Below are 57,671 nucleotides of genomic sequence, written 5' to 3'. Positions count from 1 at the left end.
TATCTAACCGCTTTATTTGTACTCCGCTTAATCGAAAAAATGTAGAAATTGCCCGGCTACGTAAATTATCGTGCAAATCTGCAATTGCAATTGGTTTATATTTCCTTAATTCCTGATAAAGTTTGTACAATCCATCAATACCTTTATGAATGGTTTTAGGCAGTATAGCATGAAAAATTACATTAGGAATTCCATCAAAAAATGGTTTAAAAGCCTCACGGCTAACCATTATAATTTCAGTTGATGGATTTTGGGCTGAAAATTCCTTTAAAACAGAAGCCACCATTGCAACATCGCCCATGGCCGAAAAACGTAAAACGATAATTTTTTTGGGTATGGCCATGTTGATAAATCGTTCACCATTGCGAGGTACGAAGCAATCTCTACAACAAACAGATTGCTATATACCTTGCAATGGTGAATTTGGAACTAAACTTTATTATACAACACCGGATTTAAACTTGGGTCGTTGTACATTTTCATTTGTTTATACACTTTCATGTACTTTTTACCTGCCTCAATATCTGCCAACAATTCATCAATACTTGCCGATAAATCATCACGTTGAGCAAGTAAAACATTAAGTTTCGTTTGGCACGCTTCGCGATGTTCTGCCGATGCACTTTCACGTTCAGCCTCCTCCCGCATATGGTAAATTTTCAAAGCCAAAATCGAAAGCCTGTCAATTGCCCATGCCGGACTCTCCGTATTCACCTTTGCATCCGGCGAAGCCGAAATACCTTTGTAAAGATTTAAGAAATAACCATCAATAAACTCAACCATGTCGGTACGAACCTGGTTTTGCGCATCAATACGTCTTTTCCAGCTTAAACCTTCAACCGGGTCTATCTGTGGATTACGCACCACATCTTCCATGTGCCATTGGGCAGTATCAATCCAGTTTTTAATGTAAAAAAGATGCTCTAAGCTTTCAGCATCGTATGGGTTTTCAACCGGATGGTCAATATCATCAAACTTGTGGTAGTCTGTAATAACCTGATTAAATACGCGGTTGGCAATTTCACTTATCATGGGGGCAAAGATATTATATTGATTTTGGATTTATGAGTTACGATTTTAGATTTCTTGCTTAAGCATTAATGTCAGAGCGTCTTTCCGTCAAAGTTTTAAGCTTGTAATGATTTTGATTCAAATAATTCCGAGTCTTCTGTTTTTCCGTGGCAAGAGGTTAATAGCCTTAAAACACCTAGCCAATTGCATTAAGATTTCCAACTAAATTGGAAATGACGACAACGAACCAGTTAACCCACTCACCAACTATCTACGCCTTCTTTCTATCAAAATACTCTGTTATTTCTTCCAAAGAGAATGCATTTAAACATTTACCTGCACTTAAGCCACCTTTGCGGGCAACTAAAATTCCATATTTCATGTCGTGAAAACCTTCAGTACGATGCGCATCTGGATTTACAGATAGCAAAACGCCTTTCTCCAAAGCATATCTGTGCCAGCGCCAATCTAAATCTAAACGCAATGGATTTGCATTAATCTCAATCACCACATGATTTGCGGCACAAGCATCAATAATCTTTTTATAATCAATAGGGTAGCCTGCACGACTTAGCAATAACCTTCCGGTCGGATGCCCCAAAATAGTAGTATATGGGTTTTCAATTGCTTTTAGTAAACGTGTAGTTGCTTTTAATTCATCCATACGCAAATTACTGTGTATCGAAGCAACCACAAAATCGAAAGTTTTTAAAACATCATCCGAATAATCTAAAGAGCCATCGCTTAAAATATCACTCTCAATCCCTTTAAAAATTTTAAAAGGTGCTAGCTTTTTATTTAGCTCATCAATTTCCTGGTGCTGTTCAAAAACACGCTGCTCATTCAAACCTTTGGCATAAACAGCAGTTTTTGAGTGGTCGCAAATACCTAAATATTCAAGGTTTAGCACATTCTTACAATAAACTGCCATTTGCTCTAAAGTATGCACCCCATCGCTCCAGGTAGAGTGGTTGTGCAAACTGCCTTTCAAATCATCATATTTTATTAATGTTGGAAGATTATTTTCTTTCGCCAATTCAATTTCGTCGAAATCTTCACGCAATTCGGGTTCAATAAAGGCTAATCCGGCATTGCTGTAAATTTCCTGCTCATTTGCAAAAGGGCCATCGCCAGCCAGGCTTAAAACCTTCTGTACATGCTCAGCGTTACCGGTAAGTTTAAACCATTCGAGGTAGAAGTTTGCTTTCTCAACTACTAAAATTTTGATTCTTAAACCTGTTTCCGTTGTGGTGATAAAAAACTCTTCTCCAACTATTAAGGATAACTTTTCGAAATTTGGCAACCCTAGAATTACATTTTCTAAGTGCTCTGCACCAATTACAATTTCAAGTTCATCAATTATCTCACATGCTCTTCGGTATTGACCAGCAAAAGCGATAGAAGAATGGTGATCTACACTGATTAACCATCTCGAAAGTTCGTCTAAAATAGACTCTGCAAAACCTTCAACCTGCGCATATAAAAATCTGCCGTTAGCAGCCAGTTTAAATTCGATAGCTTTTTTAATTTCCTCCTGCGTTTTTAAGCCGAAGCCTTTTGCCTCAATCAATCGGTTTTCGTTGCAGGCATAGTACAATTCGCCAATGCTTTCGATACCTAATGTTCGCCAGATGATTAAAATTTTCTTCGGACCAATGCCCTTAATGCCAAGCATTTCAATAATGCCTTCGGGTGTCTGTTGAACAATATCATTTAATTCTTTTAGCTCACCTGTTTCGAGCAATTCGATAATTTTTGCAGCAAGACTTTTTCCAATACCTTCAATCTTATCAATTTCATCAACAGGTTTATCTTTTAAAGCAAATGGTAATTTATCCACCTTAAAATAAGCATTGGCAACTGATTTAATTTTGAAAGGATTCTCCTCATGCAATTCCATTAACTGTGAAAGCAAGCGTAAAGTAAGAGCGATGGTTTTGTTTTCCATAAGCCGTAAAATTAGGAAATAGTTTTTCGATGTTACATCGTTATGCGCTAAAAATTTATATTTTCACTTCACTAAATAACGTAAACTATGTCAGCTATAAAGGGAATTGATGGAATGAGCGCAATTGTAATTAATCAGGAAATAGAACAAGGTGCTAAATTTGTAATGTACCAATACACAATTTCAATCTTAATAATGACTTTTCGGAGAAGCTCTGATATTCATTTTATAAAATCGGGAGAAAATGCCATTACAAAAGGCTTGGGTTGGACAGCATTATCTTTTGTACTCGGTTGGTGGGGTATTCCTTGGGGACCAATTTATACAATCGGTTCTATCGCTACCAATTTTAAAGGTGGCAAAAATGTAACACAGGAAGTGCTTAATCATATGAACCAGTATTCGTAAGTCCGGTTCATCAATTTTTAAAATGAATGTAAGATGAAAGATAGTTTTTTGCCATCACTCATCTTACATCATCGATTTCCTGTTATTTTATAACGGCCTCAAAAGGCATTCTCATTTGAATACCAGAACTTGCCATTACTTTTTTCATTTGCTGATAAAGCATGTAATTATCGCCAAGTTCTTGTTTGGTATAATAGGTTTTTATTCTGTCTGTACCTTGTTCAAGAAAAGATTTCAATGGGTCAATCACATCTGGATATTCTACAACTTTAAAGTCTTTTACTTTAGCTTTTTTAGCTGCTGAATTAATCGCATCATTAAAACTTCCGATTTTGTCAGCTAATCCAATTTGAACGGCATCAGTTCCAATCCAAACATGTCCGCCGCCAATGCTATCGATGTAAGTTTTGCTTTTCTTTCTGCCATCCGCAACGCGACTAACAAAACCGCTGTAAATTCTATTCAATTCGTTTTGAATGATAAATCTTTCACCTTCCGTCATTGGTCGGTTGGTGGCCATGATATCGGCATATTTACCAGTCTTAACACCGTCGAAAGTAATGCCCAGTTTATTCGTCATTAAGTTTTGGAAGTTTGGTATCAAGCCGAATACACCAATAGAACCTGTAATGGTATTTGGTTGAACAAAAATACTATCAGCAGCACAGCCAATGTAATATCCGCCAGATGCGGCAACATCACCAAAGGATGCGATTACTGGTTTCTCCTTTTTGGTCAGCACGATTTCTCTCCAGATTACATCAGAAGCTAAAGCACTTCCACCCGGAGAATTTACACGGATAACGATAGCTTTTACATCATCGTCCAAACGGGCCTTTCTAATTGCCCTTGAAATTCTTTCAGAACCAATTTGTGCATCCGAACCTTCGCCTCCAGTTATTTCGCCATTAGCGTAAACAACAGCTATTTTATTTTTGCTGCTACCAGATGAGCTTACGTTTTTAGCATAATCATTTATCGAAACTGAAGTAATATCTTGTTTTTTGGTTTTACCTGAAATGGCTTTCAGTTCTTCTAAAATTTCATCTTTGTATTTCAATGCATCAATCATTTTATAGTCCAATGCATCTTTTGGTGCTCTGATTTTGTAGTTATCAGCTATGCTATATAAACTGTCTTTTTGTATGCTTCTGGTTTTTGAAATATCTGTTAAAAAAGTATTGTACAATCCGCCAACGTAAGCGGTAACTTGCTTGCGGTTGTAATCACTCATCTTATCCAAAATAAATGGCTCAACAGCACTCTTGTAGTTCCCCACTCGAATGACCTGCATTTCTACACCAACTTTTTCTAAAGTGCCCTTAAAGAAAGTAAGTTCTGAACTGAAACCTTTAAACTCCAAAGCACCTTCCGGATTTAAATACACTTTATCTGCCGCAGATGCGATATAATATGCACCTTGAGTATAAACTTCGCTATAGGCAATTATTTTTTTATGCGATTTCTTGAAATCAACCAAAGCATTTCTAACCTCACGCATGGTAGCAAAACCAGCATTCGGACTGCTGACATTTAAATAAATACATTTAATATTATCATCGCTTTTTGCCTTCTTAATTGATTTTAGAATATCATTTAGCCCGATACCATCACTTTCATCCGAACCAATGATTGGTAGATTGCCAAAACTTCTTCTAGGTGTACGTTCGGTAATGGGTTGGTCTAAGTTTAAGTATAAAACTGAATTGTTACCCACGGTTACGGTTTTATCGTCATCTATTGATGAAATGGCTGCAACAATAACAACAAAGCATACAACAAATACAATAATAACTGAAAGGAAAAAACCTAACATCGAGGCAAATAAATACTTGAAAAAATCTCTCATTTAAATGTTTTAATTTTGTGGCGTAAAGATATAAAATACACATTGCATATATGGCATTAGAGCAAACAACTGCTTATTTGTTACTGGGTGGTAATTTAGGAGATAGAAAACGAAACCTTGAAGACGCAATTGAGCTATTGGATAGGGAAGTGGGTGAAGTTTTTATTCAGTCATCTATTTACGAAACAGCCGCCTGGGGGAAAACCGACCAGCCTTCTTTTTTAAATCAAGCCGTTGGGTTATACACTAATTTTAACGCCGTTGATGTACTGGAAAAAGCGCTCGGAATTGAGGCGAAATTAGGAAGGATAAGAAAGGAAAAGTGGGGCGAAAGATTAATTGATATCGATTTGATTTTATTTGGAGATGAAGTGGTAGATATTGAGGGAAAACTTCAGATTCCGCACCCACAGATGCAATACAGAAAGTTTGTGATGCAACCTTTGGTCGAAATTGCGCCCGATGTTGAGCATCCGATATTAAAGAAAAGTATTTTTCAAATAGCCCTAAATATTTCGGACGATTTGGAAGTAAAGAAAATCTAATTGCTTATGTTTGGTTTATGGAAGAGAACTATGATAATCATCCCTTAGATTTATCATATCTTGTTGAAATGGTTGGTCATGACCCAGAATTCATGATTGAAATTTTTAACACGTTTATTGAGCAGACGCCTTTTTACATGGCTGAGCTTGAAGATGCACTTGACCAGAAAAACTGGAAAAGAGTGGCCGATTGTGCCCACAAGATAAAACCAACCTTTACCTATGTTGGCAGAACAGATGTAAAGGAATTCGTGCACACCATAGAGCGTAGCGCCCGCGAGCTTATAGAATTGGATACTTTACCTGAAAGAGTTAAACAATTACATCAACATCTTCAAGGTATTTATAACCAAATAGAACTTTCAGTTGTGGATGTTAAAACTAAATACAATATAATTTAGCAGGTTTATGGTGCTGTAGTCGTTCCTCTGAAATGTAAAATCGATAAACCAATATAAAGTACCAGCACAAATGGTATTGCCGCAAATTGCAACACTGCAATTAAAACAGCAGATAAAATCAGGAATATAAATTTGATTTTATTCTTCGCCCAACTCAAATTGCTGAATTTTAAAGAGAATATTTTTATTTCGCTAACCAATAAAAAGCTAGTTATTGCGGTTATGGAAACAAGTAAAATTGTAGAACCAATTACTTGCGGATAATCTGTCGCGATAAAGGGTAAGGAACAAATGAAAAGCGTATTCATCGGGGTGTTAAGCCCAATAAAGTCTTCAGTTTGCCTTTCATCATTATTAAATTTAGCCAACCGCAAGGCCGAAAAAACGGTTATGAAAAAGCCCAGATAGGGTAAATATTCTGAAGAAAAATCACTTGCTTTTAATAAGTGGAACATAATAACACCCGGTAAAAAACCAAAACTTACCATGTCTGCCAACGAATCCAAATCTTTCCCAATCGCCGATTTTACATTCAACAACCTGGCCACCATTCCATCAAAAAAATCAAAAATGCCCGAAAGAATTACGAAATATGCTGCAGTTTGTAAGTCGCCTTTAAATGCAAAAACGATTCCAATACAACCAGAAAAAAGGTTTGCACAGGTAATCGCGTTAGGTATATGCCTTTTCATAGAGTAAAAATGGAAGATGGAAAATGGAAGATGGAAAGGTATACCTCAACCATCATCCGTTTTCCATCTTACTTTATTTTAGCTGTTCATCGAAATTAGAAACTCTTCGTTGCTTTTTGTGCCTTTAATTTGGGCTTGTACAAATTCCATTGCTTCCTGACTATTCATATCGGCAAGGTGGTTACGTAAAATCCAAACGCGTTGTAAAATATCTCTGTCTAATAATAAATCATCTCTACGCGTGCTCGATGCCGTAATATCAATAGCAGGGAAAATACGTTTGTTAGATAACTTACGATCCAATTGTAATTCCATGTTACCAGTACCTTTAAATTCTTCGAAGATTACCTCGTCCATTTTAGAACCGGTATCAGTTAAAGCTGTAGCCAAAATGGTTAATGAGCCACCATTTTCGATGTTACGAGCCGCACCAAAGAAACGTTTTGGCTTGTGTAGTGCGTTTGCATCAACACCACCCGATAAAATTTTACCAGATGCAGGAGCAGTTGTATTGTAAGCCCTTGCCAAACGCGTAATCGAATCCAAAAGAATAACAACATCATGTCCGCTTTCTACCAAACGCTTAGATTTTTCTAAAACGATGTTGGCAATTTTAACGTGGCGTTCAGCAGGTTCATCAAAAGTTGAAGCAACCACCTCAGCTCTAACACTGCGAGCCATATCGGTAACCTCTTCCGGACGCTCATCAATTAAAAGAATAATTAAATAAACTTCCGGGTGATTTTTAGCAATTGCGTTTGCAACTTCTTTCAATAAATTGGTTTTACCCGTTTTCGGTTGCGCCACGATTAAACCACGTTGACCTTTACCAATTGGGGTAAATAAATCCATAATACGGGTAGAATAGTTATTATTATCCGTAAATAAATTTAATTTTTCTGTTGGGAAAAGTGGCGTTAAATAATCAAAAGGAACACGGTCGCGAACTTCTGCAGGGATTCTGCCATTGATAGTTTCTACACGAACCAATGGGAAATATTTTTCGCCTTCCTTCGGAGGGCGGATGCTACCTTTAACGGTATCCCCGGTTTTTAAACCGAAAAGTTTTATTTGCGATTGAGATACGTAAATATCATCGGGAGAGGTAAGGTAATTGTAATCAGCAGAGCGTAAGAAACCATAACCATCTGGCATAATTTCCAAAACACCTTCATTGGTAATAACATTATCAAAATCTAAGTTTGAATAACTGTTTTCGTTTTTGTGATGATTACCACCGCCTGGTTGTTTTTGCTGACGATTATCATCGCGTTGCGGCTTATCTTGTTTTTCTCTTTGTTCTTGTCTTTGTCTTTGAGCAGGTGCCGGAGTTGGTAAAACTTCAGCAGATTCTTCAATTAGTGCAGAAATTGGTTTAACACTTTCTTCCGATTCTACAATTCTGTCTGGCTGTGTTTCTTCTTGTTGATGCTGAGGCTCGTCAAACAAGGTAACCGATTCTCTCTTTTGCTCAACCGAACCAGCCGTATTTTCCTTTGGTAGCCTCGTTCTTTTTTTAACAGGTTTATCTGTAGTTGAAATTTCAGCCTCAGCTTTAGGTGCTTTGTCGGCTTTAACTGCCTTTGTTTTTGGTGCTGGTGCAACCGCTGCAGGCTCCTCGTCGCTATATGGATCTGCACCAGATTTTGCTGCAGTTATCATTTCTTGCTGGTGCAAAAGTACTTCAACAAGGTCAATTTTTCTTAGGGATTCAGCACCTTCAATGCCATAGGTTTTAGCAAGCTCACGTAATTCGGGAGTAAGCTTCTCATTTAATTCTGTTTTGCTAAACATTCTAAATATATATGTTTCAAGAAATTTTTCATTTGTTTATAACGGATGTTTCCTGTTATAAATCTGCTTGGGCTAAAATATTTGTGTTAGTTTAAAAGCCAAGCGGTTTCATTGTGTATAAAATCTTAATGCTGTAAAACCGAAAATGAGTGGTTTTTGGGTAACTCAAAATGGTTTCAAAGTTGTTTACGTGCTGAACAAAAACGATAAATCGTTCTTAGAAAATGGTAATAAAAACAAGTTTAGATTAATTTTTTCTGGGATATTCAGATAAACGGTTGAGATATTATGTTGCAATTGTATGTATTTGAAACGAAATCCGCAAGAAAAAGTTTAAAATGTTTATAAAAATAATTAATTAGTGGATGTTTTAATTGTTCAAAAAACTTAAAAAACCTCATATTTGCAGCAAACAAGCCCATATATGACTAAGCAACAACTTTTTGAGCAAATCCAGAAAAAACGTTCTTTTTTGTGCGTTGGATTAGATTCTTCGCTTGATAAAATTCCGCAACACCTTTTAAAATACGAAAACCCAATTCTGGAATTTAACAAGCAAATTATCGATGCAACTAAGGATTTATGCGTGGCTTATAAACCTAATACCGCCTTTTACGAATGTTATGGCAAAAAAGGTTGGGAAACATTAATCGAAACCTGGAAGTATATTCCTCAAGATATTTTTAGCATAGCTGATGCCAAGCGTGGCGATATTGGAAATACTTCTGCCATGTATGCCGAAACTTTTTTTAATGAAAAATCGTCAGAAATGAGCTTTGATTCGGTAACTGTTGCTCCTTATATGGGCAGCGATTCTGTTACGCCCTTTTTAACTTTTAAAGATAAATGGGTAATTCTTTTAGCATTAACCTCAAATTCTGGTCATGCAGATTTTCAATTACAGGAAATAGGAGCAGATAAACTTTTTGAGAAAGTTCTTAAAACCTCGCAACAATGGGCAACTGAAGAGCAAATGATGTACGTTGTTGGCGCAACACGAGGTTCTGCATTTGCAGATGTTCGTAAACTCGCCCCAAACCATTTCCTTTTAGTTCCAGGCGTTGGTGCCCAAGGCGGCGATTTACAAGAAGTTTGTAAATATGGGTTGAACTCGCAATGCGGATTACTGATAAATTCATCAAGAGGCATTATTTATGCTAGCCAAGGCGAAGATTTTGCAGAAAAGGCAAGGGCCGAAGCTTTGAAATTACAACAAGAAATGGAGCAGATTTTAGTTGGAGCAAATTTGGTTTAGCCATATATTCATTTGTTATCACGGAAACACTCAAAACATGGAAAATGAGTGAAATTTTCACTTCTTAAAAATAACACGAATACTAAAGCCTTGAAATAAGATTAAAAAATTCCGTGTAAATCTGTGTTTTCGGGGCAACTCTTTTTCTTTGCCTAAAGTTTTGCGTTCCTTTCGGTTAATCTCAATATATACATGAAATCTAAAGTAGATTTAAAACTTATACTAGCTTTATCTGGTGTTGCCCTAATTTGGGGAACAACCTATTTAGGCATCCGTGTTGCTGTAGAAAGTATTCCGGCGTGGTATGTTACTGCCATCCGTCAAACCATCGCTTCGCTGATAATTTTAATTATCCTTATCAAGCAAAAGGAATTGAAGTGGATTGGCTGGCCAGGTTTTAGGCGACAAATTTTGTTATCAATCTTAATGGTTGTAATTGCCAACGGAATGACAACCGTTGCCGAAAAGACAATTCCTAGCGGATTAACTTCACTCATCAATGCAACATCACCACTATTGGTTTTTGTGGGTTGCGTGTTCTTAGGAATTCAGAAATCGAGTTTAAAAGGATTTATTGGCGTATTTATTGGTTTTCTGGGCATCGTTTTTATTTTTAGAGATGGAATAAGCGATTTACTAGAACCTGGCTATCGTAATGGGATTTTATCTTTGGTTGTTGCCGTTTCAGGGTGGACAATCGGAACCATATATTCTAAAAAACACAGTGGTAAACCACAATACATATTCCTGAACCTATTTTATCAGTTTGTGTTTTCGGCCATTGTTCAATTTGGTCTGGCATTAATATTCTCAGGCAAAGCCGATGTAAACGCCTGGAAAACAGAAAGTATTTTTGCCGCAGTTTATTTGGCCGTGTTTGGTTCTGTACTTGGTTATTTCTGTTATCATTACGCCCTAAAAAAAGTATCAGCCTCAGAGGTTTCTATACTTACCTATTTTAATACTGTTATCGCCATATTTTTAGGTTGGTTAATTCTAAACGAAAAAGTGGATGTGGATTTAATTGTGGCTACAGTTTTAATTATTGCCGGCGTTTTCATCACGAATTATAAGAAGAAAGTGGAAGTCTCTTAGTTTCAACAAATCTTCATGCTGAATTATTCATTTCAGCATCTCTTATCCAAGACCCTGAAATGAATTCAGGGTGACGTCAAAAATGTTTTAAAACATTTAGGAATATTCTTTATCTTGAATAATGAATTTTCCAGAAGATTTCCTTCACTATGTTTGGCAGTTTAGGTCGTTCGATAATAACGATTTGAGAATCTCTTCTGGAGAATGTTTAAAGATTATTCATCAAGGTTTTCTAAACAAAAATGCTGGTCCTGATTTTAACAATGCTAAAATACAGATTGGCGAAACCGTTTGGGCAGGCAATATCGAAATTCACCTTAAATCGTCTGATTGGTTAAGGCATAACCATCAAAATGATTCAAGCTATGAAAATGTGATTCTTCATGTAGTTTTTGATAACGATATTGAGATTAAAAGGCTTGATAGAACAGTTTTACCTGTTCTGGAACTTAAAAATCGCATATCAAAAACATTGATTCAGAAATATGAATATTTGTTTTTAAATCTAAACGATTTTCCTTGCAATGCTAAAATTCACATCGTAGATAAAATGATAATTGATTCCTTTCTATCCAGAACTGTAATCGAAAGATTTGAGCAAAAGACAGTGCATGTTATTGAAACTTTAAATGAATTGAACGGAAACTGGGATGAAACATTCTATCGTTTTATTGCCCGGAATTTCGGATTTAAGGTAAATGCGTTACCTTTTGAGCTCTTTGCTAAAGCCATACCACAACAAATTTATGCTAAACACAAAGATAACGCTATGCAAATTGAAGCATTGGTTTTTGGTGCAGCAGGCTTTTTAAACAGTAATTTTGAGGATGATTATCCGGCAAAGCTGAAACGTGAATTTCAATTCTTAAAAAAGAAATATTCGATTAAACCTGTAGAAGTTTCGCTTTGGAAATTTATGCGAATGCGACCGCAAAATTTTCCAACCATTCGGTTAGCTCAATTTGCAGCTTTAATTATCAAGGCCAATCATCTTTTTTCAAAAATAATGGAAATAAGTAGCGTAGTTCAGCTTCGTGCATTGTTTGAAAATTTGCCGGTAAACGATTTCTGGAAAAGCCATTACCATTTTAATAAAGAAACAGAAGGCGTAAATATTCAGATTGGTAAATCATCAAAAGATAATATTCTATTGAATACGGTTTCCTTGTTACTTTTCGCTTATGGCAAACATACAGGAACGCAGTTTTACATCAGCAGAGCAATAAAATTACTGGAAAGCTTACCTGCCGAAGAAAATGCAATAACCGATAAGTTTGTATCGGCAGGGGTGATTATGGAAAACGCATTTGCATCTCAAGGAATTTTGCAATTAAAAAAGCATTACTGTGAGCATAAAAAGTGTTTATCTTGTGGTATTGGAATTAAAATTTTAAAGCAAATTTAACACAACGTTTAGTTTAAAACATTCTACCACCAAATCCGTTTAGTCAATATGGAATTTCCACACGAACTGAAAGAACTTTATCCCGATAAAATTATAGAAGTTAGAGGCAATGCAGATGCTTTAACGGTAATTTTAAATGCTGAGGTTGATATTGAAAAATTCAAGAATGAATTGAAGAAAAAGTATTCTGGTATAGACGACCATCAGATACTTTTTATAAAACACGAAGACAGGCAGGATTTCGAAAAACTAATTCTCTAATAAAACTTTACGATTTTCTTTATTAAAGCTTTTTGCAAAATTTTATTTAAATTAGATATTGAATTTAATTCAGGCTAAAAATGTTTCAAAGAATTATTACCTATTTCGAGCAACAAAGTTTTGGAGTATCTACGTATTTGGCTAATAAATTAAATATGAGTACGGCCAAAGTACGCTTGTTTTTTATTTACTCATCATTCCTTGCTGTCGGATTTCCAATACTCTTTTACCTTTTAGCCGCTGTAGTACTCGATATCAGAACTTACATGAAGAAAATGCGTTTAAGAATTTGGGAGTAAAGGTTAGGTTTTAGGTTATTTGTTTTAAGTTGTACGTAACCTAAAACGTAAACATATAACGTAAAACGTACTACTTATCACTTAAAACGTAAAACCTATTCTAATCTTCCCTTAAAATCTCTGCAATTTCATTAAAACCTTTTTCTGCGGCTAAATCTGCTGGTAATTTTCCGCCTTCCATGCGTAAGCCAACTTCGGCTCCATGTTCCAAAAGCAAAATGATTAGTTCGATATTTCCCAATTGTGCGGCAGTGTGTAGTGGCGCTAAGCCTGCTTTCTGACAAACATTAGGATAAGCACCTGCATCTAATAATACTTTGGAAATATTAATATTATTCGCGGCAACAGCGGAATGAATTGGAAAAACATTAAAGCCATTTTTAGAAGCTAAGTTAACATCAGCACCCTTCAAAACCAGAAACTTGGCTAATTCTTCATGCCCGAAATAACAAGCGAGCCCAAGGGGCGTAAAACCATCTTCAGAGAATTGGTTAACACTATCAGGGTTTTGAAAAATTAACATTGTTGCTGCATCGTATTTGCCAACTGCACAAGCTTCAAATAAAGTCAGATTGTCTGTAAATTCTGCTATCAGATTGGCAATATCTTGCTTTCTATAGTAGCAAGCCAATAATAACGGCGATATATTATGTGAGGTATTCGCATTAGCCAACGACGGATTCTGAACTAATATGTCTTTAACAGCTTGTAAATCTCCGGCCTCAATTTGTGCTTCAAGTTGACCTGTACTCATATAGATAGTAATTAATATGGATTTAAATTAACAAAAAATTAATAAAGTGTAGAATTTTAGCTTAAATAAGGAAAGTTGATCGAAGGTACGATAGTTTGCGTATTCATTAATTGCAGAGTGAATTATTAACCGCGTGGTGGTTTTTATTTGTAGCAAAGACTTAAGTTTCTTAAACCTGATAGTAATGGAAATACTTTTTGTTGCAGGTCTTCAACAAGCTCAGGCTAACAGAAACAAAAAGATTGTAATGAATAGTAGGACTACAGTACCTATGAAACACAAAACCTTGATTTTCTGAATAAATAAAAATCCCGCTTAACCTCTCCAGGACCAAACGGGATTAAAACCTAAAACAAAATCCGTTTCATTTTGACAAAACGTGCAACTTGTGTGTTGTAAAATAATAGACAGATTTTTCTGTTTAAGGTTTAATGCCTCATCGAATAATTTTATTTAATTTGAAGCATCATGTAAAACTCGTAACAGATATTTTATATTTGTTCTTTATAATTATTACGATAGAAAATGGCGGTAAGGGGAAACCAATTTAAAACCAACACATTCAGAGATAAAGGTGTCGAAAATGCATCAGGCAGGTCATCATCTGGTCGCCAGCCAAAAGAAAAAAGAGAATATTTGCCAAATTTCGACTTGCAGGATGGACGTGCAGTAAAAATTGTAGGCTTATTTTTCGTTATACTTTCATTATACTTTTTAATTGCATTTACATCTTATTTATTTACCTGGCAAGACGACCAGAGTTACGTAATCGATGCAAATGGGGGTTGGAGTAATTTGTTTAAAACTTCTGAAGAATTAAAAGATGCAGGTGTAAATATTCCAATTGTACAAAACTGGTTAGGTAAATTTGGGGCCTTACTTTCGCACCAATTTATATACGAATGGTTTGGGGTAGCATCTTTCTTATTCGTTTTAGCATTTTTCATCATCGGTTACCGCTTGTTGTTTAAGGTTAAAATATTATCCATTTCAAAAACTTTAGGTTACAGCTTTTTCTTTCTGCTGTTCCTTTCATTAACCTTTGGCTTTGCACATAGTTTCTGGTCAACATCGCCGCATTTTGTAGAGGGCGAATTTGGTTATTGGAGCAACAAGCTACTTGCAGCGCAGATTGGTGCTGCCGGTGTTGCCGGCTTAATTGCTTTTGCAGGATTAACCATTCTAATTATTGCTTATAACATCGATTTTAAACTACCAGAGCGTAAGCAAAAGGAAGTTTATTTAGATAATGAGACGCCAGATTATGTTAATGAGGTTAGAGAAAAGTTCTCAAATAACAGAGAAGTTGAAGAAACTTCTGAACCAATAGAATTTCCGGTTCGTGAAAAAACAAATCTAAATAATGAGCGCAGGCAACAAAATGTAGTATTGCAACCGAATAGATTTGAGCAAAAACAAGAGGAAGAAGAATTTGTAAAACCTGTTGTTTTATCTCCTTCGGCAGTAAATTTACCTTTAACAACTGCGGCCGCTTCGGCAATGCCACTAACGGTAGAGCCGACAATTGAAGAAGAAAAAGAGCCAACTTTTACGGTAGAAAAAACCGAAGAAGAAAAGAAATCAGACGATTTAGTAGAACAGTTTGGTAATTACGATGAAAAGTTAGATTTATCAGGTTATAAATATCCAACGGTTGACTTACTAGAGAATTATGGTACCAATAAAATATCTGTTAATGCCGAAGAATTAGAAGCCAACAAGAATAAAATTGTCGAAACGCTTAATCATTACAATATCGAAATTGATAAGATTAAAGCCACAATCGGTCCTACGGTTACTTTATATGAGATTATTCCTGCTCCGGGTGTAAGAATTTCAAAAATTAAAAACCTTGAAGATGATATTGCCCTTTCATTAGCGGCTTTAGGCATCCGTATCATTGCGCCAATGCCTGGTAAAGGAACGATTGGTATCGAAGTACCTAATCAACATCCTGAAATGGTGCCGATGCGCAGCATTTTAAATACCGAAAAGTGGACTTCAAACACTATGGATTTGCCAATTGCTTTGGGTAAAACCATTAGTAATGAAGTATTTATTGCCGATTTAGCCAAAATGCCACACTTATTGGTTGCGGGTGCTACTGGTCAGGGTAAATCGGTTGGTATTAATTCAATTCTGGTTTCCTTATTATTTAAAAAACACCCTGCGCAGTTAAAATTTGTACTGGTCGATCCGAAAAAGGTAGAGCTAACTTTATTCAATAGAATTGAACGCCACTTTTTAGCTAAACTTCCGGGTGAGGCAGATGCGATTATCACCGATACTAAGAAAGTGGTCAACACCCTGAATTCGCTTTGTATAGAAATGGATCAGCGTTACGATTTATTAAAAGATGCACAGGTTCGAAATTTAAAGGAATACAACGATAAATTCATCAAGCGTAAGCTTAACCCAAATAACGGACATAGATTTTTACCATTCATTGTTTTGGTGGTTGATGAGTTCGCCGATTTAATGATGACGGCTGGTAAGGAAGTTGAAGCGCCAATTGCCCGTTTAGCGCAGTTGGCCCGTGCAATCGGTATTCACCTGGTTTTGGCTACACAGCGTCCATCAGTTAATATTATTACTGGTACTATCAAAGCCAACTTCCCGGCGAGGCTGGCATTCAGGGTACTGTCGAAAATCGATTCACGTACAATTTTAGATAGCGGTGGTGCAGACCAGTTAATCGGTCGCGGAGATATGCTTTTATCTACAGGAAGCGACTTAATCAGGCTACAGTGTGCTTTCGTTGATACACCAGAGGTTGATAGAATTTCTGAATACATCGGTAATCAAAGAGGTTATTCTGATGCTTATCAATTACCGGAATATATTGATGAGGCAGGAGAGGGCAGCAAGGCAGATTTCGATCCGAACGAGCGTGATAAGTTTTTTGAAGATGCTGCAAGGTTGATTGTATTACATCAACAAGGTTCTACATCACTAATTCAGCGTAAATTAAAGTTAGGTTATAACCGTGCCGGACGAATTATCGACCAGTTGGAAGCTGCCGGAATTGTTGGCCCATTTGAGGGAAGTAAGGCCCGCGAAGTTTTATATCCAGACGAATATTCTTTGGAACAATTCTTGAATAGTATAGATAGCAAGGATTAGATTAAACCAATTGGCGATAATCTATTCTAATGTTTCAACAGAAAATTTAATAAACACAAAAATGAAAAGAATAATTTCGGTATTAATGGTTGTAGCTGCGTTTGCAACATCAACTTATGCGCAGACTGATGCAAAAGCTAAAGCAATTTTAGCAGAGGTAAGTAAAAAATATAAATCGTATAACATTGTAAAAACCGATTTCTCATTCACTTTAGACAACCCTAAAGCGAAAGTTAAGGAAACACAACAAGGTACTTTATATGTTAAAGCCAATTCAAATAAATATAAAGTGGCCATGACGAACCAAGAGTTGTTTAGCGATGGTAAAAGTCAGTGGACGTATTTGAAAAAAGATAAAGAGGTGCAAGTGAGCAATGTAGACAATAGCGGTGATGCAATTAATCCGGCTAAAATATTTACAGTTTATGAAAAAGGCTTTAAATATGTGTACACTGGCGAAGAAAAAGCAGGTGCTAAAACTTATCAAATGATCGACTTAACGCCTGTTGATGCAAAGAAATCAATCTTCAAAGTTCGTTTAAGTATTGATAAAGCTGCAAAACAAATTGCTAATGTTGTGTTGTTCGATAAGAACGGAAATAAATACACATACAATGTGAAAACCTTTTCACCAAATGTAAACGTACCAGAAACTACTTTTGCTTTCGATGCAAAGAAATATCCAGGTGTTGAAGTGGTAGATTTAAGATAATTTCCTTTCCGCTTTGTGGGATAAGATTTTGAAAGGTTTAGTTGGAAACAGCTAAACCTTTTTTGTTTTGTTTTTTGCGACGGAAACACAGAATTCACGGAAGTTTTCTTTGATTTAATGAGTCCGTGGTCATTCTTTGTAAAATAAACCCGATAGAACGAAAAGCCCGGAGCGAGGCACGAGTGAGGACTTGCAGTGATGGCGGGGCTGCAAAATCAAAAGTATTACTGAATTTACGTTTCCAAAAATCGCAAAACATAAGTATTGTAATTTGTAAAAATTATTTTGCCACGGAAACATAGAATTTACGGAAGTCTTTGTTCCTTGAGTCACCATTCTCGCCAATGCGGGAACCACGAAGTACCCAACGAAGCTAATCTTTAAGCCTTAGAAAATAATATTAACTAAGTGTATACAATTGCCATTTCGCAATAATCACCAGCCTTTGTAAAATAAACCCGATAGAACGAAAAGCCCGGAGCGAGGCACGAGTGAGGACTTGCAGTGATAGCGGGGCTGCAAAATCCAAAGTATTAATGAACTTGCGTTTCTAAAAAATCGTAAAACATAAATGTTGTAGTCTCTTAAATTATTTTGCCACGGAAACATAGAATTTACGGAAGTCTTGTTAATTAAGTCGTCATTTCGAGCGAAGCCGAGAAATCTTTGATTTTGCATATAGTTCAGCAACTTTAAAAGTTCTCTCCATTGCGCTGCGCTTCAGTCGAGATGACGGATATAAATCATTATTGTTAAACTTTTCTTATTTTAAAATTCTTTTTCTGATAAAAAGTTTATTTGAATGCTGCTTAGATTTCTCTAAGTTTGTTCTAATGTCTTTGCCACTAACAAACCATACCTTAGAAAAATTAGAGCAATTGCTATTGGCAATGGGTTTTAAGGTTCGTTATGAAAAAGGAAACTTTAAAACAGGCTCATGCTTGCTCGAACACAATAAAATTATTGTGGTTAATAAATTTTCTAACCTTGAAGGAAAAATTGCAGCACTTGTTACACTTGTTAAGCAAACCAATCCTGCCGAAAATCTGTTAGATGAAAAGCAACGTCAGTTTTTTCATTCACTACAGCAAACCGAATTATTTTAATGCAGCTACCTAAAGAATATCGTAAAATGGAAAGGTTTTTTGGATGAAAGTTACTTTTTTAGGCACAGGCACATCACAAGGCGTTCCTGTTATTGCCTGTAATTGCGAAGTCTGCACCTCTACAGATAAACATAACAACCGTTTAAGAACGTCTATACTCATCGAGCTTGGTGATAAAACTATTGTGGTAGATAGTGGACCAGATTTTCGTTACCAGCTGTTGAGAGAAAAGGTAAAAGATTTAGATGCGGTGCTTTTTACCCATGAGCATAAAGACCATATTGCAGGTTTGGATGATATCCGTCCTTTTAATTACTTACTAAAAAAAGTGATTGATGTTTACGCCACTGAAAGGGTTCAGGCGGCTTTAAAAAGAGAATTTTACTATATTTTTGCTGAAACAAAATACCACGGTTTACCTCAAATTAACCTTCACACGGTAAATAATGGCGAAGATTTTAATATAGGGTCACACAACATAACGCCTTTTGAAGTGATGCATCACCTATTGCCAATTACAGGTTATCGAATCGGCGATTTCACCTATATTACTGACGCGAAAACCATATCAGATGAAACACTCGAAAAAATAAAGGGCACCAAAATCCTGGTTATTAATGCCTTACAGAAGGAATCACATATTTCTCATTTTACTTTAACCGAGGCAATTGAATTTGCAAAACTTGTGGGTGCAGAAACAACCTATCTAACGCATATTAGTCATAATTTAGGCCTACATGATGTAGTAGAAAAAGACTTGCCGCCAAATATCAGATTGGCTTACGATGGTCTCAAAATAGAGTTGTAGCGGTAACAATTAAAAACAATTAAACGATTCGGCAATTTATCGATTCAAATGATATATTTGCAGCATAAACCCAGGTGGCGAAATTGGTAGACGCACCATCTTGAGGGGGTGGCGCTGGCAACGGCGTGGCAGTTCGAATCTGCTTCTGGGTACTTGAAATTTGATAAAAGCCTTGTAAGTTAAACACTTATAAGGCTTTATTTTTTTGTGCCTGACCCTAACTGATTTATTGTTCGCAATTTCAGTGGTCTATAAAATCTAAAATTGAAGAAAGACTTTTTCTGGAAATGTATCACCTGCAAAGTGATAACAAGATAATGCGATAAATTGCTTATTCATTGAAGGAATTGCCGAAATCTATATTTCTATTTTTAGAATGATGTGTATACTTCTGGAGTCAAAAGCCTTGGGCTTTAATTTTTATTTAACCATTCTACAATAGAAAAACACATCAAGTTGAAGCAAAAAAATATGATTATTGTTTTAATCCACCAACAAGCTAATCAACTGATGTTAAAAAGAATATACATTAATAATTGAATTAGGTTTTGTGATGAGCACCTGAAGATAGCTCAACCAGGGTTTCATTTCCGGGCATTTGTTTGAGGTGTTGGTTTGAAACGGCATTAAAATTGTAAAGATGCTGCTTTTAAAAACACAAATCGAAATGATTAAAAAATTATCTACAATCTTAACATGCGTAGCTTTATCTTTAGCTACCTTAACCGTAAAAGCACAAAGTTACAAGACAGGCCTGGGTTTAGGTCTTGATTTCGGAAATGGTGCAACCTTAGTTGGACCATCGCTCAGAACACATTTTAACCGAAATACTGCATTTCAAGCTGAAGCATTATTTGGCAGAAGTACAACAACATTGCAAGCTTTCTTACAATACAATGCACCCATCAGAGGAGCGAGAGGTTTAGACTGGTATATCGGTGGCGGACCAAAAGTGCAGATTTACGACAGGAAAAGATATTTCTTCAATGAAAACCATACGGCATTTTACCTGGTTCCGATGGCGGGATTGGATTACAAAATTGCGGGTGCTCCTCTTGCAATTGCATTTGATTGGAGACCTAGTATTTATGTTGGCGATAATCCTTTTTTAGGTAGTGAAGCTGGTCGTTTTGGAATGGCTTTCCGTTTTACGTTCTAAGTTGGTATTTAGCCACTAGAAAAAAAATCCCTCAGCAATTGCTGAGGGATTTTTTTTTCTGCTAATAGCGATTTATTAAACCATTAAGTTATGAGTTAGCGGCTCATCAAAATTTAACAAAAAAGTGCCTCCGATTTACCAGAGACACTTCACTAAACCAAATTTAACTTCCCTCCGCTAATTAAGGGGGGATGCTTGTTGGAGCTTAGTTTAAACAACTGTTAATATCCCGGATTTTGCTTTAGTTTAGGATTGGCATTTAAAATATCTCGTCCTAAAGGGAAAATCTCGGTATGTTTATCTGCATCAGGTTTTTTATCCCACCAGGTACCTTTACTAAATACATCCCAGCGAATCAAATCCGTTCTGCGGCGGTTTTCTCCAATAAATTCACGGCCCCATTCATCAAGCATTTCCTGATCGGTAAGTTGTGCGCCACCAGCAGCATAAAGACTTGGAGAACCCGCAGGGTAGTTGCGTTGGCGAACCTGATTTAACAAAGTAGCAGCTGCGGCTTTATCGCCGGCTCTGTATCTGCATTCTGCAAGCGTGTAATATACTTCGCTTAAACGAATCTCAGCGTAGGCAGATGTAATCCGGTTCGGATCAGGAGTTGGGTACATCGGATATTTAACCATGAATACACCAGAGTTATGATCTGCATGGTTCATGTTAGATTCTTTATCTGCTATTTTTATGCCTGGCTTAGTACCCAGAAAATAGCCCACCTGATCTCTGATAAAAAGCGCATAAGGGCCTTTATTGCCTCTAACTGTATCTACCTTTGCTACTCCGTTCACTGTGGTTGTATAAGGCAGATAGCCGTAAAGGAACATGCCTTCGCGTTTACTGTCGCCTAAGTTTTTGTATTTTTTCAAACGAAGGTCATCCGGATATTTCTGGAATTTTACAAAAGGTTTGCCGAGTGTATGGGTATATTCTACGCTGTCTACATCTCTCCCCGGTTGCAAGGCAAAACGTGGGTTAGATTTTCCAAAATCGGTGAATCCGCAATATAAAGTAGCTGCATCATATGTCATGCCCCAAAAGAACATACCACTATCATATTGCCAATGTGTTCTGGCCAAGGTTCCAGGGAAACCATAAATTACTTCAGATGCTAAGGTTTTGTTGGTATAATCAAAAGGTGCATCCCAACGTGAATCCAAAACATAGCTACCATATTTTCCGCCTATGATATCACGGCAAACTGCTTCGCATTCGGTAAATTTATCTGTCCCTATGTAAACCTTTGCATTCAGGTATAGTCTGGCGAGCAAAGTGGCCGCTGCGGCTTTTGTCCACCTGCCGATACCGTTTGCGCCAAGCTGCTCACGAAGTGGCAAAGCTGGTATTGCCGCTTTCAGTTCCGACTCAATATAGTTGAAAGTTTCCTGCGGTGTGGCTTGCGTACCACCTTGCGTTGTATTTTTTACATCTGTAACGATTTCAATATTACGATAAAAGTCGAAAGCACGCAGGTAAAACCAAGCCCTTAACGTTCTGAGTTCAGCTTTAAAATCATTAAGTTCATCTGTAGTTACACTTAGTCTGGCCGGGTCGGTAATGCCCTCCATATCCTGCAGCGAGTTTGTAGAAAGGACTATACCCTGGTAAAAATTTCTCCATGCCCCATTGGTAAAACCATCTTGCGGTGTCCAGGTATGGTAGTGCATACGTTGGTAATAACCGCCATCCTGCCAGTCGCCCTGACGGTTGTAAGTGCCCATTTCATCGCTGCTGTCTTCACCAACGGCATAAACATCATTTCCCTGGATGCTCCAGTAAGCATGTTCAAATGGTCTTAAAAAATCCCTTATCACATCGTCTCTTCTGGTGAGGAAGTTCGCGGCATCAACCTGATCATAAACCTCTTCATCAAGTTTTGTACATCCGGCAATGGCTGCCAAAAAGCTCACCACAATACCGGTATAGATTATATATTTTTTCATTTGTCAGATATTAAAAAGTTGCCTGTAATCCAAAAATTAGCTGTAGGGTAGAAGGATAATAATTTAGCGAGGTATTTACGCCCGGTGTAAGCCCGTTAACCTGAACCGATTCAGGATCGCCGCCCGTGTACTTTGTAAAAGTGTGTAGATTTCTGCCTGCAGCATATAACCTGACAGACTTAATGTACTTAACATTTAGCGGTTGCTTATAACCAAGCGATACGTTATCTATTTTCACAAAAGAGCCATTTTCTAAAAAGTAATCAGAAGCGATTGAAGTGGTAGCGGTACTTTTCAGCAAGGAGTATTTGCTGCCTGGATCATAAGCTGATTGAAGCACGTTTGCATCACTCTGACTGGAAGGCGTACCAATATAGAATGCGCTCGTATTGAAAATTTTATAACCAAAAGTACCCCTTAAGAAAATACCCAGGTCAAAACGCTTGTATCTGAAAGTATTCCCTAACGATGTGATAAACTTAGGTAATCCATTGCCTACAAACTGTTTATCGTCATTATTCGCCTGGTTAGCCTGTACAACTGAACCATCTTTCTTGTAAACCAATAATGCGCCTGCATCATTTACGCCTGCTGAACGCAGTGTATAAAATTCGCCGATACTGTGCCCTTCCTGTATTCTTTGAATATTTCCTGGAGAACCTGGAGCTGGCAAACCGGCAACATCCTGAAAAGTTCCACCCTTATAAATCTCATTAGAAAAGGAGATAAATTTATTTTTGTTGTAGGCCAGTGCCAGATTTACCTCATAATTAAAATCATTCCCTTTTACTACCTGAGCACTCAAAGCGGCCTCGATACCGTAGTTCTTCATCGTACCAACGTTTGTAAATGTTGTAGATTGGGTATTTGGCGGAACAGGAACGTTATAGTTTCCTAAAAGGTCTTTATTGGTTCTGATGTAGTAATCGAGTGAGCCACTGATTCTGCTGTTCAACACAGAAAAATCCAGACCCACATTGAAATTGATGGATTTTTCCCAACTTAAATCTGGGTTTACGTTTGATGAGGGGCCATAAACCTGATAGTATTGACCATTGAACGGAAAATAACCCGCTCCACCATATAATAGCAACGACAGGTAATTTCCAAAGTCCTGATTTCCGGTAATTCCATAATCAGCACGTAGTTTTAATTCATTAACCCAAGGTAAAGCAGATTTAACAAAACTTTCTTCAGAGGCACGCCATGCCGCCGAAACTGCAGGAAAATTTCCCCACTTGTTATTTGCTCCGAATTTAGATGAACCTTCTCTTCTCAAACTTGCCGTAACGATGTATTTGCTATCGTAATCATAGTTTAACCTCCCGAAGAAAGAAATGAGTGTTGAGCCATTTTGCGTTGATGCAACAGCAGACTGACCCTGACCTGCGGCACCACCATTATAAAGCCCAGAACCCAGATTATTCCATAAGTAAGTGTCAAATGGAAAATCATAATTTTGAGCATACATTCTTTTGTAATTGTAAAGGGAATAAGAGTATCCACCCAATAATTTAAAATGATGTTTTTGGATATCTTCCGAATAATTCGCGGTCCATTCCATGTTTTTCTGATCGTATTCCTGCTGTTCCTGAGAAGCGAAATTTGTCTGCGTAATTTTATTCGCCTGAACTACAGAGGATAGCGTAGACGGAGTGAAATACAGATTTTTAACCGAGCGGCTGATTTCCGATACCGTAACCATCGTGCTTAAATTCGAAAGGATATTCATCTTCAACGAGCCGTTAATGTCCAGTTCCTTAATTTCGGCGCCAGATTTAATTACATTGGCATTTTCTACCGGATTGTTTGAGAAAAAGCCCGTATTGATGTAGTTGTATTTTCCAGCCGGATTAAAAATTGAATAGGTTGGGTTTAACGTTAAGGCATTATTAAAGTTACCCTGGTCAGAATTACTGGTTTTCATATACCTGGGCGCAGCCGTAAGTGTTGCCACAAACATGTTGTTATCCGTTGCATGGTTGATGTTTAACCTCGCTCCATATTCCCTTTTATGCGCACGTAAATCTACACCATCCGCATCCCGATAATCGCCAGAAGCAAAGTAATTGGTTTTTGCAGAACCACCTGAAAACTGAACCGTATGTTTCTGTGCAAAGGCAGGCGAATTGGTCACTTCTTTTAACCAATCTGTTCTGCCCTTATAATCCTGACCTTGTTTATTTGCCACTCTGTTGGCAATAAATTCATCAACCGATAGGTTTTTAAGTGTGTTGGTTAGGTAATCGAAACTGGCATAACCATCGTAAAACATACGGCTTTGTGATGTGCCCTTTTTTGTGGTGATGATGATAACCCCGTTACTACCCCTCGTACCATAAATGGCAGATGCTGCACCACCTTTAAGTACATCAATGCTTTCAATATCATTTTGATTGATGTTATCGATGTTTCCACCTGGTACACCGTTAATCACATACAATGGTCCTAATCCGGCACTACGGGAAGATACCCCCCTAAGCTGTATGCTTGGACTTGAATTTGGATCTGCTCCGGCAGTATTGGTAATGTTAAGCCCGGGAACCTTTCCCTGAAGAGACATCAGCGGATTATTGGCTGCAACGGTTAGCAAATCTTCTCCAGAAATGTGCGTAATGGCACTTGATACCTCCCGTTTATCCAGCGTACCATAACCCACACTTACCACCACTACATCATCCAAAGTATTTGATGAGGAGGTTAACACCGCATTAATCACGTTTGAGCTACCGATAGCCACTGTTTTGGCTTCATAGCCGATAAAAGAAAATGTAATGCTTTTTGCGTTGGCTGCTACACTTAAAGTGTACTTTCCTTGTGCATTGGTTGATGTTGTAGAGGTCTTTGTGTTGTCAGCAACAGTAACGCCAGCCAGGGTCGTACCATCAGTGGCATCTGTAACCGTTCCGCTAATTACCTTATTTTGCGCATCGGCATATAAGGTTTGAATACATAGCATTAATCCAACGAATAATAATCGTAGAAATTTTAGATACATAGTTTAGAATTTAAAAATGTTTTTTGTTAGTTGATTGGTTCATTTAAGGAGATACTGAATCTTAAATGCTAAAGTGTTTTGTTCGCACCCAATGTGCGGATTCAGGCAATCGGTTTTAAGGGGATTTGTTTTGGCTCATAAGACATTTCGTTTCCCTTATTCGTGCCTGATAAAAGGATTTACTAAAAATCCGGCAGGTAAGCATTTAAGGGATGGTTATATATTTGGTTCAGTTTGGCTTTAGGCTAAGGGTATTTAGTATAAAACCATTCTCTAATTTAGAACTGCTGATTAAGGAAAATAGCCTGCAAATGGTGAAGTGTTAAAAAATATAAACAAAATCTAGCTTTTATAAATTTATGATGTTGTTAATCAGTATCTTATGGAATTTAATAGCTTGATATGTATAATGTCTTTTTAGCTTTAAATCCTTAATTCAAAGCTTTTATTTGATTTTTTGGACAGCATCCGGCTACAATACATTTACAAAACCAGTAAAATTCAGTTGTATTAATAGCTTTGCTTTGGGTTTAAAAAAAATATAATTTTGGTTATCCTTATTCTATCCAATGAAATCTCTTTTCTGTGTACTTCTATTTAGCCTGCTATTAAGCAACCTTTCTGCCCGGCAACGTGCGGAATTGATAGATAGCTTAAAGAAGGAAATCACACAAAAGGGTAAGTACGAGCAGCAGAAACTCAGCAGAATACACCTGTTCCAAAATGATTTAAAAAGAAATAGAAATAAATTCCCTGTACTGTTGCGGTTATTTGAGGAATATGAATATTATCAATTCGATTCGGCTTACCATTATGGCAAAAAGCTACTTGAATTTAGTTCCAGGCTACGCGATAAAGAAAAGATTAACATCAGTCGGGTAAAAATTGCTTCACTACTGCTACACGCAGGTTTATTTAAGGAAACATTCGATTTGCTAACCGAAATCAATCCATCAATACTGAGCCAAAGTTATCGCTATGATTATTACTGCTTAAAATCAGGCGCATATTCTAACCTGGCCATATACAACGATAATCCGAATTTTACCGAAACCTATAACCGCAAAGCAGTTGAGTTTTTAGACTCTGCCATCCAATCAACCCCAATAAATTCGTTCGAAAGACTATTTAGTATGGGCAACCGGCAGGTTGTTTCCGGAGCCACAGGTAAGCCGCCAATCTATTTCTTAAAACTATTAAAGGATTATAAGTTATCAGACCATCAACGGGCAAGGGTGCTCACCGGAATGGCGGCCTTTTATCAGCAAGCCGAACAAAATGATGTACGGGTAAGTTTGCTGGCGCAATCTGCAATTTATGACATTCGTTCATCCGTTCGTGAAACATTGGCAACATTGCTTCTGGCAGAAGATCTGTACCATCATGGCCACCTGGAAGATGCCTATATTTTTATCCAGCAATCCAGAGATGATGCAGCGTTTTACGGGAACAGGCTGCGCAAGCTTAAAATAGAGTCCGTATTTCCGGATATCGCTGCCCAGATAAATATCGTTGCCCAAAAAGACAAAAACCGTTTCCTGATATATTTACTTTCCATTGCATCCCTTACCGTTCTTATCGGTTTAATAGGCTTTATGATTTTTGTTCAACTGAAAAAGCTCAGGGCGAAAGAACATATTATCGAAGAGAAAAATAAGGAACTGGAGGCATTCAATAATCAACTGGTATTCATTAATGATAAATTAAGGGAATATGCTACCGTAAATGAAAAATACATTGGTTATTTCTTCGAAATGGTATCGGGTTATATCCTTAAGCTCGACAGGCTGAAAAGAAATGTTGAACGTAAAATGCTGGCCAAACGATATGTCGAAGTGCTTCCTGCCTTGCAGGAAATCGACATCAAAAAAGAACGTACCGAGCTGTACCATACCTTTGACAGGGTTTTTATCAGCATTTTCCCAAATTTTACAGAAACGATAAATTCTATGCTAAAGCCTGAAGACCAAATTTGGCCGAAAGCGCCCGAATTGCTTAATACAGAGCTAAGAATTTTTGCACTCATCAGGCTTGGCATTCAGGATGTAAGAACCATTGCCGCAATATTGGAGTACTCTGAGAATACGATATATGTTTACAAAATGCGCATTAAGGCGAAAGCGATTGTATCGGCAGAACAATTTGATTCTACGGTAATGGAAATTAAGGCGGTGTAGGTGTTGATGGTGTTTTTCAAAGAAAGAAAACATCATATTAAAAATCGATACTCACGTTTCAGATTAAAACAAAATTAGAATACTTATTTATCCTTTCGAAAAGCATCTATTAACTATTTTCGCATCAACTATAACAAACTATTTTCTTGATGAATGATTTCGATGTGGTAACATTTGTTATCATTCCAGGTTTAGCCTGGGCAGGCATCATCTACCTAAACTATGATGTAGTCAAGAGAAACAAGAGGAGGAGAGGGAGATAAGAAGCATTGAGCTTTTAAAATAAAAAGCTACTTGAAATTAATTCAGGTGGCTTTTTTAAACAAACAATTTCTTATATCCGTCCAGATATAATGAGATAGTAACCTGATAACATTAAATATTAAGATTTGTTTTAAAAAATAAAGCCTTTGATTGCTCAAAGCCTTTAAAACGAACCAGATATAGTAGAACCAAATACGACCCACAATTGGTTTATTGTTCGCAATTTCAGCGGTCAATAAAATCTAAAAAAGGCTTTGTTTGGAAATGCACCATCGAGGGCTGAATTATTGTAACTCTACAATCAGATTTTTAATTATATAGATTTGATTTTCAATAAATCGATGAATTTTTAGCCTCCTCGCGTGAGAACAGCCATGCTCACCAATAGTTTTTAAAGTCGTACAACCGCTGGCTTTTATTCACGCTTTGGCGTTGTCGTTATTCCATAAAAATTAAAATCTTTTGTTCTGCTATTAACGTTTATTAATCAAACGACGGGTAAAACCGGAACAGAAGCAGCTGAAAATCTATAACAGAGTAGGCAAAAACAAAACTTGAATATTATGAAAATGCAAGAATTGAATTTAAACGAAATGAAAGAAATTAACGGTGGCGGTATCTTTGGTAACAATGACTCTGCAAGCTCTGGTGGTCTGGGCGGTGCGCTGAATATCGGCAACCTTTTATCATTCTCTAATACCACTACGGATGGAGATGAATCCAGTTCAACCTCGTTCTCATTGGGTAATAACATCGGTGGCAGCTTAGCTGGCATCTTTGATAGCCTGAGATCATAACCAAAACGGAAATGATCAATGAAAAAGGGAGCAGATTAAATTCTGCTCCCTTTTTTGTTTAAAAGGATTGCCCAAAATTTCGGCCCGGAAACCTGTATTTTCCCTTCTAGTTTAAGTCTTCCGCAGGGCGACTTAAATTTCTTTTATAAGAACAAGGACTTAGTCCATATTATTATCTGAAAATGGCCTAGAGATCTGTGTTTTCAAAAGGTTTTATTAATCTGTTATAACAATAAACCAGAGGAAGTTGGACTTTATATCCATTTCACTTGGTGTTGGTTTTCTCACAACCCTCCTCATTTTTAGCTGATCTGTTTTGTATTTAATCATTTTCCAGATATTGAAAACATCCATCATATAATGAAAATCCTCCATTTTCTAGATTTGATCATCTTAACATCTTTGCTTTAAGGAAAGATTAAGTTAAAAAGTAAAACAATATAGAAAATGTCTGTTTCTGATTTATTTAAGCCGCTCACATTGCTACATGGCCCGGCAATGCGAAACCGTTTTATGATGGCGCCATTAACCAGCCAGCAAAGTGAGCATGATGGAACTGCCTCTGAATTTGATCAAATTTGGATTGAGCAATTGGCAATGAGCGGATATGCGCTGATACAAACAAGTGCTTCCACAGTTGAGGCCGGAGGCATTGCCTTTGAACGTCAGCTCGGTATTCACAGTGATGAACATTTGCCAGGCCTCGCTAAAATCGCGGATACCATTAAAGCAGGAGGTGCATTATCAGCGGTGCAGTTACATCACGCCGGCCACCGTGCAACTCCCGAGTGGGGTGGGATAAAGTCACCTGCTTCGGATAAAACTGTGCGTGGCGTAAAAGCGATTACAACTGATGAAGTAGAGCGGATTCGGGATAGCTTCATTTCAGCGGCTAGAAGGGCACAGCTAGCTGGTTTTGATGGTGTTTCGGTTCATGGGGCATTTGGATGGATACTTTCGGAGTTCCTTTCACCCAACTTAAACGACCGAACAGACAAATATGGAGGAAACACCGAGGATAGGGCAAGATTTACCATGGAAGTTATCGAAGGTATTCGTAAAGCCTGTGGCCCTGATTTCCAAATTGGCTGGCGTTTATCGGTTGAGCGTTATGGCTTACAGATAGAGGAAATGCGTGACATAACAGCAGCTATATTTGATAGAGAGCTGATTGATTATCTGGATCTCGCACTATGGGATTCTGCTCAGTTGGTCAGAGAAGGCACGTTTCAGGGAAAAACCATGCTCAGTGTATTTACAGACATCCCTCGAAAGGGTGTAAGGTTGGGAGTGGCCGGCAAGATTTACAGTGCACAGCGTGCTGGAGAATTACTCGATGAAGGATGTGATTTTGTGCTCATTGCCCGGGCAGGTATTTTGAAACGGGATTTTCCGCTTCAGGTACAGGAGAATCCACTTTATGAAAGTCCGAAGATGCCGGTTACAGCTGATTATCTGCGTGAAGGTGGGCTTAGTGAGCGCTTCATCGAAACGATGAGGGGTTGGCAAACATTTGTTAAGCCTGGTACATAGTATTTGGTTGTGTGATTAGCGTGTTGGTTGACAAGTTATAATAGGGTAGACTTCTAATAAAGGTCTACCTTTTTTATGCCCATACTGTTCGTAATACCTTACGCTTGATAGCAATGATTCGATTGAAAAATCTCCATTACATAGTAAGATTTATCCATTCTTTAAGAACCGTTACTGCCGCATCTTTGGCTTATAAATTAAATTGTTTAAAATGAAAAAAACAGCAATAATTATTCTTTCTGATCCCAAGGCTGGTTCAGAAGAAGCACTTGGACGCGTATTTAATGCACTAGCATCAGCTTATGAATTTAAACATGCAGGTGAAGATGTTAAAATTATTTTTCAGGGAGCAGGGGTGAGATGGCCTGAACATTTAGAGAAACCCGATCACCCGGTTTATGGACTTTATAAAGAAGTGAAAGATCATGTTCATGGTCTTTCAAAAGGTTGCGTAGCAGTATTCGGCACGGAAGTTTCTGGCTATGATTTATTGAGCGATAACGATGTTCCGGGAACCCCAGGTTTGCCAAGTTCGCTGAACTTAAGAAATGAAGGTTACGATATTCTAATCTTCTAAATTAGAATTAAACCGCCTTCATTTTTAATGAGGGCGGTTTTAGGTTTTTTCTTCATACACAACTCAGCTCCATTAAACAAATTCCCATACATCGGCATTTTGTTAGGTTCAATTATTTTTTAAGTATTTTAGCTAGCTGCTTATCAAAATAGAGCTCTACCATTTATTAAGATAATATTATTTATGAATAAAGATTATTCGCATTACATGCACCAATGTCTGCAGCTTGCCAAATTAGCTTTGGCAGCGGGCGATCCCCCGGTGGGCGTGTTAATCGTTTTTGAAGATAGTATTCTGGGTAAGGGCATAGAATCCGGCAAATCAACAGGCGATATTACCAATCATGCCGAGATACTGGCCGTGCGGGATGTGATTAAAAATGGCCATTTGGATAAGCTTAGCCGGTCAACGATGTACACCACTCACGAGCCTTGTATTATGTGTTCTTATGTGCTTCGCCATCATCAAATCCCAAAAATAGTTTACGGAACTTCCGTACCTTTTGTCGGCGGTTTTAGTTCAAAGTTCAATGTGCTCTCTACATCCGATGTGCCCAAATGGGGAGAAGGGCCTGAGATCGTAAGTGGAATCTGTATCAATGAGTGTGTTCAGCTTAATGAGGATTTTAAGAAAGCGCTGGCTAAATCATAAGAATTATGTTATCACAATCCGTACATACACTCATCAATCAACAAAATGGAAATCTGGCATTCAAGCTTTTTGAGTTTGATAATAACAGTTATTTCGACCATATTCAGCGAAACAATTACTTCACGCTTATTTTGATTACTTCAGGGGAGGGAGTTGCTACTGTTGACCTTTCAGATTACACTTTTAAAGAAGATACCCTATTTGCATTCTACCCTTATCAGCCGTTTATGTTAAGTTCGAAAAAGTCCTTGATGGGTATTGCCATTCAGTTTCACCACGATTTTTTCTGCATATATCGCCATCATCAGGAAATTGCAGCCAATGGAATCTTGTTTAATAACGTCTACCAGCAACCCTTTGTCAATCTCAATGAAAACTGTAAAAGCACCATTTTGAATCTGATCCAGGGAATAGCAAGCGAACTAAAAACTGATGCATTTAGAAAAGATGAAGTGCTGGTCTCTTATTTAAAGGTGCTTCTTGTAATGGCCACCAGGATAAAACTCGAACAGCAGTCCCTTCAGGATTCAGAAACAATTGGAGGAAAACAGCAATTTCTCATCCAGAATCTGAAAAATGCGATAGAGAACAATTTCCGCATTAAGCACTCGGCAAGTGAATATGCAGAGATGCTACACCTTACACCTGCATCGCTTTCGAGAATCACCAAAAATCATTTTGACAAAACACTATCAGACCTTATTACCGAACGAATCATCATAGAAGCGAAGAGAGAATTGTATTTAACGGATAAGACGATCAAAGAAATTGCCTACGAGTTGGGTTATGACGACGAATATTATTTTAGTCGGGTATTCAAGAGCAAAACAGATATATCACCCCAGTTCTATAGAAATAACATCGGGTTTGGTCGGGGCGAGTCATAGTTTAGTCCTTTATATGTAGAAATTACGATTAAGTAATAATTGTCCCAACGTGTTCATTGTTCGCAATTTCAGCGGTCAATAAAATCGCAACTAAAACTTTGTCTGGAAATGTATCACCTGCAAGGCAATAAAAAGGTAATGCTATAAATTGCTCGTTCTTTGGAAGAATTTTAATGTAGAAACCTATTTCGGTCAGGAGACCTTTGTTTTTAGAAGGATTAACGGTACAATAGAGCTCGTAAGAGATGAAAATGGAAAAAGAAGGAACTTATTTTAATACAGAGGCGGAAGTTCAACTTCCAAAAGCTTTAGTTAAATCATTCTCTGTTGAGAAAAAAAGATCATAAAAAAGTTGACAAAATCAGCCAAAACCTATAATTATGCTTTGCGCTGCTTCCCTAAGGCATAATTATAAGCAATTTTATAAATTCCTTTATACTTTAAATCCTCAATGATGTGCTTTAAAATAGTACATAACTTGTCTAGCTCTGTAAAGTAATCTTTCTTCGGGGTACATCGAAAAGACTAATATCTAATTCTATAGGCTTGCTTATAAAAGTTAGCCTTTTTAATTGATTTATAGTGGGTTGTATTTTAAGGTTGAATTGATGTAATGTGTTTGGACTATCCCATTACTTTAGACCAACGAATCTTTGAATATAGTACATAAATTTACAATAGGCTTTTATTCTAATCCTTTCAGTATTTAAGGTCAAGTTAATGTTATAGATTCTATGACAGAATTTTTCAAAATGTCGGGCTATTTATTATCTTTAAACTGTTTAAATTAATTCTTTTCTTATAATGACTGTATTTGGTCAGCTGCTTTTCTTTTTTAGTGCATTAGGAGCTTTTAATGGTTTTTTGCTATCCATCTATTTTGCTTTGTATGCGAAAAAAAAGAAACTTGCAAACTATTTTTTATCTCTGTTATTTTTAGTTTTAAGTGTTAGGATTTTAAAATCAGTTTTTTTTTATTTTAACCCAAATCTCTCAAATTTATTTATCCAAATTGGGCTTTCAGCATGTGCGTTAATTGGTCCATTTCTTTTTTTATACCTCAAATCTTACACAATCGAGAGTAGAGTTAGCTGGGCAAAACATGTAATTCCTTACGTCTTAATTATAACTTTTTTGGGCGTTTTGTATCCTTATCCCGAAAATAATAACCTCTGGATTAGATTTATTGTGAACGTAATTTATGCTCAATGGTTTATCTACATTGCTTTTTCTTTTAAGTATATCAGGCCAATTGTTGTTAAGTTAAAGAATCAGGTTAATTTAACACAAACAGATGTTTGGTTTATCAGCATTTATTTAGGCATAACCTTTATATGGTTAGCTTATGCTATAGCAACCTACACATCTTACATTGTTGGTGCTTTATCATTTACCTTTATTTTGTACTTGATTATTCTGCTGCTGATTTTTAAGCATAGTAAAACCTCAACTTTTTTAAATGAAAAGGCACGCTATAAAAACAAGGAATTGGATAAGAAAACATTGCTTCTAATTGAGCAAAAGTTGGATATAATTATTGATAAAGAATTATTTCTAAATCCGAACTTTAGTCTTGATGATGCTGCTAAGGAACTAAAAATTACCAGACACATACTCTCCCAATATGTAAACGAAGTGTTGGGGAAATCATTCTCAAATCTAATTAAAACATACAGAATAGATAAAGCCAAAAAGCTATTAGAAACTCAAAAAAACTATACTATTGAGAGTTTGGGTTATGATAGTGGTTTTAATTCAAAATCTACCTTTTTTACTGCCTTTAAGAAAAATACCGGCCTTACACCAGCAGAATATCAAAAAGTGCATGTCCAATAAGTTCAATTCTATAAAATAGAACTTCTAGTTTATCAATCTGTAACGCTTTAAATATCGACACCTGGATATTTGTCCTCATTATTAAAAAGATAAATTTTAAAATGAGAAAGGTATTTTTATTTATGGTGTTTTTTGTATTTGTTTTCCATAATACATCAAAGGCACAATTCAAAATCAAAGGGAAAGTTGTTACAAAGCAAAATAGCCCTTTAGCCTATGGAGAAGTAATTCTTTTTTCGCAAGAATCTGTTCAATTGAAAACTATACTTACCGATGAAATGGGTGAATTTTCTATAGAAACAATTAGAGGCGAGTATAAACTAGAAATCAACCAGTTTAAGCAAGTATTATTTACAAAAAACTTAGAATTAAGTGCTGACATTAATCTTGGAATAGTTGAAGTGGCTGCAGTAAACGATTTGGGAATCGTAAACATTTCAAAAAGAAGACCAATAGTTGAAAGAAAGATAGACCGCTTGGTTTTTAATGTTGAAAATACTATTAATTCAGTTGGTGGAGATGCTTTGGAAGCCTTAAAAATTACGCCTGGAATATCGGTACGAAATGAAACCGTAACTATAATTGGTAAACAATCCGTTAGGGTTTTAGTAGATGATAAGGTGATTGAACTAGCAACGGAAGATTTGGCTAGTTTTTTAAGGTCTATACCTGCTGATAATATTAAGAGTATCGAGGTGATTACTAATCCACCCGCCAGATATGATGCAGCAGGTGGTAGTGGATTAATTAATATCAGACTGAAAAAAGCACAAGCAGATACATGGAATCTCTCTTTGGGAACAAGCTATTTACTCCGACAAGAAAAGGGAGAAGGAGGGGTAACTGGCAATTTCATGTATAATAAAAATAAATTAAGCCTTTCTTCATCATTAAATTATCGAAATGGTGGCGAATCCTATAATTACCAGGATTATATGACCTTTCCTTCAGAACTGTGGAATACAAAACAGGTATTTAGAAGAGACTACAAAAGGCTTAATGGCGTATTAGGCGCACAGGTTGTGGCTATGCCTAAGTGGGTGATTGGGTTTCAATATATAGCAAATATTAATCGAACAAATGCTACGCGAAATACGAAATCATTGGTTTATGTTGCTAATAATAATAAAGCTTTTAATGAAATTTTAGCCTTAAATACGGCGGTTCAAAAGCCAGAATTTAATTCACTAAATCTGTATAATGAAATTAAGATTGATACCGCTGGGAAGAAAATAATTTTGAATCTGGATTACTTTAAATACAATAACAATGATACCCGACCATATATTGGCACATCGGTAATAGATAATCCCTATTCTATTCAATATTTTAGAGGAATAAATGATAATGCCCAGGTAACTAATAATTACGCAGGAAAGATTGATGTGGAACTTCCTTCAAAATGGGCGAATTGGAGTGCCGGCACAAAGATTTCGATATCTGAAACAGATAACAAAATTTTAGCTTTCAATAGTGGATTAGTTAATGCTTCGATAAAAGATATGCCACAAATTGGATATCGATTTAATTATAAAGAGGATGTTCAGGCATTGTACTTTTCTGGAAATAAAAAGTTTAATTCTAAATTCGATGCTCAAATTGGTTTGAGGATGGAAGCTACGCAAACAAAATCCTTTAACGCACATTCGAATCAATATTTAGCTTACAACTACACGAAGCTATTTCCAACAATTAATCTGGCTTATGTTTCGTCAGAAAATTCAACTTATAGATTTAGTTATGGCAGAAGGTTAGCAAGGCCTAATTACGCGGAGTTGAACCCCAATGTTACCTACATTACACCTTTTTTAACAGTCCGCGGAAATCAATTATTAAGACCATATTTTGTAGATAATTTTGAGTTGATTTACTCTTATAAAAAGCTTGAAAGTAATTTTTTTTACAGTGCAGAAAAAGATGTTTTTAACCAAATAGCTTTGCCAGATTTGAATAATAACGATATTAGTCTCGTCTATCAGAATATCTATAATTTTAAACGATATGGCTTTATTGAAACTTATACTTTTGATAAAATTGGCTGGTGGAGCAGCAATAACCTGCTCAATATAAATTACCTGACAACTAAAACTATTGCACTATCTGCTAATGATATTAATGGCTTAAACGCATATTTTAGAAGTAATAACGACTTTAATCTCACTAAAGCCAAAACCTTTTTATTTAATTTAAGCTTCGATTATTTTATAGCGGGGAATTATGGAATTGATAAAATAAAGCCCTTTACGATTACATCATTTGCCATTCAATACCTTCTACTTGGTAAAGATTTGAGAATAAACTTTAGGGCTAATGATATTTTTAAAACTGATAAGTATCGGTTTGCATCAACAATCAATGGCGTACATCGAAATTCTAACTATTATTTTGATAGCAGACAATTTCAATTATCAATTAATTACAAGTTTGGTAGCAATAAAGTTAATATTAAAAAGAGACAGACCGCAAATGAAGATGAAAGGGCAAGAACAGGTAATTAACCGTCATTCGATAGATCCTTTACATCTTAAATCCTAAATAATGGGCTCTGGAACTATATAAAGCTCATCTAATTGTGCAAAGTAATCTTAATCTAGGTATTTAAACTTCGGTAATTGTTGGTATTACCGAAGTTTTTCATTTTAACAAATAGATTAGTTCAACAGTAACCAAGTCAGAATTCGCATCCACTAAAGCTAAGCGCAGAGCGTTGATTTATAAACTCTTAGATATTTTAACTAAATTCAAATTATCTAAATCTTAAATCATGAAAAAAGTAATTTTGCTAAGCTCAGTTGCCCTGGCATGTGGAGTTTTATTCGCAAATATTTTTAACTCTCTGGTTATTGCGAATGCCACCGCAAGTGATATACCTAGTTCCGTCTTAGCCGCGAAAGTTTTTTTTAAGACCATAAACCCTGGAAACTTCTTTGCAATATTTTCTCCTGCAACTCAAGTTTTAACATTACTATCATTAATCTTATGCTGGAAAAAATCAAAATATATAAGGGTCTATCTTGGGATAGCTTTAATTTGTTATGTGTTGGGAGACGTATTCGCTTTCACTTACTTCCATCCTAGAACGGACTTGATGATGTCTGAACCGACACCAGATGCGGAAACCTTAAAGATATTATCCTCAGAATGGAGCAACATGAATTGGGTAAGGTCGCTTGTTCTTTTTATCGGGATAGTATGCTCTTTCGCGGCGGTTGATAAATTTTATTTGCTCAAAACTCAAAGTGAATAGATAGAAGCAGAACGTCGGTTAGGGAGTGTGGCTTTTCGAGATGTTGCACAGCGCATCTCGAAATTTAAATAAAATAGGATTTGTAATCCGTTAAGCAAGTTCAGTTAAAAGAGTAGCCAAATATAATTTCCTGTAAAATATTGCCTGCCTTCCAACATATTTATAATCATGTTCTCACAGATTTGCAATTAACCGACATTTCCTTATCGAAAAAAAAAATATATTTGATCCATGTAATCCAATATGATCAGCAAACACGAAAGACACGATTTATTTGGCAAAACGTTTCTGGAAGTACTCGTTTTGAAACCACCTTTTATTTTCGATATGCCGGCAATGGACAATGCCTGTTTCCATTATTTACTGGAAAATGATGCTCGTTATAACTTTCAAGGTAAAGAAATTAATGTTGCTGGTCAGGAATCTGTACTGCTAAATTGCCGCACAGTAGGAAACAACGTAAGCAGCAACAACATCAGCAAAGAAAACAAGCTGGTTATCGTACATTTCCATCCCGATATACTCAAAAATGTCTACCAAAGAGAATTACCTTCACTGTTAAAAAAACCAAAAAATGCCGTTTCCAATAAGATTATAGAACGAATCAACAACGACTTTCTGATTCAAAAGTATATTGAAGGACTTTTGTTTTATTTCGAAAACCCTACATTGGTAAATGAGGATAAATTAGTATTGAAGTTGAAGGAAATCATCATATTGCTATCACAAACCAAGAATGCTGATGCCATTCAAATGATTTTGTCGCAACTGTTTTCCCAACAATATATACTTTCAGACAGGTTATCGATGCCCACATATATTCCAATATAACCATTGAAGAATTAGCAGATCACTGCAACTTAAGTTTATCCTCCTTTAAACGTGAGTTTGCCAAAAACTATAATGAAACACCCGCAAACTACATCAAAAACAGGCGATTGGAGAAATTAGCTGAATTGTTAACCGCATCAAATAATCGGATTAACACCATTGCTTTTGAATGCGGATTTAATGATTTAGCCAACTTCACCAGAAGTTTCCATATAAAATATGGTGTTACACCCAGCCAGTACCGATTGGACCAAATTTCCAAATAATTGAACGGATTTGCAAAAACGTATTTGTGTATCAATTCAATCTTTGTAGTGTCAATAATGACAATACATTTTAAATATTGAAAACATAAAACGTACTGCAAAAGCACAATGGAATGGAAACCTTAAAGAAGGCAAAGGGGCATTAACTACACCAAGTGGAATACTTACAAATACCAATTACAGTTTTAAAACCCGTTTTACCGGGGAAGAGACCGGAACAAATCCTGAAGAATTATTAGCCGCAGCCCATGCCGGATGTTTTACAATGGCTGTGAGTGCTGCGCTGACACAGAGTGGATTAACGGACATCGTATTGAATACAGAAGCCACGGTATCAATGGAAGGTCTTTCAATAAAATCAGTCCACCTGGCCATCAGCGCAACGGTAGAGGGTATTACAGCAGCCGAGTTTGAAGCAATTACCAAAGAGGCCGAACAAACTTGTTTAATATCAAAAGTATTGAACATACCAATTAGTTCAGAAGCAAATTTTATTGCTAAACCTTAAAACACCTAGAACTTATGGCACTATCATCATTAGGAATTTTCCACACCGTAATCGGTGTTGTCGCAATCATTGCGGCTTTTGTATCCTACATAAAGCATGGTAAAATCCATCTATCCCTAACATCCGGAAAAGTTTACGCATACTTCACAATAGTCACCTCGCTCACTGCGTTGGGTATTTCGAAACATGGAGGCTTTAATCCTGGTCATATATTCTCCTTATTCATCCTCTTTTTGGTTGTAATTGCATTTTTTCTACATTCTAAAAAGACTGGACTAAATTCTTTCAGGTACATAGAAAATTTCCTGTTAACGCTCAGTTTTTTTCTATCGTGGGTGCCAACTATCAATGAGAGTTTTACCCGACTCCCAACTGCACATCCCTTAGCATCCGGACCAGGCGATCCTGTAATTGCTAAAACCCTACTCTTAATATTTGTTCTGTTTATCATTGGATCAATTTTGCAGTTCTTAAAACAAAAGAAAGCAAATCATCTACCTGAACAGAAATAATATCGATTTGTATTACAGTAATTTAGCTTTTCGAGATGTTGTAAAAACGCATCTCGAAATTTTAATAAAATGAGATTTGTAATAACTAGGGATTATTTTTTCGGCTACAACAATTAAGCTTTTGGATACAAAATCAAAAATCAAATGCTCGAAATTTGTAAGACCAAAAAGATAAAGACATGAAAATATTTGTAACTGGAGCAACTGGCTTCATTGGTACAGCAGTAGTGCAGGAATTATTAAAAGCCGGACACCAGGTTCTTGGTCTGGCCCGTTCAGAGGAATCTCAAAATAAATTGTTTGATGCTGGCGCTGAAGTTCATCGCGGAGACCTGACTGATTTTGAAAGTCTGAAAGCTGGCGCATCAATTTCAGATGCCGTCATCCACCTAGGTTTTATTCACGACTTTTCCCGCTTTGCCGAAATGTGCGAACTCGATGGAAAAGTGATTAATGCCATTGGTGAAGCACTCGAGGGCACCAATAAACCTTTCCTCATTACTTCAGGTACGGCACTTTTTTCGAAGAAAGGTATAACCACTGAAAGCGATACCACTGCCGAAAATCCTCATCCAAGAATAGCAACTGAAAATGCAGCAGACCTGGCAGCCTCAAAAGGCGTTAAAGTCGCAGTAATCAGGCTATCTCCATCTGTGCATGGCGAGGGCGATAAAATTGGATTTGTTCCTTTGCTGATTAGTATAGCAAAAGAAAAGAAAATCTCTGTTATAGTTGGCGAAGGGAATAACCATTGGCCTGCGGTGCATAGAATGGATGCAGCAAAGCTATATTTGGCCGCACTTGAAACTGATTTTGAAAATGGAACTAGGTACCATGCTGTAGCAGAGCAAGGCATCCCATTCAAGAACATCGCATCTGAAATTGCAAACAGACTGGACATTCCACTGATTTCTATGGAAGTTGGGCAAGCAGCTGAACATTTTACATGGTTCGCCCATTTTGCAAAACTTGATAACCAGACCTCGTCCGAAAAAACTAAAGAGGCGCTGAACTGGATACCACAATATCCAACATTACTCGAAGATATGAAAACGGATATCTATTTCCAGGAACAATAATGCTTACATTTGATATCGCCACCAGCACGAAAAAATGAGTGAAAGTCAGACAATTAGAATCAAAACGATTTCTCAATTCCACAGCTTACGTGGTCTTCCTGCTCCAAAGCATCCGCTAATTAGTGTAATTAACTTTAGCGACATGGCCAAAAGCCCCAAAATAGGGCAGGAGAACCTGATTTTCGACTTTTATTCCATATCAGTTAAGCGTGATATGGCACACAGCTACCGCTATGGACAAAAAGACTATGATTTTGATGAGGGGATTATGTTCTGCATGGCCCCACATCAGGTCCTTAGTGTAATAAGGGAAGAAAACGGAAACAGCGCAACAGGTTGGATGTTGATGATTCACCCCGATTTTCTCTATGGTACCCAAATGGCAACCGCTATTAAAAATTATGAGTTTTTTGATTACAGTGTAAATGAAGCATTGTTTCTGTCGGAGGATGAGGAAGACAGAATCAAACACATTATGCTCAGCATCATCGATGAATACCAGACTGGCACAGATAAATTCAGCCAGAACATTATGGTTTCTCAACTGGAAACCTTGCTGAACTATACCCAGCGTTTTTACCAACGTCAGTTTATCACCCGCGGTAAGGCCAGCCATCAGTTTCTACAGCAATTGGATCAGCTTCTTGAAACCTATTTTTCAAGCTCAGATTTTAGGTCAGATGGGCTACCCAGTGTAAAGTTTCTTTCAGGCGAACTGAATATGTCGCCACAATATATGCGCAGCCTGCTTAAGTCATTAACGGGACTAAACACACAACAGCACATCCATGAAAAGCTGATTGAAAAGGCTAAGGAACGATTGTCAACCACAGAACTATCAGTAAGTGAAATTGCCTATGAACTGGGTTTTGAGCATTCCCAGTCCTTTAGTAAACTGTTCAAAAGCAAAACAAACATTTCTCCCTTAGAATTTAGAAAATCCTTCAATTAGTTGCCTACTTCCCAACAATAACCTTACGGTGTTCCTTACCCCAATCCGATAGGTTATCGATAATGGTTTGCAGCGTTTTACCGTATTCAGTTAATTGGTACTGCACGGTAATTGGTTGTGTATCTAAAACTTCTCTCTTTATCAATTGATTCACTTCTAAATCCTTAAGCTCCTTGCTTAGCATTTTATTGGATATGCCCGATACATCAGATAGTATATCCGAAAACCTGCGCTTGTTGTAATAACAAACGGATGAAATAATCGAAATTTTCCATTTACCACTCAATACATCCATGGCATCATGTACAGCCATAATCTCTCTTTTATGTCCGGGTTGACAAGTATTTTCCATAATAAGTTACCTGGTTACTCTTTTGTTACTGTTACTTTTAGTTACAAAGTAACGAAAATAAATAAACCTATGCTAGATTTGCCCTGTAAATAAAAAATATATACAATGAATTTCAACAATAAAAATGTAGTAATAACCGGAGGAAGTACCGGTATAGGTTTCGCAACTGCCAAAGCATTTATCGACGCTGGGGCAACCGTATGGATTACCAGTCGTAGTGAAAAAAACTTGGCTGAAGCCAGTGCTGAAATCAACAGCCCTAATTTAAAAACAGTGGTTTCTGATACCTCAACCTTACAAGGTATCGAGGTTTTAGCTAAGGTAATTGCAGAAAGTAAGGTAAAACTAGATGCCTTGTTTCTGAATGCAGGCATCGCCGTATTTGCACCGATAGAATCGGCAACAGAGGCCGATTTTGATGCGCAATTTAATACCAATGTGAAAGGCTATTATTTTACCCTTCAAAAACTAATTCCGCATTTAAATGATGGTAGTGCTGTGGTGTTAACTTCTTCAACCGTTGCCACCGCTACAAACGTAGGCACCAGTATTTATTCGGCTACTAAGGGTGCGGTAAATAAAATTGCGCAAATAGCTGCAAATGAATTGGCACCAAGAAAAATACGCGTAAATATTGTAAGCCCTGGTCCGGTTCAAACGCCCGGACTTGAAGGAGCAGTACCTGCGGAAGGTAAGGCACAGCTTGCAGCGGCTACCGCCTTGCAAAGATTAGGTGTAGCCAGTGAAATTGCGGACACGGTATTATTTTTAAGTTCTGATGCGGCAAGTTTCATCAACGGAACAGAATTGTTGGTAGATGGTGGTTACATCAACTATGCGCTAAAATAAATAGGCGTAAAAGCATGTAGATTTGTTCTTGAGGCAGTTAACCAGAGGGTTGCTGCCTTTTTAATAATGTTATTTTTCAGAAACAATTTTGCTTAACATGCCCTTGAAGATGAAGTAATGAAAGGGGAGCATGGCAATCCAATATAACCTTCCGCTAATGCCTAAAGGGCGAAAGGTTGCCGTTTGGTGCACAACATTGTCTTTGTCGATGTAAAATTCCAACCAGGCCTCACCCGGCAGCCTCATCTCTGCATAAAGTAATAAGCGTTTTTGTTCCTTCGAGGATAGAATAACCCGCCAGAAATCCAATGCTTCGCCTGCGGAAGTTTTAGCTGCATTCTTACGCCCCCGCCTTAAGCCCACACCGCCAAATAAACGATCTAAAAATCCCCTGAAATCCCAAAGCCAATCGGCATAGTACCAGCCGTTTTTCCCGCCAATAGAAAATATTCGGCTTAAGGCCTGCTCCGGATTTTTTGCAGGCATTTTTTGTATATCGCTAAACACCCCAAATTTTGGAATTTCGATATGACTGGCCAGCCCTTTTAAAAAAATGCGATTATTTCCGGCATCATTCCAACTGGAAAGAACCAGATTTTGTTCTATTTTTTCAAAAGCCATATCAATCGCATTTTTGTATGGAATAAGCTCAATATTCAATTGCTGGGCTAAATTATTTTGCTGCGGCACAACATCAATTTTCATGCTATCGACCAGATTTTTAGCCAGAGGATAAGAAGTAGAGGTTACAAAATAAAGCCAGTAGGAGGATAGTTTTGGGGTAAACACCGGAACAATAATGATTTTTCTTTTCAGCTTACGCACTTCAGCAAACTGTTCCAGCATTTGCTTGTAGGTAAGCAAATCAGGTCCGTAAATGTCATAATGTTGTTTATAGGTTGCTGTATTATTTAATACGCCTGTTAAAAACTGAATCACATTACGGATAGCAATCGGCTGGCATTTAGTTTTGAGCCACTTAGGTGCAACCATTACAGGCAGTTTCTCCACTAAATCCCTAATGATTTCAAAGGAAGCACTTCCAGAACCTATAATGATTCCGGCACGCAACACCGTTAATGGAATTTTTCCGCTGTTTAAAGTTTCTTCTACTGCCTTTCGACTTTCGAGATGCTTGCTCAGCTCTTCTTCATTTATAATACCCGAAAGGTAAATCAATTGTTTGGCGGCAGTACCATCAAGATAACTTACAAAATGTTCTGCCGATTTTAACTCGCTTTTGCTAAAATCGCCATTCGTACTCATAGAATGTACCAGATAGTATGCCGCATCAATATCTTTAGGTAAGTCGGTCAACAATTCAGGCTTCATTAAGTCGGCCTCTAAAACGGTAATTTGCCCGGTATCATAAATACTAATATCTAATCTGACTTTATCTCTAACCGGGCAAATCACCTCATGGCCCATTTCCAACAATACAGGTAAAAGGCGTCTTCCAATATATCCGGTTGCTCCTGTTAAAAGAATTTTCATGTTTATCAGCGCTTAGGTATTAATATTCGCTAATCAAACATCCATAACCATCAAACTGTTTTTATCATTCCTATCGGATAACGGATATTTTGGGTGCAACATCCGCAGAAATAAAAGCACTTACAGAATTAACTTAAGCACATTTTCCAATACTGGATTATGATCATCGGCACGCCAGTTTACATACAACGCGGTTTGAATGGGAAGTTTAATATATCGCAATCCCGGGCTCTCGTGATAGGCATAAGAATCGGGTAATACGGCAATACCCAAACCCTTTCTAACCAAAGCAATAATAGTTGAGCCAAATTCCGAATGAAGATAGACATCTGGCTCAAAACCCAAAGAACTAAACAATTGCCTGATGATTTGCCCGTAGCTGCTCCCTTCATCAATAGTGGGCAATATAAATTTTTGTTGGATAAGCGTTTCTTTTGTTAAGTCTTTAAAGGTTTTATACGGATGGTTTTCAGGTACAACCAAAGCTAAATGGTCTGTAAATATTTTTTTGAATTTAATGTCTGCTCTTCTGTTAACATCACGGGTTATGGCTAAATCAATCTTATAGTTTCTTAAAAAATCTTGTTGGTTTTTATAGAGCACCTGCATCAATTCGATTTGTATTTGAGGATATTCCTTTGAAATACTGGCTAAAATATCGGGTAAAACAGATGCCGAAATGGAATCGGGGTAGGCAATTTTTATCGTTCCGCTTTCCCCTGAATGAATTTGTCTTGCAAATTTGTGGATGTAATCAAGCTCATTAAGTTCAACTTCCCATTTATCTTTTAAAAACTGACCCGCAGGCGTGAGCTTTACATTTCTTTTATTTCGCTCAAATAGTAAAAGCCCTAATTCATTTTCCAGAGACTGAATCTGTCGGGTTAATGCCGATTGTGTGATGTTTACTTTTTCAGCCGTTTTCCAATAATGAAGCTCGTTGGCAAGGGCCAAAAAATATTTCATTTGCTGTAAATCCATTAATGCAATTTATGCATTAATAAATGATAAAATAGCATTTTATTGCATTTATTAGCGATGTACATTTGCCATATGAATAACCTGGAATTACAGCTGGCAACACCTGATGATGTACTTAAGCTTAAAAATATAAGCAGAGCAACTTTTTCTACAACCTTTGCTGATATCAATACTAAGGAAAATATGGATAAGTATCTAAACGAAAGTTTCTCCATCGAACAGCTGGATACAGAATTACGAAACCAGTCTTCACAGTTTTATTTTGCATCGCTAAACAATGAAGTGATAGGTTACATGAAATTGAATACGGGTAAGGCGCAAAAGGAAAATCAAAATGATAACGCATTGGAAATAGAGCGGATTTATGTGCTAAAGGATTTTCATGGGCACAAAGTGGGGCAGTTCTTATACAACAAAGCGATTGAGCTTGCCAAAAACCTGAATGTAGATTACGTTTGGTTGGGGGTTTGGGAAAAAAATGCAAGGGCGATTGCCTTTTACACAAAGAACGGTTTCATAAAGTATAGCGAGCATGTATTTATGTTAGGCGATGATAAGCAGACCGATAATTTAATGAAACTCAACTTAATCAGCTAGCTAATAGTTAATTAGAGAACTTTTTAAAGATGGAAAGAAAAAATCTATTATTGTTGTTGTTAATATTCGGAACTGCATTTTGGGGCATTTCTTTCTCTGTAACGAAATTGGCTATCGGCTCAGAATCTCCGTCAACATTCTTGTTTTACCGATTTTTTCTGGCAACAATTGTGTTATCTGTTGTTTTTTGGAAACACCTCATAAAAACCCAGTTAAGCGATGTTAAAACAGGTGTAATCTTGGCTATCCCTTTGTTTTTTGGTATTCACCTACAAACCTTAGGTATTAAAACTTCTCCTGCATCACAATGCGCTTTTATTGCAGGAATGACAGTTGTAATTGTACCTATACTTAAATTGTTGTTTTACAGAAAAGCCACCGCCTTAAAAATCTGGGTTGCTGCATTGTTTGCATTAGCTGGGCTTTTTGTAATATCCTTAAACGGGCAGTTAAAAATTGGCAATGGCGATTTATATACCTTGAGCGGGGCAGTGGCGTTTGCTCTTTACTTAATTGCAGTAGAAAAACAGGCATCCCTTAAAAACCTGGTGCCTACCATCATTCCTATGTTTGCCACTTGTATGGTATTTACTTTTTTTGTGGCGTTAAATGATGCCAAAGCGGAATGGATGCCGCAAACCAATACCTTCTGGATGGGGATTGTTTTCTGTGCCTTATTTTCTACCGCCTATATGTACTCTATTTCCAATATTGCACAAAAATACATAAGCGCAGAAAGAGTTGCCATTATATACCTTTTTGAGCCTGTTTTTGGAGCAATAGCCGCCTTTTTCATTCTGGATGAAAACCTCTCTATTCGTTTGCTCATTGGTGGAGGCTTAATTTTCCTGGCAACAATTATTTCTGAAGCGAATTTTAAGAGATTAGTTAAGGTTAGTCGATAGTTTTATTGGAAGGTAGATAATCAGGCTAAACATATAACAGGTGATTGAAAAGCTCGTATGAACGAGTATCAAAATACCTTCTGCGATACTAATACATGTTTCAAACAAAAAAAGCAGGCACAACTAGTGTAACCTGCTTTCATCTAAATTAACGCTCTCAAAACAATAAACGTTAAAAGGTGTAGAATGGTTTTCAGAAATAAAAATATTTTTCAACTCCGTTAAATCCTCGAATTTTATTATCTTTAATTCAATAAAATCTTTCACCCGATTCGGGCAATAATCTTTAAAATTTTCTGGTTAAAATCTTGCCTTTATAGCGAGGTTATAGCGATATTACAGCGACCTTATAGCGACTTTTCGCCTAATCATATCCGCAACTCCTGCGCAACTGCTTCGAAGCAACTTGCAAACCGATGTCCAAATCGTCACAACCGATTTGCAAAATCAGGTATCATTTGCGAACAAGGTCCAAAGTAAGTACCTACAAGAACCAAGGAAGCCTTCAAAATGAAACTGTTTAGCCATCCTTAAATTTTGAAAATTGCAACTATATTTATCCCATGGAAAACACGGTACTGATTATAGATGATGAACCAAAAATACTAGGCCTTTTATCAAGGATTATAGAACTTGAAGGCTTTAAGGTATTGCAGGCCGATACAGGAAAGGCAGGGCTAAAAATCATCAGGACTAAAGAAGTGCATGTGGTAATCAGTGATGTGAAATTACCCGATTATAATGGTGTAGAACTGGTTTCAGCAATTAAAGAAATTAAGCCATATGTAGAAATCATCAATCTAACTGCTTTTGGAACAATTCCGGATGGCGTTCAGTCGATGCGAAATGGTGCCTTCGATTATATTGTCAAGGGTGATGATAATGATAAAATCATTCCATTGTTATATAAGGCGATGGAAAAAGTTAAGCTTCAAATCAGGCTTTTAAACCTTGAACAGCGAATAGAACAAAAATATAGCTTTGATGGACTAATCGGCACAGCTCCGGCTATTTTGGATGCTGTGGCAATGGCTAGAAAGGTTGCACTTACCGATGCTACGGTATTGCTGCTTGGCGAAACGGGTACAGGAAAAGAGGTTTTTGCCCAAGCCATACATCAGGAAAGTTTGCGTAAAACCAAACCATTTGTGGCGTTAAACTGCAGCGGTTTTAATCCAGAGCTTTTAGAAAGTGAGTTGTTTGGCTATCGCGAAGGCGCATTTACAGGTGCATCAAAAGATAAAAAAGGTTTACTTGAAGAAGCCAATGAAGGCACACTTTTTTTGGATGAAATTGGTGAGATGAATGTCGATTTACAGGCTAAACTGTTACGTGTACTCGAAAGTCAGACTTTTATAAAGGTTGGCGATACCAAAACCAGTAAGGTAAACGTAAGGATTATTGCCGCCACCAATAGGGATTTAAAGCAAGAAGCTGAAAGCGGTCGTTTTCGTTCTGATTTATTCTATCGCTTGTCGGTATTCTCGATTCAGCTACCACCGCTTGCTCAAAGAAAGGCAGATATTGTGCCACTGGCTATGCATTACCTGGAAGAGTTTTCCATTAAGGTTAACCGCCCTGAAATGCTGTTGGATAAGGAAACCATCAATCTGTTAACAAATTATACCTGGAAGGGTAACATCCGTGAATTAAAGAATGTTATCGAACGGGCAGTAATTCTTGCTGATGATAATACCATCACCGCAAATCTGTTGCCTTTCGAATTTCAGCAAAGTTCTGAAGAACAAGGTGGCTTAACTATGGATGCAGTAGAAAAATTGCACATTAAAAAAGTGCTAGCTTATACCGGGGGAAACAAAACAGAAACCTCCAGGTTATTGGGCATCGGCTTAACAACGCTTTATCGAAAAATAGAAGAATACGGCATCAGCTAGATTATCATTATGAAAAGAAACCCTTCCAAAATGGAAGGGTTTTTTTATGCGCTTATTTTTTAAAACGTCTCATTATTTAATTAAGCATTTGATTATTAGTCGTTTGTATTGTCACTCGGTTTTTGTGGTATAGGGCTTGACTCATGGCATGAAAAAACAACACAATTATGATGTTACTACTCTTCATTCTCCTAATCGTGCTCTGGTGGGCATCGTACAAATCAATTAACTGGTTCGATAAAATTTAAGTTATGATCGCATTATTCCTTATCGTAATAGCCGTATTCATCTACATGATTTACGTGCTGATTAAACCCGAAAAATTTTAAACATCCTGCTAAGGTTACTCTTTAAAAAATAAATAAAATGAATACTGAATTACTTGGAATAATTGCAACCTACCTGCTTACGTTGGTTATTGCTATTCCCCTTGGCCGCTATCTGGCAAAGGTTTTTGCCGGAGAAAAAGTCTGGACAGATTTCCTTAAGCCGCTCGAATCAGGCATTTATAAACTATCCGGAATCAATCCAAAAGAAGAAATGGATTGGAAACAGCATTTAAAAGCCCTGATGCTGATTAACCTGATTTGGTTGGTCTACGGCTTCTTTGTATTAATATTTCAGGATAAGCTTCCATGGAATCCGGATGGAAACCCCGGAATGTCACCCGACCTTTCATTCAACACCATCATCAGTTTTGTGGTAAATTGTAACCTGCAACACTATTCAGGTGAAACGGGCGTGAGCTATTTTACGCAGCATTACGTATTGATGTTTTTGCAGTTTGTAAGCTGTGCTACTGGTATTGCCGCTGCCGTTGTACTTTTCAAGGCTTTCAGGGATAAAACAGCCACCAAACTTGGCAACTTCTGGGCGTTCTTTGTGAAATCAATTACGCGGCTATTATTGCCTTTATCCATTGTAATGGCACTTATACTGGCTTTCAACGGCACACCTGCTAGTTATGATGGTAAAGACCAGTTTATTTCAGTTCAGGGTGATACTGTACATGTTTCCAGAGGTCCGGCAGCACAATTCATTGCCATTAAACATTTAGGTACCAATGGCGGTGGTTGGTTTGGTGCCAATTCCGCACACCCTTTTGAAAACCCAAACTACATCACCAATACGGTTGAACTGATTGCACAGGTTATCATTCCTATTGCAATGGTTATCGCATTCGGTATTTTTATTAGAAGAAGAAAACTTGCCTGGACAATTTTTGGTGTAATGACCATCGGTATGTTGCTCTTGCTGATTCCAACAGTAAGTTCTGAACTAGGTGGAAACCCGGCACTTGCAAAGATGGGCATTTCCCAAAGTACTGGTGCTATGGAAGGTAAGGAGGTGAGGTTTGGTCCGGCAATTTCTGCTTATTGGAGTACCATAACAACTATTATTTCAACTGGTTCGGTAAATAGTATGCACGATTCTACCATGCCGCTTACGGGCTTATGGCAATTGCTTGCGATGATGATTAACTCCTTTTATGGTGGCTGTGGCGTTGGTTTACTAAACTATTTCGTTTACTTAATAATCGCTGTATTTATATCTGGTTTGATGGTTGGAAGAACCCCAGAATTTTTAGGACACAAGGTTGAGGCCAGAGAGATTAAGATTGCTGCCATCATTACTTTACTAAGCCCCTTTTTAATTCTTGCCGGAACCGCAATTGCAGGTTTTGTATTTAATAATTATGGCGATGCAACTTGGGCAGTTCAACCTAAAAACTGGCTCAATAATCCTGGCTTTCACGGTTTTTCAGAGATGCTTTATGAGGTAACCTCATCAAATGCAAACAACGGTTCGGGTTTTGAAGGTTTGGGTGATAATAATATCTTCTGGAACGTATTAACTGGTGTAATATTGATGTTTGGGCGTTTCCTTCCAATAATTGGCCCGATTGCAATAGCTGGTTTACTTGGAGCCAAGAAATTCATTCCTGAATCTGCCGGAACGTTAAAAACCGATACCAAGACTTTTGCCCTGATGACCTTTGCGGTTATACTGGTGCTGAATGCACTCTCTTATTTTCCCGCCTTGGCTTTAGGTCCTATTGCTGAATATTTTACCATGCTTAAATAAATGGCAGATTTTCCCTTCGTCCATATTCCATCTTCCCTTATACATCTTACATCTTTAAAATAAAAATATGAAACCCAATAATAAATTGTTTGAGGCTGCCTTAATGCAAACCGCACTTAAACAATCTTTCATTAAACTAGACCCAAGGGTGATGGTTCGTAATCCGGTGATGTTTACCGTAGAGATTGGTACGGTTATCATGGCATATGTAACCATTTACTCGATGCGTAATCCCGGTCAGGGCGCTGCGCTTTATAACTTTGTTATTTTCCTGATTCTGTTGTTAACGGTACTTTTTGCAAACTTTGCCGAAGCCATTGCAGAGGCTAGAGGAAAAGCACAGGCAGATAGTCTTCGTAAAACGAGAGAAGAAACCCCTGCAAAAGTGCTTTCATCTAACGGAGCAATAGAAATCAAATCGTCGAACCAATTGCAAAAGGGCGATATATTTGTTTGCGAGCCTGGTGATATCATTCCAACCGATGGAGAAATTGTTGAAGGTATTGCTACCATTGATGAATCGGCGATTACGGGCGAATCTGCCCCGGTGATACGCGAATCGGGTGGCGATAAATCATCAGTGACGGGCGGTACAAAAGTGCTTTCAGATGAAATTAAGGTTCAGGTAAGCACAGCACCCGGCGAAAGTTTTTTGGATAAAATGATTGCTTTGGTTGAAGGTGCATCACGCCAGAAAACACCAAACGAAATTGCCTTAACCATTTTACTGGCAAGTTTTACCTTAGTTTTTATCATTGTTTGCGTAACCTTAAAACCTTTTGCCGATTACGCGAATACACCAATTACTATTGCGGCCTTAATTTCACTATTCGTTTGTTTAATTCCAACCACTATCGGTGGGTTACTTTCTGCCATAGGCATAGCCGGAATGGACAGGGCATTAAGGGCAAATGTAATAACCAAATCTGGTAAGGCAGTAGAAACCGCAGGTGATATTGATGTTTTACTGCTGGATAAAACCGGAACCATAACCATTGGTAATCGTAAAGCGACTAATTTTTATCCTACCGCATGTATAATGGCTAAAGATTTTACAGATGCCTGCATACTAAGTTCATTGGCTGATGAAACGCCCGAAGGAAAATCTATTATCGAACTTGCCGCCGAACAAGGCTATAAATCTTCGGGTACTCCGGCAGGTTCAACCTTTATCAAATTCACGGCAGAAACTCGTTCAAGTGGATTAGACACAGCCGATGGAAGACGTATTAGAAAAGGGGCTTTTGATTCCATCAGAAATATTGTAGAAAAAGCTGGAAATATCTTTCCATCTGATATTGAAAACCATGTTAAAACAATTGCCACCAACGGTGGAACACCTTTAGTGGTTTGCGAGAACGAGAAAGCCATGGGGGTTATTGAACTTCAGGATATTATTAAACCCGGAATCAGCGAACGTTTTGAACGCTTAAGAAAAATGGGTGTAAAAACCGTAATGGTTACGGGCGATAATCCATTAACGGCAAAATACATCGCTGAAAAAGCCGGGGTAGATGATTTTATCGCGGAAGCCAAACCTGAAGATAAGATGAATTACATTAAGGATGAACAGGCTTTGGGTAAACTGGTAGCGATGATGGGCGATGGTACAAATGATGCGCCTGCTCTTGCCCAGGCAGATGTAGGTGTTGCCATGAATAGCGGTACCCAGGCCGCAAAAGAGGCTGGAAATATGGTGGATTTGGATAACGACCCAACCAAACTGATTGAGATTGTAGAAATCGGTAAACAGCTGTTGATAACCAGAGGAACACTGACTACTTTTTCAATTGCGAATGACGTGGCAAAATATTTTGCTATTGTTCCGGCACTGTTTATCGCTTCCATTCCAGCGCTCCAAAGTTTAAATATTATGGGCTTGCATACACCAGAATCTGCAATTCTTTCGGCTGTGATTTTTAACGCCATTATCATTCCGATACTGATTCCGCTTGCCTTAAAAGGCGTGGCTTATAAACCAATTGGTGCAACCGCATTGCTTCGCAGAAATCTGTTCATTTATGGAATAGGCGGTGTTATAGCGCCATTTATTGGCATTAAAATAATTGATTTATTGGTTGGCTTATTTGTATAAGCTTTAAGAAAAATGTTATGAAAAAATATATTATTCAATCGATTCGCCTAACCTTAGTGCTCATCGTGTTATTGTGTGTAGTTTATCCAATTAGTGTAGCTTTTGTGGCTAAGTTTTCAGAAGGAAAGGGTGGAGGAGAAAAAATCTTGAAAGATGGTAAAACAGTCGGTTATGCACTGTTGGGTCAGTCTTTTACCAAACCCGAGTATTTCTGGGGCCGCCCATCGGCTGTAGGTTATAATGCGGCTGGTTCGGCCGGTTCAAATAAAGGTCCCTCAAACCCTGATTATTTGAAGGATGTTCAATCCCGGATTGATACCCTATTGAAATACGATCCGGCAATAAAAAAATCTGACATCCCTGCTGATATGGTTACGGCATCAGGGAGTGGCCTCGACCCAAATATTTCTGAACAAGGCGCAGCCATTCAGGTTGCCCGCGTTGCCGCTGCAAGAAAAATCAGTACGCAAAAAGTTAAGGCGCTTGTAGCCATGAATACGCAAAAGCCGCTTTTAGGTTTGTTTGGTCCTTCATCAGTTGATGTGCTTAAGTTAAACCTGGCACTTGATAAGCTTTAGCAAATATTTAGATCATAGGGCGATGCCCGACAATATAATTGATAATGAAAAGAATTTTAACAGTAGCCGCTATTTTAGCTACAACATCATGCCTTAAGGCTCAAGAACAACCAAAAATCAAAGTTTCAGGTTACCTTGAAACGTATTACGGTTACGATTTTAATAAACCGGCAGATCACAATCGTCCGGGTTTTATTTACTCGCACAACCGGGCAAATGAAGTCAACTTGAACCTTGGTTTTATAAAAGCCGCTTACGATAGCGGTAATATCCGGGCAAACCTGGCTTTAATGGCAGGAACCTACACCAATGCCAACCTTGCGGCAGAACCAGGTGTGCTTAAAAATATCTTTGAAGCTAACGCTGGAGTTAAACTTTCAAAAACCGCTAACCTTTGGCTTGATGCAGGTGTCTTCTTTTCTCACATCGGTTTTGAGGGTGCGATTTCAAAAGATTGTTGGGTGTTGACCAGAAATATCGCATCAGAAAATACGCCTTATTATGAATCTGGAGCTAAGTTAACTTATGGTACAAATGATGGCAAATTCACGGCTGCGGCTCTATATTTAAACGGATGGCAACGCATCAGCCGACAAAATGGAAACAATAAGCCTGCTGGTGGTTTGCAATTAACCTGGAAACCTACAGATAAAATAACCATTAATTACAGCAATTATCTGGGCAGTGAGGGCGTGGATTCAGTACGAGTAAATCGCTTTTACCATAATGTGTACGGTATATTTCAGTTAACCAATGCATTAGGCTTAACATTAGGCTTCGATTATGGAACGCAGCAAACGGAGAAAGGAAGTGATGATAAAAATGAAGTGATTGCGCCTGTTGCCATTGTGCAGTATAAGTTTGCGCCGAAATGGGCTTTAGCTGGCAGGTTCGAATATTATGAAGATAAGAATGGCATCTTCATCGCTACAGAAACACCTAATGGATTTAAAACTAAAGGCTATTCTCTTAATCTGGATTATTCACCGGTTTCAAATGCGCTAATCAGATTGGAGGGTAAGGCTTTTGACAGTAAGGATAAAATATTCATGAGAAACCTGGCTGCGGTTAATGCCAATGCAAGCATCACTGCTAGTATTGCCGTTTCATTTTAGCACTCTTAAAATTAACCTGGCTGGTGATGGTGCCATTCAGGTAAAATTGTAATTATTAGGACCTATGGAAGAAAAAGATTCGGTTAAACATTTCCTCAACCTGGTTAGAAAATCAAGAAAGGGAAAGCTGAAGATTTACATCGGCATGAGTGCGGGCGTGGGCAAAACTTATCGTATGTTACAGGAAGCCCATGCTTTGTTTCGCGGAGGTATCGACATTTGCATCGGTTACATCGAAACACACAAAAGGGCAGAAACTCATGCTTTGCTGGAAGGTATCCCCATCATCCAGAGGAGAAAATTATTTTACCGGGGAAAAGAAGTGGAAGAGATGGACTTAAAAGCCATCATCAGTCGCCACCCTGAAATTGTTATTGTTGATGAATTGGCACACACCAATATCGAGGGCAGCAAAAATGCAAAACGCTGGCAAGATGTTTTCGATTTACTCGAAGCTGGCATCAGTGTAATTTCGGCGGTAAACATTCAACACCTCGAAAGCATTAACGAGGAGGTTGAGCAAATTACCGGAGTAGCTGTAACCGAGCGCATACCGGATAAAATATTGGAAATCGCTGATGAAATTGTAAACATCGACCTTACTGCTGATGAATTGGTTGCCCGTTTAAAGGAAGGCAAAATTTACGAACAGAGTAAAATTGCCATAGCTTTAGAAAACTTCTTTCAATCGGGTAAGATTTTACAGCTTCGGGAACTTGCTTTAAAAGAAGTTGTGCACCAGGTAGAACGGAAAATCCAGACGGAAATACCAAAAACGATTAAACTTCGCTCCGAACGCTTTCTTGCTTGCATTTCATCTAATGCGGAAACGGCTGCTGTGGTGATTAGAAAAACTGCAAGATTAGCCTCTTACTACCGTTCGCCGTGGATAGTATTGTATGTGCAAAGCGATAATGAAAGCCTGGAACGCATCAAACTTGATAAGCAACGCCATTTGATAAATCATTTCAAACTGGCAACTGAGCTTGGTGCAGAAGTTATCAAAGTGAAAAGTAATTTAATAACCCAAACCATTATCGATACAGCAACCGAAAAAGAGGTGACCACAATTTGTATTGGAAAGCCACACTTGAATATTTTTCAGGTAATTTTGCGAACGGCAGTGTTTAACGGTTTACTTAAAAATCTGGCAAGCAAAGATATCGACCTTGTCATACTATCTTAATCATCCATGCATATTTAAAATAAAGGCACAATGAAAATTAAAACTAAACTCCGCCTTGGCTTCGGCTTCCTGTTCCTGATTGTACTTTCATTCGGTTTAATTGCATTATTTTTCTTAAATGAACTCAGCGATAAATCGAAGGTAATTTTAAAGGATAATTACGAAAGCTTAAAATATGTTGCCGAAATGCGTAGCGTACTGGATGAACATAATCTACAGTTTTCAAAACAAGCTGAAGACACGTTTGCGGGAAGTCTAAGGTTCGAAAGCAAAAACATTACCGAACAAGGGGAAGCAACTGAGGTAAAACAGCTGACCAGTAACTTTGAAAAGTTTCTTGCCGCCCAATCAGCTGAAGAGAAAATTCAATACCTCAAGGCATTACGTTTAAGCTTGCAGAAAATTGAAACACTAAATATGCAAGCCATATTTAATAAAAATGAAAAGGCAAATCAAACTTCTGCAAGGGCAAATATTTACATTGCGGTAGCTGCTTCAGTTTGTTTTCTGGTACTGTTTACTTTCATCGTAAATTTTCCGGGTTTCGTAGCAAATCCGCTGGCGGAGTTCAGCGCCGCCATTCGGCAGATTGCTAATAAAAATTATAAACAGCGTTTGCATTTCGATAATGATGATGAGTTTTCTGAACTGGCATTATCATTTAACGGCATGGCGACTAAATTAAATGAGTGGGAAAACAGCAATCTCTCTAAACTAAAAAGTGAAAAGCTGCGTATTGAAACCATTATTTCGCAGATGCAAGATGCCATTATCGGGCTTAATGAAAAAGGTGAGGTATTATTTTTAAATGCCCAGGCTTCGAAATTAATTAATCTGGATGCTGATAAAACGGTAGGTAAAAATGTGGCTGAATTGGAAGAAAAAAACGAACTGTTATACCGCATTATGCATCCTGTGGATAATAAACCTTTGAAAATTTATGCTGATGAACAGGAATCTTATTTTCAGCTCGACCAAAGGGAAATCATCATTCCAAATTTTCAAAATACCGGTAACGATACGCTAGTTGAGTCTTCAAAATCTGCAGGAAATGTATATGTTTTAAAGAACATTACGCAATTTAAGGAATTGGATGAAGCCAAAACAAATTTCATCGCTACGGTATCACACGAACTTAAAACGCCACTTTCTTCAATAAAAATGAGTTTAAAATTATTGAAGGATGAAAGGGTAGGTGATATAAATGCAGAGCAAAAAGAACTGATAGCGCACATCGCCGAGGATTCCGAAAGGCTTTTAAAAATTACCAGCGAATTGTTGGACTTATCTCAGGCTGAAACGGGAAATCTTAAACTCAGTTTTGCACTTACTAAACCAATTGATATCGTTAATTACGCTGTAGATGCGGTCCGTTTCCAGGCAGAACAAAAAAATATAAAACTGGAAGTTAACTGTAATGATAACTTACCGGAGGTATTGGCTGATGTGCAAAAAACGGCTTGGGTACTGGTTAATTTTCTATCCAATGCACTCCGTTACAGTTCAGAGAAATCATCGGTTATTGTTGATGTTATCGTTGTTAACAATGAAGTTCGGTTTTCGGTAAAGGATTTCGGCAAAGGAATAGATGAACGTTACCAGAATAAACTTTTCGATAGGTATTTTCAGGTACCCACAGATGGACAAAATAAATCTGGTTCTGGTTTGGGACTCGCCATTTCTAAAGATTTTATCGAGGCAGAGAAAGGAAAAATCTGGCTCGAAAGTGCAATTGGAGAAGGTAGTACTTTTTATTTTCAATTACCAAAGGCGGTGGGTTAGTATTAAGTCGTCAGTAATCAGCATTAAGTTGTCAGTCATTGGTATCAAGTCTTCAGTTGTTGGAG

At 37.5% G+C, this 57,671-nt stretch carries 51 protein-coding genes and 1 tRNA gene (1 of these 52 only partly in view); 40 read left to right on the top strand and 12 right to left on the bottom strand.

The annotated features are described in order from the left end of the window. The 3 genes from R2Q16_RS17480 to R2Q16_RS17470 form a co-directional block, all read right to left on the bottom strand. On the bottom strand, nucleotides 1–343 hold the 5' end (the start) of the coding sequence (locus tag R2Q16_RS17480; protein WP_316738964.1) for a glycosyltransferase family 9 protein. It extends 689 nt beyond the left edge of the window; only the first 343 of its 1,032 coding nucleotides appear in the window; the start codon lies at nucleotides 341–343; its stop codon lies off the left edge, out of view. 86 nt (nucleotides 344–429) lie between these two features. Further along, nucleotides 430–1,032, bottom strand: coding sequence for a DUF4254 domain-containing protein (locus R2Q16_RS17475; RefSeq protein ID WP_316738963.1), 603 nt, complete (start codon nucleotides 1,030–1,032; stop codon nucleotides 430–432). A gap of 250 nt (nucleotides 1,033–1,282) precedes the next feature. Beyond that, nucleotides 1,283–2,959, bottom strand: coding sequence for a helix-hairpin-helix domain-containing protein (locus tag R2Q16_RS17470; RefSeq protein WP_316738962.1), 1,677 nt, complete (start codon nucleotides 2,957–2,959; stop codon nucleotides 1,283–1,285). Nucleotides 2,960–3,046: 87 nt separating this feature from the next. Here R2Q16_RS17470 and R2Q16_RS17465 point away from each other — a divergent pair, with 87 nt between their 5' ends. Continuing rightward, nucleotides 3,047–3,367 (top strand): hypothetical protein, encoded by a 321-nt coding sequence (locus tag R2Q16_RS17465; RefSeq protein ID WP_316738961.1) that lies wholly within the window; start codon nucleotides 3,047–3,049, stop codon nucleotides 3,365–3,367. An 82-nt stretch (nucleotides 3,368–3,449) separates the two neighbouring features. On the opposite strand, the gene sppA is transcribed toward R2Q16_RS17465, so the two are convergent. Next, nucleotides 3,450–5,216 carry a signal peptide peptidase SppA gene (gene sppA, locus R2Q16_RS17460; RefSeq protein ID WP_316738960.1) on the bottom strand — a complete coding sequence of 589 codons (1,767 nt, stop codon included), beginning with the start codon at nucleotides 5,214–5,216 and terminating at the stop codon, nucleotides 3,450–3,452. Between the two features lie 50 nt (nucleotides 5,217–5,266). Here sppA and folK point away from each other — a divergent pair, with 50 nt between their 5' ends. Together folK and R2Q16_RS17450 are read left to right on the top strand one after the other, a co-directional pair. Continuing rightward, nucleotides 5,267–5,761 carry a 2-amino-4-hydroxy-6-hydroxymethyldihydropteridine diphosphokinase gene (gene folK, locus R2Q16_RS17455; protein ID WP_316738959.1) on the top strand — a complete coding sequence of 165 codons (495 nt, stop codon included), beginning with the start codon at nucleotides 5,267–5,269 and terminating at the stop codon, nucleotides 5,759–5,761. 17 nt (nucleotides 5,762–5,778) lie between these two features. Next, entirely contained in the window at nucleotides 5,779–6,162 is a 384-nt protein-coding gene (locus R2Q16_RS17450) for an Hpt domain-containing protein (protein ID WP_316738958.1), read from the top strand. Nucleotides 6,163–6,167: 5 nt separating this feature from the next. Here the strand turns inward: R2Q16_RS17450 and pssA are convergent, their stop codons facing one another. Continuing rightward, the gene (gene pssA / locus R2Q16_RS17445) at nucleotides 6,168–6,854 is read right to left on the bottom strand and encodes a CDP-diacylglycerol--serine O-phosphatidyltransferase (protein ID WP_316738957.1); all 687 of its coding nucleotides are present in this window, start codon (nucleotides 6,852–6,854) and stop codon (nucleotides 6,168–6,170) included. A gap of 78 nt (nucleotides 6,855–6,932) precedes the next feature. Next, nucleotides 6,933–8,648 (bottom strand): transcription termination factor Rho, encoded by a 1,716-nt coding sequence (rho, locus tag R2Q16_RS17440; RefSeq protein WP_316738956.1) that lies wholly within the window; start codon nucleotides 8,646–8,648, stop codon nucleotides 6,933–6,935. A 424-nt stretch (nucleotides 8,649–9,072) separates the two neighbouring features. Here rho and pyrF point away from each other — a divergent pair, with 424 nt between their 5' ends. The 5 genes from pyrF (at nucleotide 9,073) to R2Q16_RS17415 (ending at nucleotide 12,963) form a co-directional block, all read left to right on the top strand. Continuing rightward, complete coding sequence (gene pyrF / locus R2Q16_RS17435; protein WP_316738955.1) at nucleotides 9,073–9,903, top strand: orotidine-5'-phosphate decarboxylase; 831 nt, start codon at nucleotides 9,073–9,075, stop codon at nucleotides 9,901–9,903. 192 nt (nucleotides 9,904–10,095) lie between these two features. Beyond that, on the top strand, nucleotides 10,096–10,998 hold the full coding sequence (locus R2Q16_RS17430; protein WP_316738954.1) for a DMT family transporter: 903 nt from the start codon (nucleotides 10,096–10,098) through the stop codon (nucleotides 10,996–10,998). Nucleotides 10,999–11,119: 121 nt separating this feature from the next. Then, nucleotides 11,120–12,403 (top strand): DUF2851 family protein, encoded by a 1,284-nt coding sequence (locus R2Q16_RS17425; protein ID WP_316738953.1) that lies wholly within the window; start codon nucleotides 11,120–11,122, stop codon nucleotides 12,401–12,403. A 48-nt stretch (nucleotides 12,404–12,451) separates the two neighbouring features. Next, a complete protein-coding gene (locus R2Q16_RS17420; RefSeq protein WP_316738952.1) occupies nucleotides 12,452–12,664 on the top strand; it encodes a hypothetical protein in 213 nt (70 codons plus the stop codon). An 80-nt stretch (nucleotides 12,665–12,744) separates the two neighbouring features. Next, complete coding sequence (locus R2Q16_RS17415) at nucleotides 12,745–12,963, top strand: PspC domain-containing protein (protein WP_316738951.1); 219 nt, start codon at nucleotides 12,745–12,747, stop codon at nucleotides 12,961–12,963. A gap of 100 nt (nucleotides 12,964–13,063) precedes the next feature. Here R2Q16_RS17415 and R2Q16_RS17410 read toward each other — a convergent pair whose 3' ends face one another. Further along, nucleotides 13,064–13,717, bottom strand: coding sequence for an ankyrin repeat domain-containing protein (locus tag R2Q16_RS17410; RefSeq protein ID WP_316738950.1), 654 nt, complete (start codon nucleotides 13,715–13,717; stop codon nucleotides 13,064–13,066). A 525-nt stretch (nucleotides 13,718–14,242) separates the two neighbouring features. Between R2Q16_RS17410 and R2Q16_RS17405 the strand changes: the two genes are divergently transcribed. From R2Q16_RS17405 to R2Q16_RS17380, 6 genes are all read left to right on the top strand, one after another. Further along, on the top strand, nucleotides 14,243–16,840 hold the full coding sequence (locus tag R2Q16_RS17405; RefSeq protein ID WP_316738949.1) for an FtsK/SpoIIIE family DNA translocase: 2,598 nt from the start codon (nucleotides 14,243–14,245) through the stop codon (nucleotides 16,838–16,840). Between the two features lie 61 nt (nucleotides 16,841–16,901). Continuing rightward, the gene (locus tag R2Q16_RS17400) at nucleotides 16,902–17,552 is read left to right on the top strand and encodes an outer membrane lipoprotein carrier protein LolA (protein ID WP_316738948.1); all 651 of its coding nucleotides are present in this window, start codon (nucleotides 16,902–16,904) and stop codon (nucleotides 17,550–17,552) included. An 833-nt stretch (nucleotides 17,553–18,385) separates the two neighbouring features. Beyond that, on the top strand, nucleotides 18,386–18,658 hold the full coding sequence (locus R2Q16_RS17395) for a hypothetical protein (RefSeq protein ID WP_316738947.1): 273 nt from the start codon (nucleotides 18,386–18,388) through the stop codon (nucleotides 18,656–18,658). Nucleotides 18,659–18,701: 43 nt separating this feature from the next. After that, nucleotides 18,702–19,466, top strand: a complete 765-nt coding sequence (locus R2Q16_RS17390) for an MBL fold metallo-hydrolase (protein ID WP_316738946.1) — start codon at nucleotides 18,702–18,704, stop codon at nucleotides 19,464–19,466. Between the two features lie 68 nt (nucleotides 19,467–19,534). After that, nucleotides 19,535–19,618 (top strand) — tRNA-Leu (locus tag R2Q16_RS17385). 515 nt (nucleotides 19,619–20,133) lie between these two features. Then, nucleotides 20,134–20,625 carry a hypothetical protein gene (locus R2Q16_RS17380; protein WP_316738945.1) on the top strand — a complete coding sequence of 164 codons (492 nt, stop codon included), beginning with the start codon at nucleotides 20,134–20,136 and terminating at the stop codon, nucleotides 20,623–20,625. Between the two features lie 221 nt (nucleotides 20,626–20,846). Here the strand turns inward: R2Q16_RS17380 and R2Q16_RS17375 are convergent, their stop codons facing one another. Both R2Q16_RS17375 and R2Q16_RS17370 read right to left on the bottom strand, forming a co-directional pair. Next, complete coding sequence (locus R2Q16_RS17375) at nucleotides 20,847–22,577, bottom strand: RagB/SusD family nutrient uptake outer membrane protein (protein ID WP_316738944.1); 1,731 nt, start codon at nucleotides 22,575–22,577, stop codon at nucleotides 20,847–20,849. Between the two features lie 10 nt (nucleotides 22,578–22,587). Further along, on the bottom strand, nucleotides 22,588–25,575 hold the full coding sequence (locus R2Q16_RS17370) for a SusC/RagA family TonB-linked outer membrane protein (RefSeq protein WP_316738943.1): 2,988 nt from the start codon (nucleotides 25,573–25,575) through the stop codon (nucleotides 22,588–22,590). 569 nt (nucleotides 25,576–26,144) lie between these two features. Here R2Q16_RS17370 and R2Q16_RS17365 point away from each other — a divergent pair. The 15 genes from R2Q16_RS17365 to R2Q16_RS17300 all read left to right on the top strand — a co-directional run bounded on the left by R2Q16_RS17365 (nucleotide 26,145) and on the right by R2Q16_RS17300 (nucleotide 41,692). Then, on the top strand, nucleotides 26,145–27,752 hold the full coding sequence (locus R2Q16_RS17365) for a DUF6377 domain-containing protein (protein ID WP_316738942.1): 1,608 nt from the start codon (nucleotides 26,145–26,147) through the stop codon (nucleotides 27,750–27,752). A gap of 827 nt (nucleotides 27,753–28,579) precedes the next feature. Then, nucleotides 28,580–28,813 (top strand): hypothetical protein, encoded by a 234-nt coding sequence (locus tag R2Q16_RS17360; protein ID WP_316738941.1) that lies wholly within the window; start codon nucleotides 28,580–28,582, stop codon nucleotides 28,811–28,813. A 447-nt stretch (nucleotides 28,814–29,260) separates the two neighbouring features. Then, nucleotides 29,261–30,346 (top strand): NADH:flavin oxidoreductase, encoded by a 1,086-nt coding sequence (locus tag R2Q16_RS17355; protein ID WP_316738940.1) that lies wholly within the window; start codon nucleotides 29,261–29,263, stop codon nucleotides 30,344–30,346. Nucleotides 30,347–30,557: 211 nt separating this feature from the next. Further along, complete coding sequence (locus R2Q16_RS17350; protein WP_316738939.1) at nucleotides 30,558–30,923, top strand: DsrE family protein; 366 nt, start codon at nucleotides 30,558–30,560, stop codon at nucleotides 30,921–30,923. 183 nt (nucleotides 30,924–31,106) lie between these two features. Then, nucleotides 31,107–31,574 (top strand): nucleoside deaminase, encoded by a 468-nt coding sequence (locus R2Q16_RS17345; protein ID WP_316738938.1) that lies wholly within the window; start codon nucleotides 31,107–31,109, stop codon nucleotides 31,572–31,574. 5 nt (nucleotides 31,575–31,579) lie between these two features. After that, nucleotides 31,580–32,461: a helix-turn-helix domain-containing protein gene (locus R2Q16_RS17340; protein ID WP_316738937.1), complete on the top strand. Its 882-nt coding sequence runs from the start codon at nucleotides 31,580–31,582 to the stop codon at nucleotides 32,459–32,461. An 804-nt stretch (nucleotides 32,462–33,265) separates the two neighbouring features. Further along, nucleotides 33,266–34,297 carry a helix-turn-helix domain-containing protein gene (locus R2Q16_RS17335; RefSeq protein ID WP_316738936.1) on the top strand — a complete coding sequence of 344 codons (1,032 nt, stop codon included), beginning with the start codon at nucleotides 33,266–33,268 and terminating at the stop codon, nucleotides 34,295–34,297. 101 nt (nucleotides 34,298–34,398) lie between these two features. Beyond that, on the top strand, nucleotides 34,399–36,795 hold the full coding sequence (locus R2Q16_RS17330; RefSeq protein WP_316738935.1) for a TonB-dependent receptor: 2,397 nt from the start codon (nucleotides 34,399–34,401) through the stop codon (nucleotides 36,793–36,795). 266 nt (nucleotides 36,796–37,061) lie between these two features. Then, nucleotides 37,062–37,544, top strand: a complete 483-nt coding sequence (locus tag R2Q16_RS17325) for a DUF1772 domain-containing protein (protein ID WP_316738934.1) — start codon at nucleotides 37,062–37,064, stop codon at nucleotides 37,542–37,544. Between the two features lie 243 nt (nucleotides 37,545–37,787). Continuing rightward, nucleotides 37,788–38,375 (top strand): hypothetical protein, encoded by a 588-nt coding sequence (locus R2Q16_RS17320; protein ID WP_316738933.1) that lies wholly within the window; start codon nucleotides 37,788–37,790, stop codon nucleotides 38,373–38,375. Continuing rightward, nucleotides 38,327–38,641 (top strand): helix-turn-helix transcriptional regulator, encoded by a 315-nt coding sequence (locus R2Q16_RS20395; RefSeq protein WP_410478174.1) that lies wholly within the window; start codon nucleotides 38,327–38,329, stop codon nucleotides 38,639–38,641. The genes R2Q16_RS17320 and R2Q16_RS20395 overlap by 49 nt, the downstream gene beginning before the upstream one ends. Nucleotides 38,642–38,708: 67 nt before the next feature. After that, the gene (locus R2Q16_RS17315) at nucleotides 38,709–39,149 is read left to right on the top strand and encodes an OsmC family peroxiredoxin (protein ID WP_316739248.1); all 441 of its coding nucleotides are present in this window, start codon (nucleotides 38,709–38,711) and stop codon (nucleotides 39,147–39,149) included. Between the two features lie 14 nt (nucleotides 39,150–39,163). Continuing rightward, nucleotides 39,164–39,661 carry a hypothetical protein gene (locus R2Q16_RS17310; protein ID WP_316738932.1) on the top strand — a complete coding sequence of 166 codons (498 nt, stop codon included), beginning with the start codon at nucleotides 39,164–39,166 and terminating at the stop codon, nucleotides 39,659–39,661. A gap of 179 nt (nucleotides 39,662–39,840) precedes the next feature. Beyond that, complete coding sequence (locus R2Q16_RS17305) at nucleotides 39,841–40,740, top strand: SDR family oxidoreductase (RefSeq protein WP_316738931.1); 900 nt, start codon at nucleotides 39,841–39,843, stop codon at nucleotides 40,738–40,740. A 34-nt stretch (nucleotides 40,741–40,774) separates the two neighbouring features. After that, nucleotides 40,775–41,692: a helix-turn-helix transcriptional regulator gene (locus R2Q16_RS17300; protein ID WP_316738930.1), complete on the top strand. Its 918-nt coding sequence runs from the start codon at nucleotides 40,775–40,777 to the stop codon at nucleotides 41,690–41,692. 4 nt (nucleotides 41,693–41,696) lie between these two features. Here the strand turns inward: R2Q16_RS17300 and R2Q16_RS17295 are convergent, their stop codons facing one another. Then, entirely contained in the window at nucleotides 41,697–42,044 is a 348-nt protein-coding gene (locus R2Q16_RS17295) for a helix-turn-helix domain-containing protein (protein ID WP_316738929.1), read from the bottom strand. Nucleotides 42,045–42,149: 105 nt separating this feature from the next. Between R2Q16_RS17295 and R2Q16_RS17290 the strand changes: the two genes are divergently transcribed. After that, complete coding sequence (locus R2Q16_RS17290; RefSeq protein ID WP_316738928.1) at nucleotides 42,150–42,893, top strand: SDR family oxidoreductase; 744 nt, start codon at nucleotides 42,150–42,152, stop codon at nucleotides 42,891–42,893. Nucleotides 42,894–42,962: 69 nt separating this feature from the next. On the opposite strand, the gene R2Q16_RS17285 is transcribed toward R2Q16_RS17290, so the two are convergent. Beyond that, the gene (locus R2Q16_RS17285) at nucleotides 42,963–44,387 is read right to left on the bottom strand and encodes an SDR family oxidoreductase (protein WP_316738927.1); all 1,425 of its coding nucleotides are present in this window, start codon (nucleotides 44,385–44,387) and stop codon (nucleotides 42,963–42,965) included. A 120-nt stretch (nucleotides 44,388–44,507) separates the two neighbouring features. Then, complete coding sequence (locus R2Q16_RS17280; protein ID WP_316738926.1) at nucleotides 44,508–45,368, bottom strand: LysR family transcriptional regulator; 861 nt, start codon at nucleotides 45,366–45,368, stop codon at nucleotides 44,508–44,510. A gap of 72 nt (nucleotides 45,369–45,440) precedes the next feature. On the opposite strand from R2Q16_RS17280, the gene R2Q16_RS17275 reads away from it, so the two are divergent. The 10 genes from R2Q16_RS17275 to R2Q16_RS17235 all read left to right on the top strand — a co-directional run bounded on the left by R2Q16_RS17275 (nucleotide 45,441) and on the right by R2Q16_RS17235 (nucleotide 57,606). Further along, on the top strand, nucleotides 45,441–45,965 hold the full coding sequence (locus tag R2Q16_RS17275) for a GNAT family N-acetyltransferase (RefSeq protein WP_316738925.1): 525 nt from the start codon (nucleotides 45,441–45,443) through the stop codon (nucleotides 45,963–45,965). Nucleotides 45,966–45,994: 29 nt separating this feature from the next. Continuing rightward, complete coding sequence (locus R2Q16_RS17270; protein ID WP_316738924.1) at nucleotides 45,995–46,870, top strand: DMT family transporter; 876 nt, start codon at nucleotides 45,995–45,997, stop codon at nucleotides 46,868–46,870. A 563-nt stretch (nucleotides 46,871–47,433) separates the two neighbouring features. Continuing rightward, nucleotides 47,434–48,765 (top strand): sigma-54 dependent transcriptional regulator, encoded by a 1,332-nt coding sequence (locus R2Q16_RS17265; RefSeq protein ID WP_316738923.1) that lies wholly within the window; start codon nucleotides 47,434–47,436, stop codon nucleotides 48,763–48,765. Nucleotides 48,766–49,016: 251 nt separating this feature from the next. Beyond that, a complete protein-coding gene (locus R2Q16_RS20390) occupies nucleotides 49,017–49,094 on the top strand; it encodes a potassium-transporting ATPase subunit F (protein ID WP_410478173.1) in 78 nt (25 codons plus the stop codon). Between the two features lie 37 nt (nucleotides 49,095–49,131). Continuing rightward, nucleotides 49,132–50,850 (top strand): potassium-transporting ATPase subunit KdpA, encoded by a 1,719-nt coding sequence (gene kdpA, locus R2Q16_RS17260; protein WP_316738922.1) that lies wholly within the window; start codon nucleotides 49,132–49,134, stop codon nucleotides 50,848–50,850. 67 nt (nucleotides 50,851–50,917) lie between these two features. Then, nucleotides 50,918–52,945 (top strand): potassium-transporting ATPase subunit KdpB, encoded by a 2,028-nt coding sequence (gene kdpB, locus R2Q16_RS17255; protein WP_316738921.1) that lies wholly within the window; start codon nucleotides 50,918–50,920, stop codon nucleotides 52,943–52,945. 17 nt (nucleotides 52,946–52,962) lie between these two features. Continuing rightward, nucleotides 52,963–53,523: a K(+)-transporting ATPase subunit C gene (locus tag R2Q16_RS17250; RefSeq protein ID WP_316738920.1), complete on the top strand. Its 561-nt coding sequence runs from the start codon at nucleotides 52,963–52,965 to the stop codon at nucleotides 53,521–53,523. A gap of 44 nt (nucleotides 53,524–53,567) precedes the next feature. Next, nucleotides 53,568–54,638 carry a porin gene (locus R2Q16_RS17245; protein WP_316738919.1) on the top strand — a complete coding sequence of 357 codons (1,071 nt, stop codon included), beginning with the start codon at nucleotides 53,568–53,570 and terminating at the stop codon, nucleotides 54,636–54,638. A 64-nt stretch (nucleotides 54,639–54,702) separates the two neighbouring features. Beyond that, the gene (locus tag R2Q16_RS17240) at nucleotides 54,703–55,824 is read left to right on the top strand and encodes a sensor protein KdpD (protein ID WP_316738918.1); all 1,122 of its coding nucleotides are present in this window, start codon (nucleotides 54,703–54,705) and stop codon (nucleotides 55,822–55,824) included. A gap of 30 nt (nucleotides 55,825–55,854) precedes the next feature. Next, complete coding sequence (locus tag R2Q16_RS17235) at nucleotides 55,855–57,606, top strand: ATP-binding protein (RefSeq protein WP_316738917.1); 1,752 nt, start codon at nucleotides 55,855–55,857, stop codon at nucleotides 57,604–57,606. The last annotated feature ends 65 nt before the right edge of the window (nucleotides 57,607–57,671 follow it).

It is taken from the genome of Pedobacter aquatilis (genome assembly GCF_032678425.1).
In the GTDB taxonomy this organism is placed as follows: Bacteria; Bacteroidota; Bacteroidia; order Sphingobacteriales; family Sphingobacteriaceae; genus Pedobacter; species Pedobacter aquatilis_B.
Note: the sequence above shows the minus strand (reverse complement) of the source record. Positions and strands in the feature narration are given on the sequence as shown.

Excerpts from the sequence above, each read along its gene's own strand:
- R2Q16_RS17475 (WP_316738963.1), bottom strand. The coding sequence starts at position 1,032 with ATGATAAGTGAAATTGCCAACCGCGTATTTAATCAGGTTATTACAGAC.
- R2Q16_RS17470 (WP_316738962.1), bottom strand. The coding sequence starts at position 2,959 with ATGGAAAACAAAACCATCGCTCTTACTTTACGCTTGCTTTCACAGTTA.
- R2Q16_RS17465 (WP_316738961.1), top strand. The coding sequence starts at position 3,047 with ATGTCAGCTATAAAGGGAATTGATGGAATGAGCGCAATTGTAATTAAT.
- sppA (WP_316738960.1), bottom strand. The coding sequence starts at position 5,216 with ATGAGAGATTTTTTCAAGTATTTATTTGCCTCGATGTTAGGTTTTTTC.
- folK (WP_316738959.1), top strand. The coding sequence starts at position 5,267 with ATGGCATTAGAGCAAACAACTGCTTATTTGTTACTGGGTGGTAATTTA.
- R2Q16_RS17450 (WP_316738958.1), top strand. The coding sequence starts at position 5,779 with ATGGAAGAGAACTATGATAATCATCCCTTAGATTTATCATATCTTGTT.
- pssA (WP_316738957.1), bottom strand. The coding sequence starts at position 6,854 with ATGAAAAGGCATATACCTAACGCGATTACCTGTGCAAACCTTTTTTCT.
- rho (WP_316738956.1), bottom strand. The coding sequence starts at position 8,648 with ATGTTTAGCAAAACAGAATTAAATGAGAAGCTTACTCCCGAATTACGT.
- pyrF (WP_316738955.1), top strand. The coding sequence starts at position 9,073 with ATGACTAAGCAACAACTTTTTGAGCAAATCCAGAAAAAACGTTCTTTT.
- R2Q16_RS17430 (WP_316738954.1), top strand. The coding sequence starts at position 10,096 with ATGAAATCTAAAGTAGATTTAAAACTTATACTAGCTTTATCTGGTGTT.
- R2Q16_RS17425 (WP_316738953.1), top strand. The coding sequence starts at position 11,120 with ATGAATTTTCCAGAAGATTTCCTTCACTATGTTTGGCAGTTTAGGTCG.
- R2Q16_RS17420 (WP_316738952.1), top strand. The coding sequence starts at position 12,452 with ATGGAATTTCCACACGAACTGAAAGAACTTTATCCCGATAAAATTATA.
- R2Q16_RS17415 (WP_316738951.1), top strand. The coding sequence starts at position 12,745 with ATGTTTCAAAGAATTATTACCTATTTCGAGCAACAAAGTTTTGGAGTA.
- R2Q16_RS17410 (WP_316738950.1), bottom strand. The coding sequence starts at position 13,717 with ATGAGTACAGGTCAACTTGAAGCACAAATTGAGGCCGGAGATTTACAA.
- R2Q16_RS17405 (WP_316738949.1), top strand. The coding sequence starts at position 14,243 with ATGGCGGTAAGGGGAAACCAATTTAAAACCAACACATTCAGAGATAAA.
- R2Q16_RS17400 (WP_316738948.1), top strand. The coding sequence starts at position 16,902 with ATGAAAAGAATAATTTCGGTATTAATGGTTGTAGCTGCGTTTGCAACA.
- R2Q16_RS17395 (WP_316738947.1), top strand. The coding sequence starts at position 18,386 with ATGTCTTTGCCACTAACAAACCATACCTTAGAAAAATTAGAGCAATTG.
- R2Q16_RS17390 (WP_316738946.1), top strand. The coding sequence starts at position 18,702 with ATGAAAGTTACTTTTTTAGGCACAGGCACATCACAAGGCGTTCCTGTT.
- R2Q16_RS17380 (WP_316738945.1), top strand. The coding sequence starts at position 20,134 with ATGATTAAAAAATTATCTACAATCTTAACATGCGTAGCTTTATCTTTA.
- R2Q16_RS17375 (WP_316738944.1), bottom strand. The coding sequence starts at position 22,577 with ATGAAAAAATATATAATCTATACCGGTATTGTGGTGAGCTTTTTGGCA.
- R2Q16_RS17370 (WP_316738943.1), bottom strand. The coding sequence starts at position 25,575 with ATGTATCTAAAATTTCTACGATTATTATTCGTTGGATTAATGCTATGT.
- R2Q16_RS17365 (WP_316738942.1), top strand. The coding sequence starts at position 26,145 with ATGAAATCTCTTTTCTGTGTACTTCTATTTAGCCTGCTATTAAGCAAC.
- R2Q16_RS17360 (WP_316738941.1), top strand. The coding sequence starts at position 28,580 with ATGAAAATGCAAGAATTGAATTTAAACGAAATGAAAGAAATTAACGGT.
- R2Q16_RS17355 (WP_316738940.1), top strand. The coding sequence starts at position 29,261 with ATGTCTGTTTCTGATTTATTTAAGCCGCTCACATTGCTACATGGCCCG.
- R2Q16_RS17350 (WP_316738939.1), top strand. The coding sequence starts at position 30,558 with ATGAAAAAAACAGCAATAATTATTCTTTCTGATCCCAAGGCTGGTTCA.
- R2Q16_RS17345 (WP_316738938.1), top strand. The coding sequence starts at position 31,107 with ATGAATAAAGATTATTCGCATTACATGCACCAATGTCTGCAGCTTGCC.
- R2Q16_RS17340 (WP_316738937.1), top strand. The coding sequence starts at position 31,580 with ATGTTATCACAATCCGTACATACACTCATCAATCAACAAAATGGAAAT.
- R2Q16_RS17335 (WP_316738936.1), top strand. The coding sequence starts at position 33,266 with ATGACTGTATTTGGTCAGCTGCTTTTCTTTTTTAGTGCATTAGGAGCT.
- R2Q16_RS17330 (WP_316738935.1), top strand. The coding sequence starts at position 34,399 with ATGAGAAAGGTATTTTTATTTATGGTGTTTTTTGTATTTGTTTTCCAT.
- R2Q16_RS17325 (WP_316738934.1), top strand. The coding sequence starts at position 37,062 with ATGAAAAAAGTAATTTTGCTAAGCTCAGTTGCCCTGGCATGTGGAGTT.
- R2Q16_RS17320 (WP_316738933.1), top strand. The coding sequence starts at position 37,788 with ATGATCAGCAAACACGAAAGACACGATTTATTTGGCAAAACGTTTCTG.
- R2Q16_RS17310 (WP_316738932.1), top strand. The coding sequence starts at position 39,164 with ATGGCACTATCATCATTAGGAATTTTCCACACCGTAATCGGTGTTGTC.
- R2Q16_RS17305 (WP_316738931.1), top strand. The coding sequence starts at position 39,841 with ATGAAAATATTTGTAACTGGAGCAACTGGCTTCATTGGTACAGCAGTA.
- R2Q16_RS17300 (WP_316738930.1), top strand. The coding sequence starts at position 40,775 with ATGAGTGAAAGTCAGACAATTAGAATCAAAACGATTTCTCAATTCCAC.
- R2Q16_RS17295 (WP_316738929.1), bottom strand. The coding sequence starts at position 42,044 with ATGGAAAATACTTGTCAACCCGGACATAAAAGAGAGATTATGGCTGTA.
- R2Q16_RS17290 (WP_316738928.1), top strand. The coding sequence starts at position 42,150 with ATGAATTTCAACAATAAAAATGTAGTAATAACCGGAGGAAGTACCGGT.
- R2Q16_RS17285 (WP_316738927.1), bottom strand. The coding sequence starts at position 44,387 with ATGAAAATTCTTTTAACAGGAGCAACCGGATATATTGGAAGACGCCTT.
- R2Q16_RS17280 (WP_316738926.1), bottom strand. The coding sequence starts at position 45,368 with ATGGATTTACAGCAAATGAAATATTTTTTGGCCCTTGCCAACGAGCTT.
- R2Q16_RS17275 (WP_316738925.1), top strand. The coding sequence starts at position 45,441 with ATGAATAACCTGGAATTACAGCTGGCAACACCTGATGATGTACTTAAG.
- R2Q16_RS17270 (WP_316738924.1), top strand. The coding sequence starts at position 45,995 with ATGGAAAGAAAAAATCTATTATTGTTGTTGTTAATATTCGGAACTGCA.
- R2Q16_RS17265 (WP_316738923.1), top strand. The coding sequence starts at position 47,434 with ATGGAAAACACGGTACTGATTATAGATGATGAACCAAAAATACTAGGC.
- R2Q16_RS20390 (WP_410478173.1), top strand. The coding sequence starts at position 49,017 with ATGATCGCATTATTCCTTATCGTAATAGCCGTATTCATCTACATGATT.
- kdpA (WP_316738922.1), top strand. The coding sequence starts at position 49,132 with ATGAATACTGAATTACTTGGAATAATTGCAACCTACCTGCTTACGTTG.
- kdpB (WP_316738921.1), top strand. The coding sequence starts at position 50,918 with ATGAAACCCAATAATAAATTGTTTGAGGCTGCCTTAATGCAAACCGCA.
- R2Q16_RS17250 (WP_316738920.1), top strand. The coding sequence starts at position 52,963 with ATGAAAAAATATATTATTCAATCGATTCGCCTAACCTTAGTGCTCATC.
- R2Q16_RS17245 (WP_316738919.1), top strand. The coding sequence starts at position 53,568 with ATGAAAAGAATTTTAACAGTAGCCGCTATTTTAGCTACAACATCATGC.
- R2Q16_RS17240 (WP_316738918.1), top strand. The coding sequence starts at position 54,703 with ATGGAAGAAAAAGATTCGGTTAAACATTTCCTCAACCTGGTTAGAAAA.
- R2Q16_RS17235 (WP_316738917.1), top strand. The coding sequence starts at position 55,855 with ATGAAAATTAAAACTAAACTCCGCCTTGGCTTCGGCTTCCTGTTCCTG.